This is a genomic window from Kaistella sp. PBT33-4, from assembly GCF_029194425.1.
In the GTDB taxonomy this organism is placed as follows: Bacteria; Bacteroidota; Bacteroidia; order Flavobacteriales; family Weeksellaceae; genus Marnyiella.
This window is the reverse complement of record NZ_JARFYL010000005.1, coordinates 173,015-222,336: the sequence shown is the minus strand read 5'-3', so window position 1 is coordinate 222,336 and position 49,322 is coordinate 173,015. Positions and strand designations below refer to the sequence as shown.

Below are 49,322 nucleotides of genomic sequence, written 5' to 3'. Positions count from 1 at the left end.
GCAAGGGTTACCGAAAGAAGAGTTATCGCAGCAGCGAGCGCGCCTGTAGTGACTGCCCGCTGAGAGCGGAGTGTTGCGGCAAGGTCACGAAGTTCAAGAAGATAGAAGACAGCATCCACAAACCGCTGTACGATGAAATGCACGAAAAACTAAACCGGGACAAGAAATACACCCGCTTTCTCACCAAACGCCGGAGTTCGCGCGTAGAGCCGGTTCTGGGAACGCTCATCAACCACCACAACATGAAATGCGAAGCATTCACGAACACCAATAAAGAAATAAAAACTAGTGAGTAAAATAATCAACTCGCGGGGTATGGCTCAGGCCAACAAACATAGCCTGTCCCGTTCCGGACGGGATTTTAATGGCTGCGCTCACTTATAACCTGAAAAAATACCTGAAATTCATCACCCGAAAAGCGTACCGAAATGCCCAAATCATCAACCTTCCAAAAGGGAAGTTTTGGTTTTGGCGAAACCGCTCGCTCACGGCTTCCACACATTAAGTATAAGCCAACATAAATTCCAAAGAATCAGTCTTGAGAAAAAGTAAAACCTCTCTTAAATCGCTTTAAAAAAGGTTGTTTTTTATTGAATTTTCAGACCTTGCCGCTGAAATCTGAAGTTGCGCAACGGTTACCAATGTTAGCCGTAGTTTTTATTCTACTTTAATTTTTAAAAACCTAATATTTCCCAATCCTGTTTGATTTGTACTACGATCACCAACAATTAAAAATTCATTGTTGCTTAAATCGAACGCCTTGTTTGCAATAAATGTATCTGTATTATATCCAACACCATCATTCCATTCCCATAAAAAATTTCCATTTTCATCAAATTTAGTTAATGTAATTATGTTATATTGGGGAAATGTAGGTGCATACATTTCATTCATTAATGAGTAAAAATTATTTTGATTATCACTGAAAAAATCTAAACCATTGTAAATGAAATATTGTTTCACTGGTAATTTATTCTCCCAGATAATGTTTCCAGTTAAGTCTGTTTTGAGAAGCCAATGTTGATTATTGGCGTAACCATTATTTCCACCATAAAAGCCATCAATAAAAATATTGTTATCTTTAATTAAGAAATTATCAAAACTATCATCTCCACCATAATCGCCATAATATTTAGTCCATATATTGCTTGAAAATCCATTATTGAAACTCATTCTATTAATCATTCCTTCATAAGTTACCAATATATCATTTGGTATTTTATCACCTTTACCTACATTAATAATATCTCCATTATCAAGATATTTTGCATTTATTATCCAATACGGAGTTCCATTAGTTTCTATAGTTTTGTGTGATAAAATATTGCCATCATTGTCTACAAATAATTCTTCAGCATCATAAATATTTCCGCTTCCATTAATGATTTTCATAATATTATTCTGATAAGAAAAACCATGAATATGATCACCTTGTAATCCATTTAAATCAATAGAAGGATATTCTTTTTGCCAAATAAAGTTGCCCGTTAAAGTATTTATTTTTGTAATTATGGTGGCCTTTTGGGTCGATTTTCCTGTTATGACAGCTATATTATTGTCTGATAGAATTTGTAATTTATAAGTCCAAGGTGAATTAGAATCTTGAATCAATTTGCTCCAGATTTTAGTTCCGTTTACATCCATCTTATGTAATTCAATTTTTTTCCCTTCAGTTGGATATTGTTGAATTTGCCTAGTTAATAAATATACAGAGTTTTTTGTTGGATCTATTTCACTTGCACTCAAATATAAAAAATTTCCATTCTCAGGATTAAGCCCAAGGTTTTTATCAATAACTGTTGAAAAAATGATCTCTTTGGTAGTTGCAGAGATTGTATTGCTGTAACCAGAATTATACCATCCTTTTATGTAATATTTCTTGTTAGCAGACAGATTATCAATTGTCAAGGTTCCTTCATTATTTTGTATTGGAACTTTTACTTCATAATTTTGAATATCAAAATTTTCAGATGAACTACATATTAAATACTTTTCAGTATTAACATTTTGAATTTTATAATTAATTGAAACACTACTATTTGTTACATTGCTTACAGTTATTTCAAATTTTGATTTTTCGGAACCTATTTCATCATTTCTGCAAGAAACAATCAAGAAAATAATTAAAAAAAGGAATAGAATATTTTTCATTTAATATGTTATTTGTAAAATTACGGCTAACGTTTTGGGCATTTCTGTAGCCTGGACTTTTAAGGTAAGTTTTTGTAAATATAACAAAAAGAACAGTCGGTGAAAGTCTTCATGAGGTAAACCTCAAACCCGGTTACAGAAATGCCGTGTTGTAGGTAGCGCCATTTTTCAGGATCTTGAATCCGGCCGCAAAGTGCGCTGGATGCTTATTCAGTTTAAGCTCATGAGTGTGGACGGCTTCAGGTTGGTTTCGGGAGAAAAGAAGGGTGTTTTCGGGATTTACTATCAGCGGCAAGACTGTCAGTGGCGTTACGTACAACGGAAAAAGTATTTGCGAAGGGCGGGCTAAATTTAACTGCAAGTTCAATTTCGACCGAACGAAGCAAATTGCTTTTTCAGATTGTTAAATTGCAAAAAAATACAAAATGAAAAGCAACTTGCGACTAAATGCATCGCGTTTTTCTATTATATATTCAACCCCGCCTTTTGCAAATACTATGTTAGCTGCAGTATTTTTTAAGGTTTATCAGTTTTTTGTAGAGTATTCTTTTTGTAATCGTAAGTGAAATAAGTCTTCAAAGCAGGAGAATAAACGGAAAATTTATCAAGTTTTGTAAACGGTGCATAAAGTTTAAAAGTGCAAATGTCCGTTGCTGAAATGAAAGGACTTGTTCTCAAATGACTATGAGTTGACATTGTCATGTAATTTCCGTTTCCGTCCGAAGTATATTGAGGAATTAATCTTGAATGAAATTTCTTCCAATCTGTAATTTTACCTTCGTTATCTGTTATGAACAAAAAATCATTTCCAAAAGGAATGACTTCAGATTCATGACTTCCGGTTATCAGATAATTTTTGAAACTATTTTCAAAAGGAATTATGATTAGATTTAAGCTGAAATTTTCAGGGACACCAACTTCATATTTAGCATCTGATAACTGCGAAAATAAATTTTGTCTAACACTCAAAAGCTTTGATTCAGAATCATTCAAAGTTCGTGTTGCAATTTTTTCTTTGATTGGTTTTTTATTATCGTTTAAATAGATATATTCTGCAATTATTTCGTTTTGGTTTTTATTAATAATTACCGTTTTAATAGAATCATTTGATTGATATGTTAAATATCCTCCAAAATCTTTTTTAAGTTTTTTATTATCTCTTGCATAATCTGTAGAATTCCAAGAAGCATTTTCGAGTGAATAGAGTAGATTTCCTTCTTTTTTTATTGAGTCTAATTTTATTTGAATTTCTTGATCAGAATATTCTAAATCTTGTCCGAATATATTTAATGATAAAAAACAAAGAGTAAGAATTGAAAATATTTCTTTCATAATGTTCTGTTTGTCAAATATTGCAGCTAACGAAGCGCGGATTGGCGAAGTTTCCTCTGAAAGCTTGCTTTCCTGAGGGAATTTTACACATCGGAGCGGCGCTTGGCGAAGGTGGCGACTTTTATCGCTAAACTTCAAGCGAAGCACGAAATTCAAACTTACGAAAAAGTTTCATACGAAGTACGAAACCGCCACTTTTGCCAAACGCTTGTTAGCGGTTCGGGCTTTGCTTTTCGTTTAGTAATTTCAACTCATTTTCTTTTTTCCATCTTCCGAGAATAATTATCCATATAAAAATTGAAATGCCTAAAATAATTAGTTTTTGTGTTCCATCTAGTCCATCTTTGATTAATGAATTAAACATCATTATTTGGATTATTAAATGAAAACAGGAACTTGCCAAAATAGATTTAGTCGATTCTGCAACTTGTCCAATTCCCCAACTTCCAAATAACAAAATACCGAGAAAAAATAGATTTTCAGATAAAGTCGCTTTTGTCAGAAAAGACAAATGCCAAAAGTACCAAATGAAGCCTATTAGCAAGTATCGTTTTATAGGTTTAATGTCTTTAAGTTCTTCTTGTAAATATCCACGCCAGCCAAACTCTTCCATAATGCAATAAATCAAACTTCCCAAAACAACAATTAAGCCGTACAAATTTACATTTATACCGTATTCATTCTTTACTCCGATAATTGCCAATAATATTATTGGAATAAAGGACATTAACAGACCTTTTCTTTTTGATGTTCCAAAAAATGAAATTTCAGTTTTCTGTTTTTTACGAAGTAAGTAAATGGCAATTAAAGCTCCTATAAAAACCCCACTTCCTTCAAGCAATATAACAGAAAGTAAATAAATCCAAGTTGGTAATATTTCCAAAATTTCTTTTGTTCCAAAAATGTCAAATCTAAATATATTAGAAAGTGCAATAGCTATTACTAAAAAAATAAATATTCGTTTAAAATTAATTGTATTCTCTTTCATAGATTTATTTTAATTGCCTTCAATAGCCTGACCGCTAACGGAGAAGGTGTTTCTGAAGCAGCGGTATTCTGTGTTACTTCTGCCACAACCTTATTCGGTTGGTTATTAAAGATATGCCGTTGAGCATTTGTTTTCAAGCCGCTGTTTTAGAAACACCCTGTTAGCGGTTCGGGCTTGTCAGTGTCGAGCATCATAAATGTTCTCGATAATTTTCCGAACAGCGTCTTTTGTTCTGGGCACACTGTCTGCTCCCAAATATCGCTGAAGTCTGGCAGCAACAATCTCTGGTCTTGGGTTGTCAATAAGCTTTGGTTGAATTTGACGCATCCATGGTGATTGATTCAGCCTTTCGCCGATAGTCGTACAGAAAACCAATGCATCAAGAGCAATAAGACTTAAAGGTCGACCTTTCTCCAGCCATTTGGTCGCTCTATCCCAGTTGAATTGAGAACTGGCAGCCAAGTGTCCCCAGCTAAGACCAACATCGATTATTCGAAGTGTATTCTTTTCAATCCAGTCAAGAACCTTTTCAGAGCGAATAAAATTCAATGCTGTTATGTACTCGTTGAGATACTTGTCTTCACAAGCCTCTATTTCGGCAGAAATTATATGGAAAGCGCCGTCTTTGTCATGGTTTTGAATGACTTCTTCAGAGCGTTGAATAAAATCGTCTACTTTCTCCTGATTGTACATTAAGGAAGGTTCTTGATAGCCTGACCGCTAACGAAAAAGTATTGGCGAAGTGCGGGCTGGATTCAACTGAAGGTTCAATTCAGACTGAGCGAAGCCGATGCTTTTTCAGATTGTCTAATTTAAGAAAAAAAAATATGAAAGCAGCGGCGAATAAAAAAGTAGAGTAGTTCAACTTTGCACTTCCTCCCGCATTTTGCCAATACAATGTTAGCTGACGTTTCCTTATTCACTAATATTAATGTGTGGTAATTTTTCTTTGAATTTTTGTAAATCTGAATTTTTGAATTCATTGGTGTAAATTAATTCACGATTTTTTGAATCTAAAAACATTGTACCGAAATATTTTATTTTCCCCCTTTCAATACTAAACTCAAGGTTTTCTTTAATAGGATATCCAATTAATTCTTGTATATATCCAGAATTGAAGAAATATGTATACTCATTGAATTTATAATTTCCAGGTTTTTCTTTTAAAACGAAAAAAAAGTAAACATATTTATCATCTTTGTTTTTTTCAAAATCTGCAATAGCTTGAGGTGCTTTTGCTCCTGTTCCAATTTGAAAAGCAAACTTTTGTTTATTATTTTTATCTTGCTCAATTAGTGTCTTTATTTCTTCATTAGTATAATAAATGTTAGAACCTGATGAATAAGTTCTTTTAAGTATTCCAATTACACCAGCAATTGCTCCCTCATTTTCATTTAAACTAAAGTTTTCAGAAGTCAAATTTTTAGACGGTACAGTTGCACAAGAGATTAAAATCAAAGCAGTAAAGATCGTTAAAATTAAATTTTTCATAAATTGTATTGTGATTTTTTTTGAAATGGCAGCTAACGTTTTGGGCATTTCTGTAGCCTGGACTTTTAAGGTAAGTTTTTGTAAATATAACAAAAAGAACAGTCGGTGAAAGTCTTCATGAGGTAAACCTCAAACCCGGTTACAGAAATGCCGTGTTGTAGGTAGCGCCATTTTTCAGGATCTTGAATCCGGCCGCAAAGTGCGCTGGATGCTTATTCAGTTTAAGCTCATGAGTGTGGACGGCTTCAGGTTGGTTTCGGGAGAAAAGAAGGGTGTTTTCGGGATTTACTATCAGCGGCAAGACTGTCAGTGGCGTTACGTACAACGGAGCGCGGATTGGCGAAGTTTCCTCTGAAAGCTTGCTTTCCTGAGGGAATTTTGCCAATCCGCAGATGTGTTGAAGGTTTTTGCGACAGCGAAAACGCTTTGACACAGCTGCGGATGTAATCCGCGCTCCGATGTGCAAAAGTTGGAGCGGAGCGGAAACTTTTGCACATCGGGAAAGGGCTTTGCGAGGTGCGGGCTACTACAACCGGAATTCCAAGATATAACCGCACGCTAGCAAAAACTTTTTCCTTTTTTTAAATTACGAAAAAACTAAAAAATGGAAAAGTTTTTTGCGGGTATTTTGTAGGATTTTTCAAAGAACACCTTCAACCCCGCATCTTGCAAAACCCATGTTATCGGCAGTTTCTTTAATTCATCTTTTCAGGTTCAACTATAAATCCATTTTTTCTTAATTGGTTTATCAGACCATCTTTATACATCAGGTGCATGTAACCGACTGCAATAAACACATTTTTTTGTTTTAGTTGTGGTATAACTTCGTTTATCCAATTGGTGTTTCTTTCTGTTACTGAAATTTTCAAAGTAGATGATTTGTCAAATTGATAATCTAAATCAAAATTTTTATATATTTCTGCAAATCCGCATAAATTCTCTTTGTCATTTTTATTGGGTTTTGAAGAGTTTATATTTTCGAAATAGTGTAAAATATTTTTCCTTTGATTTTTCCAAGTGAAATATTCGTACTGTTTGTTAAGCAGTTCAAGTTGTTTTTCTAATGTTTCAAATCCTATTTTGCGGACATTATGTTTGTCGGAAAGTTTGATTAAAAACCCATCAAAATGGCCATTTTTTTCATTCTTTTCAACAGTTGTACAAATAATCCTCGTGTATTTCTGCTGTAATTTGAATAGCAATTCAATAGGTGTGAGTTTATACAAATTCAGACCACTTTTGTTAGTGTAGTTTTCAAGTTTTTCAATTTGAGATTTAGTGAAATATTTTGTAATAGAATTATCAGTTTTGCGAGAATTAATAATCTTATTTGTTGCAAGAGTATCAATAGTCAAGTTTTCAAAGAATGCGGCGTCAGATTTAGATAGATATTCTTCAATTTTGGGATACTTTTTCACGAAGCTTTCACCATATTGATGAAATGTTCCAACAAGATATGAAGTTTTATCATTTTCTGGATATGTGATTTTCCAAAGAATTGTATTTTGAGAATAAAATAAATGACAAAAAATAAATAACGTAAATATTGAAATTTTTTCTTTCATTGAAGGTTTTTTTATGAAATTGCCGATAACGGAGCGCGGATTGGCGAAGTTTCCTCTGAAAGCTTGCTATCCTGAGGGAATTTTGCCAATCCGCAGATGTGTTGAAGGTTTTTGCGACAGCGAAAACGCTTTGACACAGCTGCGGATGTAATCCGCGCTTCGATGTGCAAAAGTTGGAGCGGAGCGGAAACTTTTGCACATCACGTAAATATATGTATATTATATGATGACGTAAAGTTTTTTGTTAAAAGATCACCATTCTGAAATAACCGTCAGATTATTAATACTTTACGTTTGTATTTGAAGTGCGTATTTTTTATTGTTTAAATAGAATACCATATTTTTTTGTAAATATTAACATATCCAAAATGCGCATAGGGTTTATGAACAATCCGACCGATGGTATCAATTCATGAAGGTACCCTCGAATGGCTCGATCATAAAGTCACCGGAACATACGGTAAGTCTTTCAAGTTAAAAAATCGCTAAGTGTTATAATAGTTTTCTTTAATCCAAATTGTTGAGCAAACCTTCTTCTCAATTACTTCTTATCTGGATTATATAGCAGTGTTTTCAATCTTTTAAGTAGCATTACGCTCAGCGGAAATTTCGTAACTTTGTATTCTTTAGAAAATCAATAAAATTTATAATATGTCAAAAGCCATTTCGCAGGTTCCGTTTGCTGTAAACGAGCCCGTTAGATCCTATGAACCGGGCTCTCCGGAAGTAAAATCCCTTATCGCCACCTACAAGGAAATGTGGAAGGAGAAATTTGAAATCCCAATGATCATAGACGGCAAAGAGGTGAAAACCGATACCAAAGTTCAACTTCAGTCGCCGCAGGACCATAAGCATGATTTCGGCTTCTATTATAAAGGGGAAATGCAGCATGTGGATCAGGCCATCAAAAGTGCCCTGGCTGCACGCCAACAGTGGAACGACCTGGGCTGGGAACAGCGCGCCGCCATCTTCCTGAAGGCTGCCGACCTTATTGCCGGACCTTACAGAGACCGTTTGAACGCGGCTACCATGATTGGCCAGTCCAAGAATGTACACCAGGCCGAGATTGATGCTGCCTGTGAGTTTATTGACTTCCTGCGCTTCAACGTGGAGTTTATGACCGAAATGTATGCCGAGCAGCCGGTTTCCGACAGCGGAATCTGGAACAGGGCAGAGTACCGTCCGCTGGAAGGTTTCTGCTTTGCCGTAACTCCGTTTAACTTTACCGCGATCTCCGGAAACCTGCCTACATGTATGGCCATGCTTGGAAATGTGGTGGTTTGGAAACCTTCTGACAAGCAGGTACTTTCTGCAAAAATCATAATGGATATCCTGCACGAAGCCGGACTTCCTGCAGGTGTCATCAACATGATCTTTACACCGGGTAAGGAGACTGCCGAGAAAGTACTGGCGCACCGCGATTTTGCCGGACTGCACTTTACAGGCTCAACTTCTGTTTTCCAGAGCATGTGGAAACAGATCGGAAACAATATCGAAAACTACAGAACCTATCCGCGCATTGTAGGCGAGACAGGTGGTAAGGACTTTATCATGGTGCACCCGTCAGCAAACGTGCAGGAAGTGGCTACGGCTATGGTAAGAGGTGCCTTTGAATATCAGGGCCAGAAATGTTCAGCAGCTTCGCGTGCCTACATTCCGAAATCCCTTTGGAATGAGGTGAAGGAAGTGGTGGGTGCTCAGCTGAAAACAGTGAAGATGGGTTCTCCTGAAGATCCTTCCAATTTTGTTAATGCGGTGATCGACAAAAACTCTTTCGAGAAATGCAAAGGCTATATTGAAAGAGCAGAGCAGGCGGCAGACGCTGAAGTGATCTTCGGCGGTAAATGTGACGATTCCAAAGGCTGGTTTGTGGAGCCTACCGTAATCCTTACCGAAAACCCAAAGTACGAATCCGTTTGTGAGGAGATCTTCGGGCCAATCCTTTCGGTATATGTGTATGATGATGCCAACTGGGCTGAAACCCTGAAGCTTGTTGACGAGACTTCACCATATTCACTTACAGGCTCCATCTTTGCAAAAGACCGTTACGCCATTGCTGAAGCTTACAAAGCCCTGGAAAACGCAGCCGGTAACTTCTACATCAACGACAAGCCAACCGGTGCCGTTGTAGGTCAGCAGCCGTTTGGTGGTGCACGTGCTTCCGGAACCAACGACAAAGCCGGTTCCAAGATGAACCTTTTGCGCTGGGTTTCTGTACGCTCCGTAAAGGAAACTTTCGTTACTCCAAAAGACTACAAATATCCATATTTGGGTTAAGTCCTTTTAATTTATACTTAATCCGCGGCTCAGGCTGCGGATTTTTTTTAGCCCTCTTTTTGGAAAAGTGTATATTTGCTCTAATCAAAACAAATAAATAAATTATGAAAAAGCTGATCGTTCCTGTGCTTGTAGCCGTAGCTGCAGTTGTTGGCAGTTGTGCACAGGAAAAAGAAAAAAGAGAAGAATTTAAGGAGAATCATTATAAAAATGAAATGGTGAATGACCTTGGTGATTCGGCAGTGGCTGCGGGCGACAGTACGGAGGTGCGCACCGATTCTACACTGGTGAGATAGATTCCATTATTAAAGATGAAAAGCCGGCATTCATACGTTTGAATGCCGGCTTTTTAATTGACAATACCTTTTCCTTTTTAGTACTGAAAGAGCACGCTTCCCCAGGTAAATCCGCTGCCGAAGGCGGACAGGCAAACCAGGTCGCCGCGCTTTATCCTGTTCTGCTCGATGGCTTCGCTAAGCGCGATAGGGATAGAAGCGGCGGTCGTATTACCGTACTTCTGAATATTGTTGAAGATCTTATGGTCCGGCAGACCCATCTTTTGCTGCACGAACTGCGCAATCCTCAGGTTGGCCTGGTGCGGGATGAAAATATCCAGGTCGTCAATGGTTTTGCCGGCTTTTTCCAATGCTTCAGTAATGGTTTCCGGGAAACGGGTAACCGCGTGTTTAAAAACAAAATTACCGTTCATAATAGGGTAGATTTCACGGCTCGTGATGCTTTCCGGCTCCAGACGCATGCGGTCGCTCCAGCCATACTTGGTGCCGGGGAACAGCGTGCAAAGTTCCTCGGCATATTTTCCTTCAGAATGCATGTTTACAGAAAGGATATCACCGGCGTTCTCATCCTCGGAAGCGGAAAGGATTACGGCACCGGCACCGTCGCCAAAAATCACAGAAACGCCACGGCCTTCATTGGAAAAATCAAGTCCGAAGGAATGGATTTCCGCGCCTACGACCAGGATATTTTTGTAGATACCGGACTTCAGGAAAGCATGAGCCACACTCATGGCATAAACGAAGCCAGAACACTGGTTGCGCACATCCAGCGCGCCGATGGTTCCGCAGCCCAGAAGGTCCTGCAATACCACACCGCTGCCCGGGAAATAGTAATCAGGAGAGAGGGTAGCAAATATAATATAATCAATATCCTGGGCAGTCATTCCTGCATTTTCAAGGGCTTTTTGTGATGCCTTGAAACCCAGGTACGCCGTAGTTTCCTCAGGATCATTGCGTTCTTCCCTGTGGTGGCGCTGCTTGATTCCGGTTCTTTCGGTAATCCACTCATCACTGGTGGTCATCAGTTTGGAGAGGTCGTCATTGGTGACTATATTTTCGGGGACATAATGACCTGCGCCCTTTATGATACTTTTGATCATTAGTTTCGTTATTTTTGACAAATTTATCAATTTATTCCTGACCCTCTCATCTTAATATTCAGCCTATGCCCTTTAATTCCGTTTTCAGAAACAGCCAATGCGAATGGATCGATGTAGAAGCGCCTGATTTGAGCGACCTTGATTTTCTGCATTCAAAGTTTGGCATAGACATGATGCTGCTGGAAGATACGGTGGATCCGGACCACCTTCCTAAATATGAGGAGAGCGGTGATATCAGATTTATTCTCATGCGGGAGAATACTGATGCCGAAAGACAAAACCTGGGCGGCATCAGTGATGTTTCCACAAAACTTAGTGTTTTCCTGCTGCCGGGCAAAATTATCACTGTTCACCGTTTAAAGACAGCTACTGTAACTGATACTCTTGAGGAAATTTCTGCCAAAGACAGTGCAGAGATAGTGACCGCAGAAAATATTGTGCTGTTATTGGCCCTGAAGGTGATGAAAAGCTACAATGACGAATACAGTGCGCTGATGCAGATCCTGGACGGACTGGAGCGGGAGGTCTTTCTTAAGCGCACCGTAAATAATGAGTTGCTTCGCGAACTCTACCTATTGAAACGGAAATCCAGCCTGAACGCACGCCTGCTCAGTATGTCGGCTGAATGGATACACAGATTCCGCGGGCTGAAGCTTAAACCTGTACAGATAGCCGATTTGAATGATAAATACACCGATGTAAACTCAGACTTTGATCATCTGAGTGCAGAAGTAAACAGCCTGATCTCCATGTTTTTGGCACTCAGTGACCAGAGAGCCAACCGTGTGATGAAACTGCTGACCCAGTTTTCCGTCTACTTTCTTCCCATCACTTTTATCGCGGGTGTTTACGGTATGAATTTCCGGTATATGCCTGAACTGCAGAGTCCGTATGGTTATGTCCTTACACTTGCAGGCATGTGTCTGGTGGTTCTGATCATCTATATGTATATGCGCAGGAAACGCTGGTAACAGGAAAAACACCCTTTTTTTGAGCGTCCGGATGCGGGCGTTTCTTTTATTCCTAATTTTGGTTATGTAATGACGCCCAATGCCTTACCCGCATTGGATAAAAACGATAACCATGAAAACTGACCAGCTGAACCAGCTGCTGCAGGACAATACGCTCAACCGGGAATCGAGGGCTATGCTTACCGCGATGCATGAACGTTTGTCGGCAAAGGAATATTCGGATATACTGGATACTCAGGGTAACCAGTACATCAATTTTGTTCAGGAGGGCGGCGGTGTGTGGGGTACCGCTCTGGTGGGCTATCTTTATGCCCTCGAGACTTTCGGTATACGCTTCCTGAGGATTGCCGGAACGAGTGCGGGTGCCATTAACACCATTCTTATAGCCGCACTGGGTGACCGCTCCCGAAACAAAAGCTCTGCGATAAAGGATGTTCTTTTTAACTGGAATTTTGTTGATTTTATGGACGGTAAATCCATCGTCCGCACGATGGCCGGTGTTCTGCTTAAAAATCCAAAACTGCTGAAGCGCAGTGGACTTTTATTGCTCGTCCTTCTGGCAATTATCATTTTATTCCCTGTCATCACACTGTGTCGTCCATTCTCCATTTGGTTTTATCTTGTACCGCTTACCATACTCGTCATTGTCGCTCTCGGGGTGCGCTATTACTATGACCTCTTCCGCAAAAACCGTGTCGGTCTTAATCCAGGTCATGCTTTTGAGCGCAAGCTGAAACAGACACTGGATCATTTCGGTATAAAGACCGTGGAAGAACTTAATGCGGTATATAATAAAAAAGGCGCGGAACTTAATCTTAATTACCGTTTTGGCAATACTTCAGAATATTATTTTAACGCCCTGAATCATGTGGAAGAAATCCATGCTGAAAAAGCCGCTTCCATCGACGAAAACCGGTACCGGACCTTTCTTGAAACTATGAAGAATACCGAGCTGTATAAAAACAATCCGTTTATGCTGCTTCGGTCCGACTATACTGTCATAACCACTGACATCAATTCCCGGATTAAGGTAGAATTTCCGAAGATGGCTGATCTTTACTGGACACACAAAGACATCTGCGATATAAGCCCCGCAAAATTCGTAAGGGCCTCGATGGCTGTTCCCTATTTTTTTGAGCCCATGGTGCATAGGATTAACCGCAGCGAGCCGGAAATTATCAGCGCCTGGAAATTCAGGCTGAACGCCGATCCTAAAGGAGTTTTTGATGAAGCCGTGTTCATTGATGGCGGCAGCATTTCCAATTTTCCTATTGATATTTTTCACGAAAGTGATATTTTTTATCCCAGGATTCCTGTATTCGGCGTGCGGCTGACGGACAGCAGTGAGGCAGGTGCCGAAAATGGTCTGGGCAGCAAAAAAATACTTAAAGGTCCGGGAAGTTACCTGATGAATATTTTTGATACGCTGCGCGGTTATAATGACAAAACTTTCCTTAATAAATACACCTTCTACAGCAAACACAGCATCCAGACGGTAGACTGCAGTCCAAGCAGCTGGCTTAACTTCTTTATGAAGGATGCGGAAAAGACTGAACTCTTTAATAAAGGTTTTCGGGCCGGCCTCGAATTTCTGGACCGTTTCGACTGGGAGAAATATAAAACCGAAAGAATGCTGGTCGCACTTAAGGAAAGAAAAATCCTTAAAGATGAAAATGAACCCACAGTAGGATAGGGTAGAATAAAAATAGAATGATTATACAGGCGGTGTTTAGTTCCTTCAATTTAAATTTAGTAACTGCGGCATGGACGAATTACTTAAAACCATTCTTACAGCTTTGCTTAGCGGTGCTGTTATCTCTGCCGTTCTGGGTCTTGTCTTCAAACGCAGGACGGAGACGATTACGGCTGAAATAAAAAACCAGTTTGAAATGAATTTGCTTCGCAGGAAAACAGGCCAGCAGTGGAAAGAGAAAGCACTGATTGAGCTGTATGGTCCGTTAAACTACCATTTCACAAGAACAAAAAAAGCGCTGAGCCGCTATACAGACAAAAACCTGTATCTTGAGGTAAATGTATTTAAGGATTCCAACCAAAAGATAAGGGACCTATTGCTGGAAAAATCCTACCTGATCTATCCGGAACTGACCGGTGATGCCGAGGAACTGATTACACATTACGATGTCTGGCTGGAACAGTATCATAAACTGCGGGTGAATCCGGATGCTGCCGAGGTGGCAGCTACATTCGTATTTGTGCAGGACCTGGGATTCCCTTTCCCGCGTGCCGCTGAAGAGAAATTCAAGCAGAAATACCGTGAGCTTTGGAATGATGTTTATAAGAGCTGATGCTTTCCTGTTTACGCAGTTTTATGGATGTAGCGTGATAGTTTGATCCCCAGGTCCGTCCACACAATCCGTGGATTGGCATTGCGCTGAAGGTGATAGTCGGCTTCATTGATTTCAGTGATGATGCTTTCGATATTTGCGCCGTGAATGAATTTGCTGAAGCTGTCCCAGTTAAAACTACCGGACTCAATTTTTTTGTGTACAAGTTCCTGTGCCCCGTAGTTTTGTATCATGGCCATGCGGAACATCTCAGCGCAGTACTCCAGGAAATTTTTTTGCTTTTCCCGGTTCCAGCCGGCAATGGAACGTGCCCAAAGTATGATGTTCTTCAGGAATTCCGGTCTTTTCTTTACCTGAAAAGCATCGCGTACCCACTGCACGAAGAGTTCCTCAAATTCGGTGCTGCCTTCCTGCTGCATCAGTTTCAAGGCGGTGTTAAGGTTGCCCTGCGACTTGTGAATGACTGATTTCTGCCGGTCTTCTGTCATTTTGAAGTTCTTTGACAGATAATCACCCAACTCGGTGTCCGACAGGCGGGGAACCTGAACCAACTGTGTACGCGACAGGATAGTAGGCAGTAAATCATCAGCATTTTCGGCTGTGAGAAGGATTACTGTCTTTTCCGGCGGTTCTTCCAAAAACTTGAGCAGCTTGTTCGAGGCAGGAACGTTCAGTTTATCGGCGCGCCAGATAATAAGTATCTTACTGCCGCCTTCAAAACTTTTTAGGGCAAATTTTTTATTCTGCTCCTCAACTTCATCGGCCGAGATAAAAAGCTGTTTGTTCTCGGACTCCAAAAAACTGCTCCAGTCATCAAAACTGGAGTATGGATTGGCGAGTATCATTTCCCTGAACTGATAAAAGAACTGTTGGGACAGTGATGACCTGTTCGCTGTAAAAACGGGAAAGCTGAAGTGGAGGTCCACATGGTTAAGATGCGATACACGCTGTGCTGCAGCAGGCTTTTCCTGCTCCAGGATTTCTCCGGCATACGCCAGAGCCAGCGGCAGTGTGCCGTATCCTTCTTTGCCCAAAAACAATTGGGCATGGCTGATGCGTTGATTCTGTATACTTTTTCTGAGCTGATCCTTCAGCAATTGCTGTCCGGCAATAAGGTCCCAATCCATGTTTCAAAGATAGGCTTTTTGCTGTAATCCGGGAGTTCCCGTAACGCAGTTGGAAGGGTCTGCACCAGGTTTTACGCTGATAATCACTTAACAAACTTTAACCAAAGGAAATTTCCTGGTTTCAGTTATAATTAGGATATTTGCGCATTATTTTAAAAATTAAGAATGAAACATATTTTCGCCCTGTCCTTCATTACCGCGGGATTTTTCCTAAACGCTCAGAATATTGGAAATTCTCCCTACGCCGCTTACGGTATTGGAGATGTAAAATATGACAACACGGTAGAAAATACTGGGATGGCCGGACTCACCACTGCCTATATCACAGATTTCAACAGCAGTTTCAACTTTATGAATCCGGCTGCCAACGAAAACCTGCAGCTTACTGCAATCAAGGTAGAGGCAACCAACGAGAATAATTTCTTCCGCTCAGATTATAATGATTACAAGGTAACCAAGCATTCTACTTACCTTTCCAATATTTCTATCGCTTTTCCGCTGTCACAGAAAGTGAAGTTTGGACTGGGCTACCAGCCTTACAGTTCCAAAAGTTATGATGTGGTGGTTTCCCAGACCGAAGCAGACGGATCGGTAAAACTCAATGCCTACCATGGAGAGGGATCGCTTAATACGGTTCAGGCTGCGTTATCCTACCAAATATCGCCTGCTTTTGCATTAGGCTTAAGGACCAATTTCTATTTTGGAAATCTGTATGATATTGACGAATTGGTTTCTTCCAATGCCGAACTGATCAATGGTTACGAAACCAGGAACCGTGTAAACAATTTTAACTTTACTGCCGGCGCAACCTATCAGAAAAAATTTGAAAATGACAGAAAACTTACGCTGGGCGCCACAACCACTTTCGGCAACAGCAGTAAGATGGAATCTACCTACATAAACAGTACCTATTTCTATAACAGCAACGAAGTTAAGAATTACGTAAGCATTATAGAACAAACAAACACTACGGCCAATAACCTGCTGCCTTTGGAAGCCTCACTGGGTCTTGGTTTCGGACATAATCAGCGCTGGTTTATAGGTTCTCAGGTTAACTACAGGAGAGGTGAGACCATTCAGTTCGTGGGCCAGGATTTCCTGAATAAAGATTCATACAGGGTTGCAGCCGGTGGTTGGATTCTGCCCAACGTTAACAACTTCCGGAATTATTTTGAAAGGATAATTTACCGTTACGGTGCGTTTTATGAGAAAGGTAATCTCCATATTAACGATACGGATATTAACAGATTTGGTGTGACCTTCGGTGCAACGTTACCATTCAAAAACACCTCAATAAACCGTATGAGTGGTCTTGATGTCGCGGTGGAACTGGGCAAGAGAGGAACTTTGAACAATAACCTGGTGAACCAGAATTATATTAACCTGAAAGTAGGATTCAACTTTGCAGACCGTTGGTTCCAAAAAAGGCTTTATAACTAAATGAAAGCGTTTCTTTGCGGTCAGAAATTTAAAAGTATAGCCTGCCTTTTGGGTCTGGCTATATTTTTTATATCCTGCGAGGAAGATCTTACCACCGTAAATTCGAAGACAAAGAAGGTAAACTTTCCTTCGCAGGTGATTTACGACGCTAAAATTGTGCAGCGTGATTCCGGAAGGGTTAAGATGCGGGCAACTGCACCGCTTATTGAAAAATTTGAACTTATCGACACACCCTACGTGGTGGCAAGGAAGGGTATTGATATTGAGTATTTCGACCGTAAGAACCCGGCCAAACCCGGGAGGATCACTGCAAAATTTGCGAAGATGACCGAACTGAAGCGTTTTTATGAAGCGCGCGGTAATGTGAAGGTGGTCACGAGTGAAGGACAGATGTTTGCCATGCAGACTGTGTTTTGGGATCAGGCAAAAAAGGAAATTTACACCTCCGACACGGTGTATGTAACAGACAAAGATGGCTCCACTCTCGTGGCAGCCAACGGAATGAGGGCTAAGGACGATTTTTCGGAGTATACCTTCCTCAACAATGCAGGAGACATCAACGCCAAGAAGATTCCCGAGCAGAAAAAATAGCAGGCCCGTCTGCCAGGGTGGACCAAAGAAGTTCCTTAAATAAAATTTAGTATGCTTTACCATGCACTTGGACTCATGTCCGGTACCAGCCTGGATGGTCTGGATATCTGTCACGCGTCATTCAGTTATGAGCACGCTGACGGCTGGAAATACCGTATCCTGAACTGTGAAACCGTTAAATATCCCGCTGCCTGGGAACAGGCTTTAGGCGGCGCGCGGATGATTTCAGCAGAGGACCTCTTTGCGCTGAATACAGCTTATGGCAAATATTTGGGAGAACAGGTGAACCTCTTTCTTAAAAAAAATGGTTTAACGCCGCCGGATGTCATCGGTTCTCATGGACATACGGTCTTTCATCAGCCAGAGCGCGGATTCACCGTGCAGATTGGTGACGGGCGGGCCATAAAAATGTTGAATGATGTTCCCGTGGTCTATGATTTCCGCAGTGCCGATGTTTTGCGTGGCGGAAACGGTGCACCGCTGGTTCCGATTGGAGACCGCCTACTTTTTGCTGAATATGGAGCCTGTCTCAATCTGGGCGGTTTTTCCAATATTTCACTGGAGTACGCAGGTCAGCGCATTGCCTTTGATATCTGTCCGGTGAATACTGTACTTAACCGTTTTGCCCAATTGCTGAGTAAGCCTTTTGACCTCGGTGGCCAACTGGCCGCCACCGGAACGGCAGACCTCAAGGTTGTGCAAAAGTTGAACGAACTCGGTTTTTACTTGCAGTCTCCCCCCAAGTCATTGGGTGCCGAATGGGTGGAGCGGCAGGTTTTGCCGCTGCTTGAACCACTTTCTGCCCGCGATGCCCTGGCCACTTTTACGGAGCATGCGGCCATCCAGATTTCATTTGCGCTGGAAAACTATAAAGTGAATAATTTGCTGATAACAGGAGGTGGTGCTTACAATGCTTATCTTCTGGAAAGAATAGCTGCCAGGAGCGGCTGTAAATTAACAGTACCGGAAAGCGAAGTAGTGGAATTTAAAGAGGCGCTGATTTTCGCTTTTATGGCCGTTTTGCGGCTGCGGCAGGAAAATAATGTACTGTCTTCGGCTACCGGCAGCGACAGTGACCACTGCAGTGGGATTTTGGTTTAACTTTCCCGGTGCGTAATACCCCGGTTTTTGACCTAAAATAATTCCATGGCTCGGGCAATAGCGATATCTTTGCCCTCTAAAATTTGAATAATAATGATATCCAGGATAATTATACATAAGGTAGGAAACAAAATCAATCAGGAAGCCCTTGTGCTTTCGCAGGAAGATTATCGGCCGGAAGAGGAAATGAAGGAAATCCTGGAAGATTATTTCCTGAAATCCTTTAAATCTGAAGAGCATTTCCGCTTTTACAGTGATACTTATCTGGTAAATAATCCGGTTTACAGCTCAGTTTCTGAAATTTTTGAAGACCCTGCGAAATTCGTTTACGAATCCGAGAATATCGCCCAGCATCTGTATGACATCACAGAAAATCCCAGGGTACAGACGGGCGAACTTTTTATTGTCTATTTTGAAGGTGAGGAAAATGCAGATGGTAATAAAATAGATTCGATCGGAATATTTAAGACCGAAAACAAAAGTCCTTTCCTGAAAATCTTCCCGAACGGTGATGCATTCGACGTTGAGAAAGATTACGGTATTGGGCTGTCCAAACTTGATAAGGGCGCGCTGATCTATAATTCCGGAAAAGACACCGGGTTTGCCGTGAAGGTCGTGGATAATAACAAAAACGGCGATATGTATTACTGGTTTGAGGACTTTTTGAAGGTCAGACAGCGCGATGATGAATACTTTCATACCCAGGAAACACTTGCCGTTTACAAAGAATATATCACGAAACAGCTGCCGCAGGAGTTTGAAACTACCAAAGCCGATCAGGCGGATTTCCTTAACAAATCAATTAACTTTTTTAAGGAGAGGGAAGTGTTTGATTATGACCAGTTTACAAAAGAGGTGCTGGAAGATGACAATGTTATTGAAAGTTTTGGTAATTTTAAATCGGAATACGAACAGGATATGCAGGTGTCCATTGCTGAAGATTTTGCCATTAATGAAGCGGCTGTTAAGAAGCAAAGCCGCAGTTATAAAAGTGTGATCAAACTGGACAAGAACTTTCATATTTATGTTCATGGCGACCGTAAGCTTATTGAAACCGGTCAGGATGAGAAGGGAAAGTATTACAGACTCTATTTTGAAGAAGAGCAATAATATATTATGTTAAATTAAATGATTATCTTTGTTCATATACCTATCATTAATAATCTATGAATTTTATTGACTGCCACCAAGAAATGATCCACATATCAGGCCATGTACAGGATTTCGGTTACCTGCTGGGTCTGGAAGCAGATACCAAAGGAATCAAATTTTACAGTCAGAATTTAACTCAGCTCTTTCCTATAGATGAGGCTGTGTTTGGTAAAACACTTGAGCAGAAACAGGAAGTTTTTGAACCATTGCTTTCTTCACCTGTGCTTTCATCGCTGGACATCGCTGGAATGACTGATACAGATGTCCTTTTGGATAAATTTGAGGTTGCGGGTGCTCATTATCATCTTACCATTTACCGCTACAATGGCGTGGTATATCTGGAGATGGAGCCCATAATCGAGTTTTTTAAACAGAGGAGTTTTGTTTCCAAAAAATACGAACGCATTCATAATGCCGTTGATTCCGCCGGAATTTGGCGCGAATTGCTGTCATCTGTGTCAGAAGCCATAGATTACGACCGTGTGATGATTTACCGCTTCCTGGAAGACGGCAGCGGGAAAGTTATTGCCGAGAAAATAAAGGAAGGTGTTGAGAGTTTCATGCACCTGCATTATCCGGAATCAGACATTCCACGCCAGGCAAGGGAACTTTATCTGAAGAAAAGAAAGCGTATTTTCAGTGATGTCTATTCGGAGCCGGTGCCCATCATCAGTAAGGATCCGGAACCGATAGATCTTACCTATTCTTCAGTGCGCGCCATGTCGCCTGTACATGGGCAATACCTGAAAAATACAGGTGTGGCTTCCAGCTTCAGCACTTCAATCATTATCAATAACAAGTTATGGGGCATGGTTACCTGCCAGAATTTGGAGCCCAAGCATATAGATCTGGTAAACAGGATACGTGCAGAAGTTTTCACCGTGATCGCAGCAAATGCCTATACTTCTTATAAATCTGCGCAGATGCTGTCGGACAGCATTGAGCTGGAAAACAAGATCGGCAGCCTTAAAAGCAGGCTGATGGCTGGTGACAGTCTGGAGGATTCGCTCTTCAGCAATATAGATGAAATGCGGAGGTATCCCGATGCGGATGGTCTGGCAGTTATTGTACACGACCATATCCGAACTTCCGGTGAAGTCCCGTCAGACAGGGATATTTTGCAGATCGTAAAATATGCGCGCGAAAATCCATTGAAAAACTTTTATTCCACCAACGATTTTTCCGATTCGGAACAGGGAAATCTCGGTAATCTGGAGAATGCGGCCGGTGTGATGTTCGGGTTTACGGATGACAAGCGTAATGAGCTTCTTATCTGGTTCCGCAAAGAAATCGATACCCAAATCCTTTGGGCAGGTAATCCGTCCAAACAGATGGAAACGGTAGTGAAAGACGGCATAGAGCAAATGGTTATATCGCCACGAAAGTCATTCGCCACTTATATTCAGGATATAAAAGGTAAATCCCGCCCCTGGAAGAACAAAGATGTGTTTGCGGCCAAAAAAGTGGTTGCCACCATCCTGGAAACAACTTATTCGCAATTCAGACGTGTACAGGAACTTAACCGCGAACTGAAGAATCTGAATGAAGAACTGGATAGTTTTTCATACACGATCTCTCACGACCTGGGCACCCCGCTTACTGTTATGAAGCTGAATGCACAGCTTCTGGAAAAGTCGCATGGTACGAACCCCGATGTGAAGAAACGTGTCACCAGTATACTGGATGAAATTATGGGTATGGAACTGATGATGAGGGGAGTTCTGGACTTGAGCCGTGCCAAGTCTGCACAGATAGCCGTTGAGGAAGTGGAAACTCGCTCACTGATAGAAAAGATATGTTATGACGTGAAGCTTACGCTGAATTGCCCTGAAACTGAGATTACAGTCCATGAATGTCCAACTGTTATGGCTGATAAGATTATGCTGATCCAGGTATTTCTGAATATCATAGGAAATGCAGTGAAATATTCCAGTAAAACAGATAAGCCCCGGGTCCTGATTAATGGCAAGGTGGTGGACGACACGGTAGTGTATACGGTGCAGGATAATGGCATCGGAATCGCCGAAGAGGATCAAGAGCATATGTTCAGAATTTTTCACCGTATGAGTAATTCCAAAGGATTTCACGGTAATGGAGTAGGACTCTCCATCGTTTACCGTATTATGAGCAGATTAGGAGGCTTCATCACTTTCGACAGTGTGGAAAATGAGGGAACCTCTTTCCACCTTACCTTTTTAAAACCACCGGGAAAAGCATGATAGCAGATATCTTAAAGCATCAAACCAAGGAACTTCATGACAGGGTGGAGCTGAAATTCAACTCCTCTAAAATCTTTCAGGATGATTACACATCGGACGATTACAGGAAGCTGCTTACTTTCAATTATATTTTTCTAAAAACTTTTGAGCAACCAGTTTTCCGCTTACTTTCTGAGAAATATGGCGACATGCTGATGCTCCGGCACCGGCGAAAACTGCACCTTTTTGATCTGGAAAGGGAAGACGTGATTTCTTCAGGCGACGACATCCATGAAATTGCGGTCAATTGTGAAGCGGAAGCATTGGGAATTCTTTACGTGATGGAAGGTTCCACGCTCGGTGGTACGATGATCGCTAAGAAACTGGAAGGGAATCCGCTTTTTACAGACAAAACGTTCCCGTACTTTCGCTGCTACGGCGAACGTACAGGCTCTATGTGGAAAAACTTTAGATTTGTTTTAAATGATGTTGTTCGCGAAGAGGAACATGACCAGGTTCTGATAGGTGCAGAGAAAGCATACCATTTCCTACTTGGACTGCCGGATTAATTCCGGATGGTTTCATTTTTGCTGAAATCATCTGAAAAAACTATGGCAAAGGAACTTTACTATTCGCCGGAAATGGACCGGCTCACACCTAAGGAGCAGGAATTACTGGATAAGGATGTCAAGCTCACTAAAAGAGCAGTCCTTCTGTCAGCAAAAGTGAACGGCAAAAGATATGCTACACGTAATGCGCATGCCAAGGCTTTCGGTTACGTACGCGGCAAATTTATTCCCGTAAAGAATAATGCGGGCGACATTTCCGAGCTGCTGCAGGGAAATAATCTGGGAGTGATTATCCGCTACTCACATCCTAATTTCTTTACTCTCAAAAATGGCCCCGAATATCCTTTATATGGCTGTTCGGTGAAAATATACAATAAAAATTTACCTGTCAGTGCCAGGTTTCCTCTTGTAAACCTTCCTGTATTTATCACGAATTCGGTTTCTAAATTCCTTAATATCCATATTAACGCCAACAGGTTCTTTATATCGCGCGGTAAGATATATGGGCTTTCCTTTTTAAAGATTCCCGGACTTGTCCTGGCAGGATTGTCTCTGTTTTGGGACAGGCAAATACTGTCGATTCTGAGAAATACACTGCGGGTACTGGATATTGAGAAAATATTTATCGCTACTTATGCCTACCACTCGGTGGGCTGCTACAGGCTGGGGGATAAGGTGGTGAAAATAAGGCTGAAACCCACAAAACATAAAAATACACCTGAAGAACCATTGATGGACCAAACCCAAAAACTGTTTGAATATTTTTCTGCGGAAGAGCTTGGCCTCGATTTTCAGGTGCAGGTTGGTACCACTGAAAGGAAAACCCCCGTTAACAATTTATTGAAGATTTGGTCCGAAAGATCCGCTAAATTTGTCACAGTTGGACGAATTGTTCTTCCTAAACAGGATATAAGTGAGTACAGGAGAATGGCCTACGAAAACCTGTCATTTAACCCTTTTGAAAATGCAGATGAGCTGAAACCCGTAGGCAGGATGCAGAAAGTCCGTCAGAAGATTTATAATGCAAGCATTGCTGCGCGCCAGCATTATAACCAAACTGCCAATGTCAAAAATAAAAAATAATGCCTGAAGGACCTACCATTTTAAACCTGAGGAATAAACTGAACCGTTTCCGCAAAAAAACTGTTACCGAAGCAGGCGGTTACGGCGATATGGATAAAACCGGCATTGAAGGTCAGCAGTTACTTGACATTGATTCCTACGGAAAGAACTTTATTTTTGTTTTCAGGGATTTCTTTGTAACCGTACATCTGGGTCTGTTTGGAAGCATGCTCATTAACAAGCGCAAGAAGTCCAATGCAAGTTTTTACCTTCATTTTGATGATGCGCAGATTAATTTTTACATAGCGAATACTAAAAGAATAGAAGGAAAACCGCAGGATCACTTTAATTACCGGACAGATATCCTTAAGGATATTTATGACGGCGAATTGGTGCTGAGCACGGTTCAGGATAAATATAAAGAGAGAATGATCGGAGATGTGCTCATGGAACAGGAAATATTTGCCGGTGTGGGCAATATTATCCGGATTGAATCTTTGTACAGAGCCAAGATTCATCCTGCAAGCCTGGTGAAAGATATCCCGGAGAAAAAACTGGTTTTCCTTATTGAGACGGTGGTCAACTACGCATATGAGTTTTTGGAACAGTCCAAAACCGATACCGTGAAGGAGAAAACCCTCATATACGGACGCAAAATTTGCCCCAAAGACAAGCGTGAACTTATTATAGAGGAAATGGGGAAGGTAAAGCGAAAAACCTATGTTTGTCCTAAATGCCAGAAAATGTATTCATAAAAAATCCTGCCGACCGGCAGGATTTGCTGTAAAATATTTTTAAATATCCTTTAATATTGGAATACAGACTCTTCAAAAAGTCCTTCTACGGACCAATATCTTTCGCCGGTATCATAGTTGAAGGTCAGAATTCTGGAACCCTCCGGAATTTCGCTGAGTTGCTTACTTATTGCCGCCAGCGATGACCCAGTTGAAATCCCAGCCAGTATACCTTCTTCGCGGGCCAGCCGTTTTGTAAATTCAAAAGCTTCCTCCTTTTCAACAGAAATTGTTCCGTCCAGGATGTCTGTATTCAGCACCGCCGGTACAAAACCGGCTCCAATTCCCTGAAGCGGATGGGGACCGGGTTTCCCGCCTGATATCACAGCCGAGTCCATAGGTTCCACCGCAAAACTTTTCAGGTTGGGGAACTTTTTCTTTAAAACAGCACTAACACCTGAAATATGACCGCCAGTGCCTACTCCCGTAATTAAGTAGTCGAATCCTTCCGGGAAATCTTCCAGGATTTCCCTGGCGGTAGTTGCTGCATGAATTTCCGGATTGGCATCATTTTCAAACTGTTGCGGTATCCAGACATTATCAAGTTCTACAGCCATTTCCGCAGCCTTCTTTACAGCGCCGGAAGTTCCCTGCTCGCGCGGTGTTAGTACGAACTTCGCACCATACGATGACATGAGTTTCCGCCGTTCCACACTCATGCTTTCAGGCATTACAAGCACCAGTTGATAACCCTTCACCGCACAAACCATAGCCAGTCCCACTCCTGTATTTCCGGATGTAGGTTCTACAATGAGGGTGTCCTTTGTTATTTTACCTTCCCTCTCGGCTTTCTCAATCATCGCCAGAGCGATCCGGTCCTTTATGCTGCCGCCCGGATTCTGCTTTTCAAGCTTCATCCATACCTCGACCCTGTTATCAAAAATAGTGTTAAGCTTTACTGTTGGAGTATTTCCAATGGCTTCCAGTACATTATTCAGTTTCATACTATAGCTGTTTTGTTAGATTAATTTAAATGTTTAGCGTCCTCTTAAATAATGAAATTGATGGGTTCATTTACAGGTATCTTGTTGCGGACGGTTACAAGCCCTTTATGAAAAACTACCGAGTTGGGAGCTACGCTTTCAGTGATCCACACATTTCCGCCGATAAGCGAATCTCTTCCGATGACTGTTTGCCCACCAAGAATCGTGGCATTGGCATAAATAACTACATTATCCCCGATGCTGGGATGCCTTTTCCTGTTCTGAAGCTCTTTTGTTACAGACAGCGCACCCAGTGTGACTCCCTGGTAGAGTTTTACATTGTCGCCAATTACCGTAGTTTCGCCAATTACGATTCCGGTGCCGTGATCTATGAAAAAATTTCTTCCAATGCGCGCACCCGGATGAATATCAATCCCTGTTTTACTGTGTGCATATTCGGTCCAGATCCGTGGGATAAGCGGTACGCCGTTCTTCACCAGTTCATGAGCCAGACGGTACACAGCTATCGCAAAGAAACCGGGATAGGAAAATTTTACTTCCTCCACACTCTGTGCAGCCGGATCGTTTTCGTAAATGAAACGCGCATCATCCTCAAGAGCCTGGTAAACCTGAGGAAAAGTATCAAAGAAAAAACCGGTGTCATGGCTGTTTCTGCCGTTACTGGCTGAAACCAGGATTTCTTCAAACTGTATTTTGAAATTTTCGAGTCGTCTTTCTATTTCTGAAAGCTGTGCGCAACTGTTCTTTTCCAGATAGAAAATGAACCGGAACAGGCTGTCTATGAATTCTTCAGTCTTCTTTTTGTCAATATTGAATTTCCGCGCGGTATAACCGGTATGCAGCTGTTTTGCGAAACTCATTGTCTTTATGGATTTTTATCCAAATATAATACAAGAATGTTTCCAAAGACCTTGATGCATGTTAAGTAAAGTCCATCGGTGCATAAATAATTAAGTATAAAATAGCCGGGTAAAGTTGGTCACCGCAGGTGAATTTCATAAATTTGTAGCACTTTTAAGCAGCCGGTGTTCCGGTTATGTCTCACCATATGGATCAGATAAATTAACAAAAAAATATTATGAAAGTAACCGTAGTAGGAGCAGGAGCAGTAGGCGCAAGTTGCGCAGAATATATTGCTATGAAAAATTTTGCTTCAGAAGTAGTTTTAGTAGACATTAAGGAAGGTTTCGCCGAAGGAAAGGCTATGGACCTTATGCAGACAGCCTCCCTCAATGGTTTTGATACCAAAGTAAGCGGAACTACAGGCGATTACAGCAAGACTGCCGGATCTACCGTAGCTGTGATCACTTCCGGAATCCCGAGAAAACCCGGAATGACAAGGGAAGAACTTATCGGTATCAATGCAGGTATCGTGAAAGAAGTTACCGCTAATCTTGTGAAGCATTCTCCGGAAGTTATTATCATTGTCGTTTCCAATCCTATGGATACAATGACTTATCTGGTGCATAAAACATCAGGTCTTCCAAAAAATAAAATCATCGGTATGGGTGGAGCTTTGGATTCCGCGCGTTTCAAATATAGATTGGCTGAGGCACTTGATTGCCCGATCTCTGACGTTGACGGAATGGTAATCGCTGCTCACAGCGATACTGGAATGCTTCCCTTAATGAGCAAGGCAACAAGAAACGGTGTTCCTGTTTCTGAATTCCTGGATGCCGACAAGCAGGCTTATGTTGAAGAAGAAACAAAAGTAGGCGGTGCTACATTAACCAAGCTCCTGGGAACATCGGCATGGTATGCACCGGGTGCTGCAGTTTCAGTACTAGTTCAGTCAATCCTTTGCGACCAGAAAAAGATGATACCCTGCTCGCTGATGCTGGACGGCGAATATGGTGAGTCTGATATCTGCCTTGGCGTTCCTGCAATAATCGGAAAGAACGGTGTTGAAAAAATTGTTGACATCTCCTTAACTGAAGAGGAAAAAGAAAAATTCGCTACAGCTGCTAAAGCCGTAAGAGAAGTAAACGGGGATTTGAAATTCTAATTAGCCGTACAAAAATGATCTAAAGCCTTCCCGTATCTGGGAAGGCTTTTTTGATGAGAAAATGTTTCAACAGGGGCAGATATTGACCGTGACTTCCACCTGCGAGTTTCCCTCGTTGAAAAATAAGGTTTTCTCAAGAATTCCTTCCTGAAGGAGTTCACGAATTGTTTTGTCGAAACGGTCAGTTTGCTTCCCGGACACACCTGTGAAACCGTCTCCGTTACTTCCTGCCGGATAAATTTTTATCCTGTATTGAAGATTGTCCACCACAAGGCTTACGGGTTTGCAGTTTAGGACCGACCAGGAATGATCCAAAGTCAATCCCGGTTTCAGGTTTATTGGAATTTCAGTGCTGCCGTAACGGATGCGCGTGGTCGGAGGATTTAGTGATTCCAGATAGGAAGGCATTTCCTTACCATCTGCCAGCATTACCCGGTTTTTGTCGTTGTAGATATAAATGCAAAGGCAGCCGGATAGCTGTTCATAAGACCGCACGGCATCTTCGGAGGGCAGTAGGGTAATGGATTTTATTGATACGCGGATCTTCCGTGTTGTAAAAACATTCTTTTGTCTGATGAAAACCTCAGTCTTTAGGCATACCGGCTTTCCCTCCAGATCGGATATTCTGAAAGAGACAGGAATGAGCGGAAATTCCTGGAAGGATGCAGAAAAATATTCGTCCACTGTAGCTTTTGCTTTCTTAGCATCAGTTTCTATATAGGTCGGTTTTCCTGTGGCATGAACACGAAATGAAATCTGTCTGAGGAGGTTGGAATCCTCAGGTTCTGCGGAAAGTCGGGAACAGAATTTTTCCCAGTTCAAAGTTCCGGTAGGGGTTATTCCGAATTTATCCAGTCTGATATGGGATTCAAAAATGATAAGAAGCTGACGTCCGTATTCCACCTCCTCAATAAAGAAGCAGTCGTCGCGTGACCGTATTTTCTCCGCGAGAGAATCCACCGATGGATGACCGCTGATATTCACGTAATTCTGCCGGAAGGAGAACAGGTAAAAGTAGTTCGCCGCCGATGCAGTCGAAAAAGTGCTATTTGCATCAGTTGCGTCCATAAAAAACGACGAAGGTGCAGTCTTAAGTTTAAGGAAATCCTCAATTGTGCTTTCTGCACTTTGCAAATGTGTTTCCGGCACGTCATCCGGAAATTCAGACGAGTTGATCAGTTGGGAAATGGAAGCTGTTACCTCTTCGCGGAAGTTGTTGTCGTTTACCTGCACAATTTTGCTTTCTGTAATTTTGGGGTTGTTGCTGAGTCTTGCCCGTAAAGTGACTGTTTTATTCCCGGTAATTTCAGGTATTTCTATCCTGCCGTATTCAAGCAGTTCATTTCCCGTGAACAGTGTGCCGGGAATGAGGTTTGCGCAGTCTGCAGGATCTGAAACGGCAACAGGGTTTTCCAGCTTTGTTCCGCCCACCTCTTCCTCACTGTAAAAGATTTTCTCATTAAGGAATTTAATCTTTGATTTTAAAGAGTCGCTGGGCTGCAGAAACTGCGTTGTAAACTGCATACGGATCTTGTTTCCGTTCCGCATGGGCAGAGTCCTTATTTTGGTGCAGCTGACTTTGCTTGCAGATTTGGCTTCTTTATTAGTTGTTGAAACACGTTTGCGTTCCTGTTTTATAGTTGTCTTTCGTTTCTGCGAAAGTTCCGGGTCTGCTTTGGTGCCGGCTTCTTCCGCGATTATGTTTTTTTTCGTCATTTTCTATTTTTTTTATTTTTTGATCCAAAACATGGCAGATCTTCGCACACCAATCCTAAATTCCCACCGGTCAGGTAGTTTGAATGAGAGAAAAATATGCGTAATGAGGATAAAAGTAAATAAAACTTACAGGGTAAACGCCTGTAAATGGCGAAACTTTTACCTGAAACTACGAAATACTGTTTATATGTGATAATGGTGTTTAGGAGGTTTTTACTAGCTGATTTTCACCCATATCACCTTTTTTTGGGAGATCCGAAACTTGCTTTTGTTGTCAAGTATTTTTAGGTGGATCCTTAACAATTTGTTATCGCTTCATAACGGGTTTCCGGCGCAAAGCTCCTTATCTTTGCAGCTTAAAACAATTCAAAATTTCATGAAAAAAATTAGTGCTGTTGTTCTTGTTTTTGTCTCTGTATTCACATTAAACGCGCAGAAGCCGAAAGATGTGGGAACCGGGAAACCCAAATTGGTAGTGGGAATCGTTGTGGATCAGATGCGGTGGGATTTTCTCTACCGTTATGAATCGAAATACGGCAACGGGGGATTCAAACGTCTTATGAATGAAGGATTTAACCTTAATAATGTGATGATCAATTATGTTCCTACGGTTACAGCATTGGGACATACCTCCATCTATACAGGTTCTGTGCCCTCCATTCACGGTATTGCAGGAAACGACTGGACAGACCGTGAAACGGGGAAAAATGTCTATTGTACCACAGATAATTCTGTAAAAGGAGTTGGCGCCAGCACCGAGAGAATCGGCGCACACTCCCCACATCAACTTTGGAGTACGACGATTACTGACCAGTTAGGAATAGCAACCAACTTCAGGTCTAAAGTGGTAGGGGTATCGCTTAAAGACAGGGCCTCCATTCTGCCGGCTGGACATAATCCAACAGGCGCATTCTGGTACGATGAAGGTACGGGACATTTTGTTACGAGTTCCTATTATATGAATGATTTGCCAAAGTGGCTGAAGGACTTCAATGCCCAGAACTGGGGTGCAAAACTCGTAGCAAACGGTTGGGACACTTCGCTGCCTATAGCGCAGTACACAGAAAGTACTGCCGACGATGTTCCCTGGGAGCAATTACTGGGCAGCGCAAAGACGCCTACTTTTCCTTACAGTAATCTGGCAGCCGATTTTGCCGCCAAGAAGGGAATTATCCGCACTACACCTTTTGGGAACACACTAACCCTTAAGGTTGCGGAAGCCGCACTGGATGCTTACCGCATGGGCCGCAATCAGGAAACCGATTTCCTGGCAGTCAATATTGCATCCACCGACTATGTGGGACATTCGTTTGGTCCCAACTCCATTGAAATTCAGGATACTTACCTGAGATTGGATAAAGACCTTGAAAATTTCTTCTCTATGCTGGACAGGAAAGTCGGGAAAGATAATTATCTGGTTTTCCTTTCGGCAGATCATGGCGGGGCACATGCTATGGGCTATATGGAAGCGAACAAGATGCTTACAGGACTTTTTGACGATGGCTTACAGAAAAATCTGGAAGAAGAACTTAAAGCGAAGTACACACATGAAAAACTGATCTGGGCCATAGACAATTATCAGATTTACCTGAACCAGCAGCTTATACGTGAGCATAAACTGGATGTCGAGGACATTAAACAAAATATCATCAACCGACTGAACAGGGATCCCCGTGTACTTTATGCGGTAGATTTGGCTAAAATAGGGTCGGCGGCGATCCCGGAACCTATTAAATCAAGAATTATCAACGGTTATAACTGGCAGCGCAGCGGTGATATTCAGATTATTTCGCATGACGGTATGCTGCCTAATTATGCTAAAAAAGGTACCACCCACAGCGTTTGGAATTCCTATGATGCGCATATTCCGTTAATCTTTATGGGTATGGGAGTAAAGAAGGGACAGAGTACAAAACCCTACCACATGACAGATATTGCTCCTACGCTGGCACAAATCCTGAAAATTGAAAATCCCAGTGGTAACATTGGAGAACCTATTTCTGAGGTGATTGGCAACTAATCACGGTCTGTACATCTTAAAGACAGAACGCGCCGGCAGGCGCGTTCTTTTTTATAATTAAGAAGCTCAGTCCTCCTCATACTGCTCCAGATAATAGGAGAAACCAAAGTCTTCAACTTCATCTTCAGCATCTTCCATAGTCAGAAGCAGGTCTTCAAAAGTTTCCAGCTGATCTACGGTCATATTCACAAACTCCAGATGTACAGGCTGTTCCGCCTGGCCGGTTATGAAATCATAAAAAGCATCCAGGTTGTCGCCAAAATCTCCCGGGACCGCCATTTTTTCTTTTACCTGAGCATAAAAATCCTCAAAATCACCAATATCGCTAAAGTCAATATGGACCGTTTTCATATTTTCCATCTCCTGATTTTCTATTTTTTAATCTTAATAATCACTGTTTCTTAAATGTTTTATAATGGTCGGTAGTTAACCAGACCTCACCCTCTTTAGTATAAATGATCCTGTGGCCGTTTCTGTTACCGCAACTGTAATTGACATCTGCTTCAAAGTACTGTTTACCCTGGGGAAGTTGCTTTTCCCTGTTTCCGAACTTATCTCCTCCAATTGCTTTTCCCGGCAGTACCTTACAAAGGTTTCCTTCCGAAGGTATCCAGCCCAAAGCCCGCGCTTCGCTTTTCGTTAAATAGAAATGCGGCAGTTCCTTATTGGTTTTTACATAACTGGTTACCCTGCCGGCTTCAGTAAGTGCATCAACATTTTCCCGTGCAGGGTTCTGACCGCTTTGTATTTCAGTCTGTGAAACTGAAGCACTCTTATCGCTTTCGACCTTATCTTCATTTAAATAATATAGGATCAGGTAAGCACTCAGCAGTCCGATAATGAAGATAAGGAATAGTTTTATATGATCTTTCCGCATAAACAGTAGCCGCAGACGTAAATTTGATCTGTCTTATTTATCTTTTAAATAGTTAGATATGTGAGCATTTCAATTACGCCATTCTTCCGGAATGTCACAAACCGGTATTGGCTGAATTTTGTGTTGAGCTGCCTTGTTCATTCTGCTGAATATCCGGTAGACTTCCAGATCTCTTCCGCTGTAGTCAGCCTCAGTTTTGGTTCCCCATTCTTTCTGAATCTTTTCCAGTTCCGGATAGGAAGCACCTATCTGTTGCTCGTCTGTACGCTCAGTGTCCCACAGGCCGTCTGTAGGTATCGCGTTCTGAATCGATTCTACGAGGTTAAGCGATTTGGCAAGTTTGTAAACTTCCGTTTTATAAAGATCAGCAATTGGGGAAACATCCACACCGCCATCGCCGTACTTTGTATAGAAACCTATACCGAAATCTTCCACTTTATTTCCCGTACCGCAAACCAGAAGTCCATTGGTCTGACCATAATAATATAAGGTTAACATCCTCAAGCGTGCTCTCGTATTGGCCAGAGCAAGTTTCTCATTTGGAGAATCCGTCTCATTCGCTTTAAAGGAGCTGTACAACTCGTCAAAGGAAGAAGTTAAGTCTGTTGTCTGCGCCTCGATATTATCGAATCTGCTTTTCAGGTCATTGATATGCTCCCACGCACGGCTTACATGCTCCGCGTTCTGGTGAATGGGCATTTCAAGCAGCATTGTTTTAAGACCGGTCATCGCGCAAAGCGTTGAGACCACAGCAGAGTCCACACCTCCGGAAATACCGATGACATAACCCTTCACCCCGGCCTGATCCGCATAGGTGCGTAGCCAGGAAACAATTTTTTCGGTAACTTTTTCAGTCTGCATAATAGATGTTTTAAGACGGATGTTAAATAGGACAGTCCTTAAAATTTCATTATTTTTGTAAAAATATAAAATTAATCGTCACTGCCGTGGCAAAGCCCCGAAATTGAAAATAATGAACGTCAGAAATAGATTACATTCAATAAAACAACCGTCCAGCATCCGCGGTGCTTTAGGCGCTTTAGCTGTTGTTTTATCTTTAAGTGTTCTTCAAAACTGTAATAAGGAAAATAAAAATATTTGGGATGTAGAGGTGGAACAGCCTGCTGCAAAAGTTACTGTTACTGATATTTCAAAAGAATTTTTCTCGCCTGAAGTCAGTATGGAGCAGTTTAAAGAAAAATATCCCTGGTTTCAGGGTTCCGTAACAGATGAAGATTTTGTAAAACGCCGTAATAATCCCGAGGAGGCAAAACTGTACCGTGAGGCAGCCACCAAGGTAGACCTGAACCGTTTGGGAACAGATCTGACTTCTCTTTTCGCTCGGGTAAAATACCATTTTCCAAATTTTACCAATCCAAAGGTTTACACCTTTTCATCCAGTACGCAGATGTATGAGGAACCGGTGATTTACGATCCGCAACAGGGTTTTCTGTTCATTGACATCTCTGGATTTATGGGAAGCAAGAATCAATATTATAAAGGTATTGAAGAGTATTTCAAGGTTTCCATGAATACTGAAAATATTATTCCGAAGACTTCGGAAGCCATTGCCATCAGTATTGTCCCATTTGACAAGACATCCCAGAAATTTCTGGACCAAATGGTATATAATGGTAAGATCATGACTTTGCAGGATGCTTTCCTGCCTCATTTGCCGGATCATCTTAAGATGAATGCGACAGCCGAACAGTATGAATGGAGCAAGGCCAGCGAAGCGAGCATCTGGGATTATTTTATTGAGAATGATTATATCTTCAGCCCAGATCCCAGGCTTACTGAGCGTTTTATTAATCCGGGCCCCTTCTCCAAATTCTATACTGATGTGGACAAGCAGTCGTCGCCACGCGTGGGTGTCTTTACCGGATGGCAGATTTGCAGGGAATTTTACAGTAAGAATCCTGAAACTCCGTTAAGTGATTTTCTGTCCATGAGCGCAACCGACTTATTTAACAAATCAGAATACAAACCTAAAAATTAATGCGAGGGAATATTCTCCGTCAGTAAAGAGGATTTCCCCAATACTTATATAATGAAGAAGACTCAGATTACCCTTGATGTGGAACTGGACGAAAACCATGTTCCCGAAAAGATGACCTGGAATGCCCAGGACGGCGGAATTGAAGCCCAGGAAACCAAAGCAGCTATGATCTCCGTATGGGACGATAAGACGATGGAAGCACTGAGAATTGATCTCTGGACTAAGGAAATGCCGGTGGATCAGATGAAGATGTTCCTGCACCAGATGCTTATTTCACTCAGTAACACTTACAAAACCGCTACTGGGGAAGAAGATGTTGCTCAATGGATGGAAGACATGGCAGAAGAGTTTGCTGTGAAATCGGCGATCAGGATGTAAAAATTGTTTCCCTGTGGCTAAAAGACTCGGCCAGCTTAGAAATAGTAATAATTTGCAGATTGGAAATGCTTACCGGTAAATCCATTTGCTGAAAAACAGTGAAAATATGAATTTCAACACTAAAGTAATACACGGAGGACAGCAGCATGAACCTATTACAGGCTCTGTTAATGTTCCTGTTTTTTTAACATCGACTTTTGCACAAAGTTCTCCGGGTGTGCATTCCGGTTACGAATATTCCAGAGCCGCCAACCCGACACGGCAGGCTTTGGAAGACAGTCTGGCCAGCATTGAAAACGGTGCCCGCGGCCTGGCATTTGGCTCCGGTCTTGCCGCGATAGATTGTGTTTTAAAACTTCTGAACCCCGGCGACGAAATCATTGCAGTAGATGACCTTTATGGCGGAACGTACAGGATGTTTACACGGCTTTTCGACAAATATCAGCTTAAGTTCACCTTTGTGAATTTTGATGATGTTTCCAAAATATCTGACCTGATTACCGATAAAACGAAATTGATTTGGGTTGAAACACCAACCAACCCACTGATGAAACTTGTGGACATTAAAGCCGTAACCGAGCTGGTAAAAGGAAAGGATATCCTGGTGGCTGTGGACAATACCTTTGCTACGCCGTATCTGCAGCGTCCGATTGATCTGGGTGCTGATATTGTAATGCACTCGGCTACAAAATATCTGGGCGGACACTCCGACGTGATAGCCGGCGCACTGATTGCCAAAACGGAAGAACTTGGTGACAAACTTCATTTTATTCAGTTTGCCAGCGGTGGAATTTTAGGTCCGCACGACTCCTATCTGGTTCTGAGAGGAATCAAAACCCTGGCACTGCGCATGCAGCGCCATTCTGAAAACGGTTTGGCGGTAGCCAGATATCTGGAATCCCACCCCGCGGTAGACAGGGTGATTTATCCGGGCCTGGAATCACATCCTCAGTATGATCTTGCCAAAAAGCAGATGAAGGATTTTGGGGGAATGGTGTCTTTTACCTTTAAATCCGGTAAGAAAGAAGACGCTGTAAAATTTCTGGAGAATGTTAAAGTCTTCACTCTGGCAGAATCATTGGGGGGTGTAGAGTCATTGGCAAACCATCCGACCCTGATGACACATGCATCTATTCCAGCGGACAAACGTGCAGAGTTAGGGATTACTGATGATTTGGTAAGACTAAGTGTAGGTATTGAAGACAGTGAGGATCTTATAGCCGACCTCGAAAGAGCTTTCAAATAATAAAAACCTTCAGGGATATCAATCGCTGAAGGTTTTTTATAATACTCCTATGACTGATTTCCAAAAATACATTCAGCGTTATCTCGATTTAATTCCATCGGAAAAGTGGATTGATGAAATGAAAATTTCCGGTGTCAAGACCCTGGAATTCTTCAACAGTTTAACTCCGGAACATTCAGAATATGCTTACGCCAAAGGAAAATGGACATTGAAAGAACTGTTGCAGCACCTCATCGATGCCGAAAGGATTTTTGCCTACCGTGCCCTGCGCTTTGCCAGAAAAGATAAAACCGAACTTCCGGGTTGGGATGAGGAATTGTACGCAAAACATTATTCAAAAGAAAGAAATCTCAAAGGTCTCATAGATGAATTTGATGCGGTGAGAAGATCATCGGTACTTTTTTTCGGGAACTTAAATGCTGAACAGTTCGCTGAAACGGGTGTCGCTAATGGAAACGAAATTTCTGTGGAAACTTTAGGTAAATTAATCGTTGGGCACAATATTCACCATCTGAATATCATCAATGAAAGGTATTTATAATTTTAAAACTGGTGACATTAGGAATGTGCTTTAGCCCGTTTATAAATTGTGCCTGCAAATTGGCTTTAGCCGAAATTTATAAAAAAAAATGAACTGTCCCTGCTGTTCCGGAAAAGATTATATGGACTGCTGCAAGCCCTATCACAGCAGCGAAAAAAATGCGCCCACCGCGGAAGCGCTAATGCGGTCACGGTTTTCTGCATTTGCGATTCCGAACGGTGGATATTTAATGGAAACGACATTGCCTGCGAAACGGAAATTTCACAACGCACAAGATCTGCAGGATTGGGGAGAAATTAACCAATGGACCAAACTCGAAATCATCAGAACACCCTCTTCAGATCAGGTAGAATTCAAAGCATATTATACCGACGATGACGGCAAACCCCAACTTCATCACGAACATTCCCTCTTTAAAAAAGTGAATGACAAATGGTATTATGTTTCCGGGAAGTTCCTGGATTAATATTACCCATCTTTTCTTTCGTTTTTCTTTTTTTGTCTTAAAACAAACAGATACAGGCTTTCCACTTTCGTTCTTGCCCAGTCCGTTTTTCTTAAAAACTTTAATGAAGAATTGATGCTTGGATTATCCGTAAAACATCTGATATTGATCTGCTTTCCTAAATCTTCAAATCCGCCGTAATACTCTACCAGTTCCTCTAAAATCGCATCCAGGCGCTTTCCATGCAAAGGATCTTTCTGTTTCTGTTCCATAATTATCGTTAAAATTAAACATTCCAAATAATTTACACTGGAGTTCTTAAAATTTCAGTATATTTTTGAATTCATTTAAGAAAACCAACAGTCAGGATTCAGAATAAAAACTCCAAATGGGTTAATGAATAGGACGGGCTTTAGCCCGTATATGAAGGTGTTAATTTCAACCACAGCGTAACAATAATTTGGATGATGAATAGGAACGGGCTTTAGCCCGTTTATTTAAAAAAAACCATCAAGATTCAAAAGAGGTCCAAATTGGTTTATGAATAGAACGGGCTTTAGCCCGTATATGAAGGTGTTAATTTCAACCACAGCGTAACAATAATTTAAATGATGAATAGGAACGGGCTTTAGCCCGTTTATTTAAAAAAAAACCATCAAGATTCAAAAGAGGTCCAAATCGGTTAATGAATAGGAACGGGCTTCAGCCCATTTCAAAAAATTAATCCCACCATTGGCTTTAGCCAAAACCTATAAATTCATATTTTTGTCTCAGTTATGCCGTTTATAAAAATATATATCCATCTGGTTTTTTCTACATTAAACCGTAAACCACTGCTCAATTCTCCGGAGTTGAGAATAAAAGTATGGAAACATATAAAGGAGAACGCGGCCGGAAAAGGGATTTTTTTGGAAATGGTAAACGGATTTGCTGACCATTGTCATTGTTTAATTTCTCTAAGTTCCAATCAGACGGTAGAAAAAGTCGTGCAGTTGATCAAAGGAGAATCTTCATTTTGGATTAACAAAAATAATCTGACCTCGGAAAAATTTAATTGGCAGGATGAATACTTTGCAGTTTCTGTTTCGGAATCGATGATTGATCAGGTGAGAAATTATATTAAAAATCAGGAGAAGCATCACGCGCAGAAGTCATTCTCAGAGGAATATTCAGAAATTATGGAAAAATATAATTTTAAAAATACTGATTAATAGGTTTTGGCTAAAGCCAATTCATGCTTAAAAAATGTAAAACGGGCTAAAGCCCGTTCCTATTGATAGGCATAAATGCAAACCGGTATCTACTGATAATCTAAGCCAAAAAAAAGAATGCGGAACAGAGTCAAATATTTATAATAGGATTTAATCAATATCTACATTATGCAAAACCTTATTGACGCCCTTAATTCCGGCGGGACAATCCTTTATCCTACCGATACCATCTGGGGCCTGGGTTGCGACGCTACAAACGTGGAGGCCATTCAGAAAATATTCGAAATCAAGAACCGCGACCGTTCCAAATCCGTCATTATTCTTGTTGAATCTGAAAAACGTCTGCAGGATTTGGTAGAGGTGCCGGAGATCGCGTGGGATATCATGGATCTTTCCGAAAAGCCGGTCACTCTGATCTACGATAATCCTAAAGGCTTACCTGCAGAACTGCTGGCTGAAGACGGCAGTATAGGCATCCGTCTGGTTAAAGACGATTACCTTAAGAAATTAATTGGCAAACTGAATAAGCCATTGGTTTCAACCTCTGCAAACTTCAGCGGCGATAAATCTCCAATGAAATTCTCTGATATTTCCGAGGAAATCATCAAGGCTGTAGACGCTGTAGCAAATGAGAACCGTGATGTGGTTTCCAAATACCCAGGATCTTCGGTAATCCGGATCTGGCCAGACAGCCGTGTAAAGGTCATCAGAGAGTAGGTTTTATTCTAAATCTGCTTCAAAGTTTAGGACACATCGTTTCGGCAGATAAAAAAATCCGGTCTTAATTCCGGACTCCAACCCAACTTTATAAAATTTGTTCCCTGCAAGCTTTTGGATACCTTTGCAGAATCTCCGCATACGCTATTTGTAATGAACATCAACCTTACCCAAAATATCAATTTTAAGTTATTTAAACAGATCTCCGAAGTAGCACATCAGAAAAACCAGTCTGTGTACATTGTCGGAGGATACGTTCGTGACCTCTGGATGGGGCGCGAAGTGCCCACGGATATTGATTTCGTGACGGAAGGTAGCGGGATGGATTTGGCTAAATCCGTCGCTAAGGCTATTAATCCGAAACTTAAAGTCTCTGTCTTTAAAAACTACGGAACAGCCATGTTCCGCCATGATAATTTGGACCTGGAGTTCGTGGGTGCCAGGAAAGAAAGCTATTCCGAGGATTCCAGGAAACCTGATGTGGAATCCGGAACACTGGAAGATGACCAGAAACGCCGCGACTTTACCATCAATGCGCTGGCGATTTCGCTGAACAAAGAAAATTTCGGTGAACTTCTAGATCCTTTTGACGGTATATCAGATATCTCAAACCGCATTATCCGGACTCCCCTGGAGCCCTCTCAGACGTATTCCGATGATCCTTTAAGGATGATGCGGGCCATTCGATTTTCATCAACCTTAAACTTTGAGATTGAAAAGCAGTCACTTGAAGCGATAAAGCGCGAAGCAGCCAGAATAAAAATTGTTTCCATGGAGCGCATCATGGTGGAGTTTAACAAAATCATGCTTTCTGAAAGACCCTCTGTTGGACTTAAACTTCTTGCAGATACCGGTCTGCTGGATTATTTTATGCCGGAACTTACAGCTTTAAAGGGGATTGAGGAGGTTGATGGCCAAACCCACAAAGATAACTTCTGGCATACACTTGAAGTTGTTGATAATATTTCCAAAAATACCGATAAACTATGGCTGCGCTGGGCAGCTCTGCTGCACGATATCGGCAAGGCACCAACTAAGAAATTTGTTGAAAAAATCGGATGGACCTTTCACGGTCATGAATTTCTGGGCTCCAAGATGGTGAAATCCCTTTTCCTGAGGTTAAAACTTCCCATGGGAGCAGATATGAAATATGTACAGAAACTTGTAAAACTGTCTTCAAGGCCAATAGCCCTTATCGATGACGGAACTTCCGATTCAGCGTTGCGCCGTTTGCTGTTTGATTCGGGTGAAGATTTGGAGGATCTTTTCACCCTTTGCAAGGCTGATATTACCACCAAGAATTCACACAAACAGGAAAAATTCAAAAAGAATTTTGAATACGTCGCGGTTAAAATAAAAGAGGTGGAGGAAAAGGACCAGGTCCGCAATTTTCAGCCGCCCATTACGGGTGAGGAAATCATGACTTTATTCAACCTGAAACCCGGGCGTGAGATTGGCATACTCAAAGAGAAGGTGAAGGAAGCGATCCTGGAAGGAGAGATTGGAAATGATAAATCCGAAGCCCGCAACTTCGTGATTGCACAGGGAAAACAGCTGGGTCTTCAACCTGTGGGGTGATGATTCTGTTAGCAGGAGAAACAGTTTTAAGATTAATTTAACCTTTATTTTAGTCGGCAGCATGTTTTAAAGAGCTAAATTTGAGTTAAACAAATAATTAAAAGCTATTATTATGGCAGATATAACATTGAAAGGAAACAGTATCAAATCAGTAGGCAATTTGCCCGAAGTAGGAGCTACAATGCCTGATTTCTCATTGGTGGATGGTGAGTTGAATGAAAAGAGTCTGAAGGATTATGCCGGAAAAAGAAAGATATACAACATTTTCCCAAGCATCGACACCGGAATCTGTGCTGCTTCTGCCAGAAAATTTAACGAAGAAGCCGCAGGCCTGGAGAATACTATAGTCATCAATGTGTCCAAAGACCTTCCGTTTGCTTTAAGCCGTTTTTGCGCTGCTGAAGGCTTGGATCATGTTGAATCCCTGTCGGATTTCCGTTCTTCCTTTGGTGATGATTTGGGTGTAACCCTTGCAGATTCACCGATGAAAGGGTTGCTGAGCCGAGCAGTAATCGTTACCGATGAAAACGATAAAGTAATCTATACAGAGCAGGTGCCGGAGATTGTACATGAACCTGATTATGAAAAAGCGCTGAACGCTCTAAAATAAATACACTAAAACAGTACAGGTAAACGCAAAGCATTTTGCGTTTTTTTTTATCATTACAGTATGAAACGCTCGGGCTCAGCAGATCTACCTCTTCACTACGGCCAGGTTCCCGCATGGCTTTATGAGCGTATGTCCAAACTGGGACTTGCAGTGGTTGAGGTGATCTTAAGTGATTACGGAAAAGATGAGGTGATCCGGCGTCTTAGCGATCCGTTTTGGTTTCAGTCTTTTGGTGCTGTAATGGGTATGGACTGGCATTCTTCCGGTATAACCACCTCCGTAATGGGTGCGCTGAAAAGAGCTATAAACCCTAATTCAAAAACATTCGGTATTTATATTGCGGGCGGAAAGGGTAAATTCTCTCTGGAAACTCCCGCCGAACTGATGAGGATTTCTGAAAGTACCGGTCTAAACGGTAACCAACTTGTAAGGGCCAGCAAACTTTCTGCAAAAGTGGACAGCACTGCCATTCAGGATGGCTATCAACTGTACACCCACAATTTCATCCTGAATGATGGTGGTCGGTGGGCCGTGATACAGCAGGGCATGAATACGCAGGACAAAACTGCGCGCCGTTATCATTGGCATTCTCAAAATCTGAAGTCTTTTGTTGAGGAACCGCATACCGGGATTGAAGGGATTAACCGGGGCAGGATTCTGAATCTTACCTCAGATCGTGCGGCAGACAACAGGGCCGGCATAATGGAGATCTCCAGGACCCCTAATGACAGTATGCTGCATGATTTTTCCCGGCTTATCCTGCCCGCTCATCACGACGTCCGTGTTTCTGATGTCAATATGAAAAGGCTGGGCGCGCTTCTGCACATGACACGTGAAGTCCCACCGGAAAACTTCGAAGAACTCTTACTGCTGAAAGGCGTGGGGCCGCGCACCCTGCAGAGTCTGGCCCTGGTAAGTGAAGTCATACATGGTGCACCTTCGCGCTTCAAAGATCCCGCCAGATTCTCGTTTGCTCATGGCGGAAAGGACGGACATCCTTTTCCTGTTCCGTTGGATATTTATGATGAAACGGTTGCTATCCTTCAGAAAGGAATTGAAAAATCAAAACTGGGTACTACCGACAAATTAAAATCCGTAGAAAAACTGCACCACATCATTTCCCGGGCAGAAAAGGATTTTACACCCTCTTTTGATCTAAATGAAGTAATTGAGGACGAGCGCAGTAACTCCTGGAAGTATGGCGGAAAGACTGTTTTTGGAGATGCAAAAAAGTCTGTGGATCGGGGCGGTATTCAGCTTTCATTGTTTTAATTTTATATCTGTGAAAAACTCATTGCAGCATATTTACTCCCATTTCCTTCTTAGCGAAGAAAATTTGCGCGAAATTATGGATGCTCACGAGGAGGTAAGCATCGCTAAAGGCGAGACATTGCTGATTGAAGGGCAGATTGCTGAGGCTTATTATATTGTTGAGAAGGGCTTGGTGCGGGCCTTTGTAAATGGTCTGGAAGGTTCAGAGATTACCACCGAGTTTTTTGTTGAAAATGAAATTGTAATTATCCCGTCCTCTCTTTTTCAGAAAATTCCCTCAGTTGAAAATGTGCAGGCTGTCACCGACTGCACTTTGTTCAGAATGGATTATGAAAAATTTCAGGAACTTTTCCACCGCCTGGAAGGCTTAAGGGAATGGGGGAGAGCCTGGTTCTCTTATCAGGTTTTTACCATGAAACAGCGTTCATTGGACATGGTTACAGAAACAGCTTCCGCCAGATACCTAAAACTGATGAAAGAAAAACCCCAAATTATCAAACAGGCACCGCTAAAGCATATCGCCACGTTTCTTGGGATTACAGATACTTCCCTTAGCAGGATCCGAAAGGAGATTTCCACAAAATAATTTTCTTGTCCTATGACAAGCGCAGTTTTCTGTTGCCATTCTTAACTTTGATTGATGTTAAAGTAAAGAAATGACGGACACACCCAATTCTACCAAACTTGAAATTATAGTTCCTGCTTTCAGGATGCATTCGCAGAGTTTTACAAATGCACTCGACGGCATTTCTGAAGAAATTGCCCTGCAGCGTATTGACCAACGGACTAACCATGTAGTTTGGATGGCCGGTAACCTTGTGAACTGCCGCTATTGGCTGGCGGAACTTTTGGGACTGGAAGATAAAGATCCTAACGGCGAACTGTTCCGTGAGGGTCGTGCACTGGACCAAAGCCTCAACTATCCCTCACTGGAAGTACTGAAGAAAAACCACGCGCTGATTTCGCCGAAAGTGTATCATAAACTTCTGCAGGTAACAGATGAACATCTGGATGCTCCCTGTCATTTTGGAATGGGAATCCCTTTTGTGAAGGAAAACGTCCTTAATATGATTGGCATGTGCATAGGGCGTGAAGATTATCTGCTAGGTCAGATAGGGCTTATGCGAAAACTGCTGGGCTTAAATGGGATGAGCTACGACCTGGATGAAAGTCTGAATTACTGAATATTTCAACTTACTAATAGATCAAATCATGGACAACAAACAAATTGCCGGACAATTTTTCAATAATCTGTTTGTGGACAACGATAAAGCCTATGAGGTTTTAGCGGATGATGTGCGGGTGAACTGGCCGGGCTTCGGCATGGACACACTAGTAGGTAGGGAACGCCTGCGTGAATTTATGGACCGTGGCGGACCGGATAAAGTCCTTGGAATGGAGATAAGAACCTTAGTTGCCGAAGATGATACTGTAGTGGCGGCAGGAAATATCCGTACTGAAAGGGCCGGAAAAGTGGAACAGTCTCACTTTGCTGATATATATACCGTCCGGGACGGAAAAATAACCTCCCTGGAAAGTTATATGGTTTTTGACAAGAGTGATGACAACTAATACATTAAATTGTAAATCATGGCAAAACTGAATCCTTATCTGAATTTTGACGGTACTGCACTGGAAGCATTTACCCATTACCAGAGCGTTTTTGGAGGTGAATTCGTTGGTGGAATTATGCGGATGGGCGATGCGCCGGGCACTGAGAATCTTCCTGAAGATGAAAAAAACCGCATCTTGCATATCGCATTGCCAATAGGCGGTGAATTGCTGATGGCTTCGGACGTAAGTCCCAGCATGGGACAGAGGGTTTCGGCAGGCAACAGCAACTATATTTCTGTTTTCACCGAATCGCGTGTAGAGGCAGACCGTCTTTTTAATGCACTTTCCGAGGGTGGCGAAGTGGAAATGCCCATGGAAGATCAGTTTTGGGGCGATTACTTCGGAAGCTTCCGGGACCGCTTTGGTATATACTGGATGATTAATCACAATGACGGTTATAATGTGTAAAGAATGGTAGCGGATCTCCAAACGTTTCCGGTTTGAATATGGCCATTATTCTAAGTTAGCCGGAATACAGGCAACTTGGGTTGTTTGCAACTGCTGCAGCCCTGCAGAACCTGTTAAGATAAATGAAAAAGTTGGTGAGCTTGGAACCTATGGCAATTTTTCATACTTTTAAAAGAAAAATATGGAGCCTATTAAGATCGATATTACCATTCTGGAACCTGTTCAAAAAGTTTGGGATTATATGAATGACCCAAAACACATCACCAAGTGGAGCTATGCGCATGATACGTGGCACTGCACCAAAGCCGAGAACTCTCTTGTTGTTGCAGGCAAACTTAAGATACGTATGGAGGCGAAGGATGGCACTTTTGGTTTTGACTACGAAGGTATTTATGATGATATAGTATTGTTTGAAGCCATTAAATATCATCTTACAGACGGGCGCAAAGTGGAAGTTTACTTTAATAAGATTGATGAAAAAACCACTGAAGTAATACAGATTTTTGAACCGGAAGAACAGAACTCACGGGAAATGCAGCGTGATGGTTGGTACGCAATCCTCAACAACTTCCATAAATATGTGGAAAACCATTAAAACTCTTTCAGTAGCGGCTCTGTTTCTGTTTGCGACAGCATGTGATCAGAAAAGCGTTAAAAATTCACAGGGTACCACACAAACTCCAACTGCGGATGAGCCCCTGCCTGTCGATTCCGGTTCTGCTGGTGTTATAACATATGTGAAGTTTACCGGTGCGTGGTTTACCGTGGAAATCCCGGCCAATTTTTCAGTTACACCTTCACTGCGGTCCGCGACCCGCAGCGAAGGTTATGACAGTGCGGTTTTTACTTCACCGGACGGTAAAGTTCAGTTCTATATCTTCTCGCCACAGTGGAGCGGAATCGCTACCGATATAAGTTTGCAGCCCGGCGAGACACAAACTGAATCTGTAAAAACCACCGAAAACGGACTGGTTGTAGAAAGGTGGACAATTAAGGCGGATAACGCAGCCTACTTCCGTTCTTATGAATCTACTTCTGAAACCGGCGGGATTAATAAGATATTTGGAATCCGGTATACTTCGCAGGAAGAACTTGAGCGCTATCGTCCTGTATATTTACATTTTAAAAATTCACTTCAGCAATACGCAGATTAACAGTGGATAAGGTAGAACAATATTTCAGCAGTTTTCCGGCTGACACACAGGATATACTGAGAAAAATCCGCAGGGTGATACTGGAGAATGCAAACGGAGCCGAAGAGCGCTTTTCTTACGGTTTGGCCGGCTATTATGTATGCGGCAAGCCTCTTGTGTATTTTGGCGCATTTGCAAAACACATCGGTTTTTATGCCACACCGAATGCCCATGAAAAGTTCACTACCGAACTGTCTGCTTATAAACAGGGCAAAGGATCAGTGCAGTTTCCACTGAGCGCAGAAATTCCTTATACACTCATAAAGCGGATAGTTAAATTCCGTTTGGCGCAGATCAAGCAAAACGATTAATCTTAATTCAAATATGAAAAACAATATTTTCCCCTGCCTTTGGTTTAACGGAAATGGCCGCGAAGCTGCAGATTTCTACTGTAATACGTTTTCGGGTGTAATAAGTGCTGATGCCGGGATGGTCATTAACATCGACCTCTTCGATCAAAAATTCATGATACTTGATGCGGGACCGCAGTTTGAAAAGAATGCGTCGATTTCCTTTATGATTCTTTGCGAAAGTGAAGATGAGGTAAGCAGTTTCTGGCAGGCGCTTTCAGGGGGTGGTACAGTCCTTATGGAGCTTGGTGAATATCCATGGAGCAAAATGTATGGTTGGGTCCGTGACCGCTATGGTGTGACGTGGCAACTGTACCTGGGAGAGAAGCAGGGTAACCAAAAGATTATTCCAACATTAATGTTTCTTCATGAAAATAACGGCAGGGCTATGGAGGCAATGCAGTTGTACACCAGTATATTCCCGGGGTCCCGCCTGGGCAGAATATTGAAATATGGAGATGGTGTAGGTAATGAATCCCATGAAATTCCGCAAAATATTCAGCATGCCCATTTCGAACTGGACGGGTACTCGTTTTTCTGTATGGACAGCTCCTATGATCACAAGTTTGACTTTAGTGAAGGCATCTCAATTATTGTAATGACAGCTGACCAGAATGAAACCGACATCCTGTGGAACAGTCTCACTGCGGATGGCGGTAAGGAATCAATGTGCGGCTGGCTAAAAGATAAATTTGGTGTGAGCTGGCAAATAGTACCCCGGAGGCTGTTGGAACTTATGAATGGTGCCGACCGTGGCAAAGGGGCAAAAGTTGCCCATGCCATGATGCAGATGCAAAAAATTGAAATCGCTGAAATTGAAAAGGCTTACAGTTCTTAGCAGAAGATGATGAAGGAACTTAAATTCAGTATCATTATTGAAGCTTCGCCTCAAAAAGTATGGGATGCTCTTTGGAATCAGGATTCTTACAGTCAGTGGACGTCCGCATTCCAGCAGGGCTCCAGGTACGAAGGTTCCCTGGATGAAGGCAGCATCGTACGGATGTTCGATGCCGGGAATAACGGAATGTATAATCTGGTATTGGTGAACAAACCATTCCGCGAAATGAAATTAAGGCATTTGGGTTGGCTGCATAATGGAGCAGAAGACCCGTAGGACTGGACTGATTCTACTGAAACATATCTTCTCCAAACCGTAAACAGCACAACAGAACTTACCGTTCTGGTAAATGCGCTGGAAGAGTTTGTGGACTTCTTTATCAGCAGGATGCCGGAAGCGCTGAAGCAGATTAAAATTCTGGCTGAAAAATAAACCAAAACAAAATATTATGGTCACACTATCACATGCAATTGAAATTAAAGCACCGGCAGCTAAAATCTGGGAAGTTCTTTGGAATCCCGGAACCTATACAGAATGGACCCGTTTCTTCAGTGAAGGATCGCAATACCGCTCAGACTGGAAAGTTGATGGCCGCACGTATTTCCTGGATGCTTCCGGCGGGAATGGTATGGTTTCTACCATTGAAAGTCTTCGCGAGCCTTATGAGGTGGTTTTTAAACATCTTGGTCTTATTACCGAAGGGGTGGAGGATATTCATTCCCGTGAGGTGATGGAATGGAGCGGTGCACAGGAAAAATATTTCCTAACTGAATTGGAGGGCTTTACAAAGCTGGTAGGTGAAGTTCAAACCGCGGAAATGTATGAGCAGCATATGAGAACAGGTTTCGAAAAAGGATTTGAAGTAGTTAAAGAACTGGCTGAAAGGTTATAATTTCAATTCAGGTGCCTGAAATAGTGTGCCGGAAACTTTTTCGAAAGATCTTCTGCTTCCAATTGTGGGGTGTAACTAAAATTTAGTCTGAAAAAAATCCCGATATTTGCAATCATTATGCAGGACCCACATAAACCGCAGACGGGGCTGTACGCGACAATACGTTAATCAAAGAGTAATAGATGAAGATTTCGAACAATTGGCTGAATGATTATATAAAAACAGAACTGAAACCCGAAAAAATTGCTGATTATCTTACAGATATCGGTCTGGAGGTAGAAGGCATTGAAACATTTGAAAATATAGTGGGCGGGCTGGAAGGTATCGTGGTTGGTAAAGTGCTGACCTGCGAAAAACATCCCAACGCCGACAAACTGAGTATAACAACCGTAGATACCGGTGGTGAGGCCGTACAGATTATATGTGGTGCGCCTAATGTGGCTGCCGGTCAAACTGTGGCGGTAGCCGTTCCAGGAACAGTTATTCATACCCGCGACGGAGGTTCCTTTGAAATTAAGGAGGCTAAGATACGTGGCGAAAAATCACAGGGAATGATTTGCGCCGAAGATGAAATCGGATTGGGGGACAGCCATGATGGGATCATGGTTCTGGACAGTTCCAAATTTGAGGTGGGTACGCCGCTGGCCGATTATTACCATATTGAAAAAGACCATATTTATGAGATTGGACTTACTCCCAACCGGACAGATGCCATGTCGCATTATGGGGTAGCGCGCGATCTTAATGCCTTCCTTGTTACCAACAGCTTAAAGTCCGAATTTGAAAAAGCAACTCTTCAACCCATATTGTTCACGGGAAGTAATGATTTTAAGATTGAAATTGAAGACTCTGCACTTTGTCCGCGCTATATCGGTGCTGTAATCGAGGGTGTAACCGTTGCTGAATCACCGGAGTGGCTTAAAAACAGACTGAAGAGCATTGGTTTGGCATCTACCAATAATGTGGTAGATATCACTAATTATATTCTTCACAGTTTCGGACAGCCATTGCATGCATTCGATGCCGACCGGATTGCAGGTAAAAAAGTGGTGGTGGGTCACAGTCATCCAGGCACTGACTTTACGACGCTGGACGGTATTTCGCGCAAGCTGAACGGTTCCGAAATAATGATTAAGGACGCTAATGGTGATCCGCTGTGCATCGCCGGTGTGCTGGGAGGCCTGGATTCGGGTGTTTCCGCGTCAACCAAGACTCTGTTTTTGGAAAGTGCCTATTTTAATCCTGTGGCGGTGAGAAAAGCAGCAAAGGCACACAGCATTAATACTGATGCATCCTTCCGTTTTGAGAGAGGTGCAGATCCTGCAATGACATTAACAGCCCTTACATATGCCGTGAAGATGCTTGAAGAACTTGCCGGCGGCAGACTTACCGGCAGTATCCTTGAACATTATCCTGAAACAGTTGAAGACCATTATATTATCTTAAGGTTTTCCCGTATCGAACAGCTGCTCGGAACGAAGATCCACCGCGAGAAGGTGAAAGAAATTTTAAAAGCATTGGAAATCACCGTCCTGAACGATATCCAGAATGGTCTTGAGATCTCCGTTCCTGCTTACCGTGCGGATGTAACCAGGGAGGTGGATGTGATAGAGGAAATTCTAAGGATTTACGGCTATAATAAAATAGAAACGCCTAAGAAAAACTCATTTTCTTCAGTTAAATTAGGTGTTCAGGACCGTGCACAATTGGAAAACGCCTGGGCGGCAAGCTTGCAGGGTAATGGTTTTAATGAGGTGATGAATAATTCACTGACCAGTGTAAAGGACACGGAAAACGTGGTAAAACTGCTTAATCCGCTGAGTAATGATTTGGCTTATATGCGCAAATCACTTCTCGAAGGGATGCTGGATAATGCGGCTTACAATATAAACCGTAAATCTGCTGACCTGAAATTTTTTGAACTTGGAAATATCTATCATAAAAAAGAGAAATACGA

General features: G+C 42.0%; 55 protein-coding genes (1 of these 55 cut by a window edge). 38 read left to right on the top strand and 17 right to left on the bottom strand.

Annotated features, from left to right (window positions below; genetic code table 11):
* On the top strand, window positions 1–296 hold a 296-nt coding region (locus P0M11_RS12070), incomplete at its 5' end, for a transposase (protein ID WP_275625901.1).
* 68 nt (window positions 297–364) lie between these two features.
* Entirely contained in the window at window positions 365–505 is a 141-nt protein-coding gene (locus tag P0M11_RS12065) for a hypothetical protein (protein ID WP_275625900.1), read from the top strand.
* A 152-nt stretch (window positions 506–657) separates the two neighbouring features.
* Here P0M11_RS12065 and P0M11_RS12060 read toward each other — a convergent pair whose 3' ends face one another.
* The 8 genes from P0M11_RS12060 to P0M11_RS12025 form a co-directional block, all read right to left on the bottom strand.
* A complete protein-coding gene (locus tag P0M11_RS12060) occupies window positions 658–2,151 on the bottom strand; it encodes a hypothetical protein (protein ID WP_275625899.1) in 1,494 nt (497 codons plus the stop codon).
* A gap of 133 nt (window positions 2,152–2,284) precedes the next feature.
* Window positions 2,285–2,512 carry a hypothetical protein gene (locus P0M11_RS12055; RefSeq protein WP_275625898.1) on the bottom strand — a complete coding sequence of 76 codons (228 nt, stop codon included), beginning with the start codon at window positions 2,510–2,512 and terminating at the stop codon, window positions 2,285–2,287.
* A 155-nt stretch (window positions 2,513–2,667) separates the two neighbouring features.
* A complete protein-coding gene (locus P0M11_RS12050; RefSeq protein ID WP_275625897.1) occupies window positions 2,668–3,483 on the bottom strand; it encodes a hypothetical protein in 816 nt (271 codons plus the stop codon).
* Window positions 3,484–3,694: 211 nt separating this feature from the next.
* A complete protein-coding gene (locus tag P0M11_RS12045; protein ID WP_275625896.1) occupies window positions 3,695–4,471 on the bottom strand; it encodes a CPBP family intramembrane glutamic endopeptidase in 777 nt (258 codons plus the stop codon).
* Between the two features lie 177 nt (window positions 4,472–4,648).
* On the bottom strand, window positions 4,649–5,164 hold the full coding sequence (locus P0M11_RS12040; protein WP_275625895.1) for a hypothetical protein: 516 nt from the start codon (window positions 5,162–5,164) through the stop codon (window positions 4,649–4,651).
* A 222-nt stretch (window positions 5,165–5,386) separates the two neighbouring features.
* Window positions 5,387–5,962 (bottom strand): hypothetical protein, encoded by a 576-nt coding sequence (locus P0M11_RS12035; RefSeq protein WP_158063872.1) that lies wholly within the window; start codon window positions 5,960–5,962, stop codon window positions 5,387–5,389.
* A 139-nt stretch (window positions 5,963–6,101) separates the two neighbouring features.
* Window positions 6,102–6,347 (bottom strand): hypothetical protein, encoded by a 246-nt coding sequence (locus P0M11_RS12030; RefSeq protein ID WP_275625894.1) that lies wholly within the window; start codon window positions 6,345–6,347, stop codon window positions 6,102–6,104.
* A 310-nt stretch (window positions 6,348–6,657) separates the two neighbouring features.
* On the bottom strand, window positions 6,658–7,527 hold the full coding sequence (locus tag P0M11_RS12025) for a TraB/GumN family protein (protein ID WP_275625893.1): 870 nt from the start codon (window positions 7,525–7,527) through the stop codon (window positions 6,658–6,660).
* A 651-nt stretch (window positions 7,528–8,178) separates the two neighbouring features.
* On the opposite strand from P0M11_RS12025, the gene pruA reads away from it, so the two are divergent.
* Both pruA and P0M11_RS12015 read left to right on the top strand, forming a co-directional pair.
* A complete protein-coding gene (pruA, locus tag P0M11_RS12020) occupies window positions 8,179–9,804 on the top strand; it encodes an L-glutamate gamma-semialdehyde dehydrogenase (protein ID WP_275625892.1) in 1,626 nt (541 codons plus the stop codon).
* 104 nt (window positions 9,805–9,908) lie between these two features.
* A complete protein-coding gene (locus tag P0M11_RS12015) occupies window positions 9,909–10,100 on the top strand; it encodes a hypothetical protein (RefSeq protein WP_275625891.1) in 192 nt (63 codons plus the stop codon).
* Between the two features lie 77 nt (window positions 10,101–10,177).
* Here the strand turns inward: P0M11_RS12015 and P0M11_RS12010 are convergent, their stop codons facing one another.
* The gene (locus P0M11_RS12010; protein ID WP_275625890.1) at window positions 10,178–11,200 is read right to left on the bottom strand and encodes a beta-ketoacyl-ACP synthase III; all 1,023 of its coding nucleotides are present in this window, start codon (window positions 11,198–11,200) and stop codon (window positions 10,178–10,180) included.
* A 65-nt stretch (window positions 11,201–11,265) separates the two neighbouring features.
* Here P0M11_RS12010 and P0M11_RS12005 point away from each other — a divergent pair, with 65 nt between their 5' ends.
* The 3 genes from P0M11_RS12005 (at window position 11,266) to P0M11_RS11995 (ending at window position 14,477) form a co-directional block, all read left to right on the top strand.
* On the top strand, window positions 11,266–12,171 hold the full coding sequence (locus tag P0M11_RS12005) for a CorA family divalent cation transporter (protein ID WP_275625889.1): 906 nt from the start codon (window positions 11,266–11,268) through the stop codon (window positions 12,169–12,171).
* Window positions 12,172–12,283: 112 nt separating this feature from the next.
* Window positions 12,284–13,864 carry a patatin-like phospholipase family protein gene (locus P0M11_RS12000; RefSeq protein ID WP_275625888.1) on the top strand — a complete coding sequence of 527 codons (1,581 nt, stop codon included), beginning with the start codon at window positions 12,284–12,286 and terminating at the stop codon, window positions 13,862–13,864.
* A 70-nt stretch (window positions 13,865–13,934) separates the two neighbouring features.
* Entirely contained in the window at window positions 13,935–14,477 is a 543-nt protein-coding gene (locus P0M11_RS11995) for a hypothetical protein (protein ID WP_158063885.1), read from the top strand.
* A gap of 11 nt (window positions 14,478–14,488) precedes the next feature.
* On the opposite strand, the gene P0M11_RS11990 is transcribed toward P0M11_RS11995, so the two are convergent.
* Window positions 14,489–15,604: a DNA polymerase III subunit delta' gene (locus tag P0M11_RS11990; RefSeq protein ID WP_275625887.1), complete on the bottom strand. Its 1,116-nt coding sequence runs from the start codon at window positions 15,602–15,604 to the stop codon at window positions 14,489–14,491.
* A 165-nt stretch (window positions 15,605–15,769) separates the two neighbouring features.
* On the opposite strand from P0M11_RS11990, the gene P0M11_RS11985 reads away from it, so the two are divergent.
* From P0M11_RS11985 to P0M11_RS11950, 8 genes are all read left to right on the top strand, one after another.
* On the top strand, window positions 15,770–17,044 hold the full coding sequence (locus P0M11_RS11985; RefSeq protein ID WP_275625886.1) for a hypothetical protein: 1,275 nt from the start codon (window positions 15,770–15,772) through the stop codon (window positions 17,042–17,044).
* Window positions 17,045–17,635: an LPS export ABC transporter periplasmic protein LptC gene (locus P0M11_RS11980; protein WP_275625885.1), complete on the top strand. Its 591-nt coding sequence runs from the start codon at window positions 17,045–17,047 to the stop codon at window positions 17,633–17,635.
* 51 nt (window positions 17,636–17,686) lie between these two features.
* On the top strand, window positions 17,687–18,736 hold the full coding sequence (locus P0M11_RS11975; RefSeq protein ID WP_275625884.1) for an anhydro-N-acetylmuramic acid kinase: 1,050 nt from the start codon (window positions 17,687–17,689) through the stop codon (window positions 18,734–18,736).
* A gap of 93 nt (window positions 18,737–18,829) precedes the next feature.
* The gene (locus P0M11_RS11970; protein ID WP_275625883.1) at window positions 18,830–19,846 is read left to right on the top strand and encodes a nucleoid-associated protein; all 1,017 of its coding nucleotides are present in this window, start codon (window positions 18,830–18,832) and stop codon (window positions 19,844–19,846) included.
* 83 nt (window positions 19,847–19,929) lie between these two features.
* A complete protein-coding gene (locus P0M11_RS11965) occupies window positions 19,930–22,107 on the top strand; it encodes an ATP-binding protein (protein WP_275625882.1) in 2,178 nt (725 codons plus the stop codon).
* The gene (locus tag P0M11_RS11960) at window positions 22,104–22,655 is read left to right on the top strand and encodes a biliverdin-producing heme oxygenase (protein ID WP_275625881.1); all 552 of its coding nucleotides are present in this window, start codon (window positions 22,104–22,106) and stop codon (window positions 22,653–22,655) included. The genes P0M11_RS11965 and P0M11_RS11960 overlap by 4 nt, the downstream gene beginning before the upstream one ends.
* Before the next feature lie 42 nt (window positions 22,656–22,697).
* Window positions 22,698–23,738, top strand: a complete 1,041-nt coding sequence (locus P0M11_RS11955; protein ID WP_275625880.1) for a hypothetical protein — start codon at window positions 22,698–22,700, stop codon at window positions 23,736–23,738.
* On the top strand, window positions 23,738–24,472 hold the full coding sequence (locus P0M11_RS11950) for a DNA-formamidopyrimidine glycosylase family protein (protein ID WP_275625879.1): 735 nt from the start codon (window positions 23,738–23,740) through the stop codon (window positions 24,470–24,472). The genes P0M11_RS11955 and P0M11_RS11950 overlap by 1 nt, the downstream gene beginning before the upstream one ends.
* A 50-nt stretch (window positions 24,473–24,522) precedes the next feature.
* Here the strand turns inward: P0M11_RS11950 and cysK are convergent, their stop codons facing one another.
* Entirely contained in the window at window positions 24,523–25,455 is a 933-nt protein-coding gene (gene cysK, locus P0M11_RS11945) for a cysteine synthase A (protein ID WP_275625878.1), read from the bottom strand.
* Window positions 25,456–25,499: 44 nt separating this feature from the next.
* Window positions 25,500–26,315 carry a serine O-acetyltransferase EpsC gene (gene epsC, locus P0M11_RS11940; RefSeq protein WP_275625877.1) on the bottom strand — a complete coding sequence of 272 codons (816 nt, stop codon included), beginning with the start codon at window positions 26,313–26,315 and terminating at the stop codon, window positions 25,500–25,502.
* Window positions 26,316–26,533: 218 nt separating this feature from the next.
* On the opposite strand from epsC, the gene P0M11_RS11935 reads away from it, so the two are divergent.
* On the top strand, window positions 26,534–27,460 hold the full coding sequence (locus P0M11_RS11935) for a malate dehydrogenase (RefSeq protein WP_158063897.1): 927 nt from the start codon (window positions 26,534–26,536) through the stop codon (window positions 27,458–27,460).
* Window positions 27,461–27,526: 66 nt separating this feature from the next.
* On the opposite strand, the gene P0M11_RS11930 is transcribed toward P0M11_RS11935, so the two are convergent.
* Window positions 27,527–29,176 carry a hypothetical protein gene (locus P0M11_RS11930; RefSeq protein WP_275625876.1) on the bottom strand — a complete coding sequence of 550 codons (1,650 nt, stop codon included), beginning with the start codon at window positions 29,174–29,176 and terminating at the stop codon, window positions 27,527–27,529.
* Between the two features lie 376 nt (window positions 29,177–29,552).
* Between P0M11_RS11930 and pafA the strand changes: the two genes are divergently transcribed.
* Complete coding sequence (pafA, locus tag P0M11_RS11925; protein ID WP_275625875.1) at window positions 29,553–31,196, top strand: alkaline phosphatase PafA; 1,644 nt, start codon at window positions 29,553–29,555, stop codon at window positions 31,194–31,196.
* Window positions 31,197–31,262: 66 nt separating this feature from the next.
* Here pafA and P0M11_RS11920 read toward each other — a convergent pair whose 3' ends face one another.
* The 3 genes from P0M11_RS11920 to nadE form a co-directional block, all read right to left on the bottom strand.
* Window positions 31,263–31,547: a barstar family protein gene (locus tag P0M11_RS11920; RefSeq protein WP_275625908.1), complete on the bottom strand. Its 285-nt coding sequence runs from the start codon at window positions 31,545–31,547 to the stop codon at window positions 31,263–31,265.
* Between the two features lie 40 nt (window positions 31,548–31,587).
* Window positions 31,588–32,073 carry a ribonuclease domain-containing protein gene (locus P0M11_RS11915; RefSeq protein WP_275625874.1) on the bottom strand — a complete coding sequence of 162 codons (486 nt, stop codon included), beginning with the start codon at window positions 32,071–32,073 and terminating at the stop codon, window positions 31,588–31,590.
* Window positions 32,074–32,142: 69 nt separating this feature from the next.
* Window positions 32,143–32,934: an NAD(+) synthase gene (nadE, locus tag P0M11_RS11910; protein ID WP_275625873.1), complete on the bottom strand. Its 792-nt coding sequence runs from the start codon at window positions 32,932–32,934 to the stop codon at window positions 32,143–32,145.
* 112 nt (window positions 32,935–33,046) lie between these two features.
* On the opposite strand from nadE, the gene P0M11_RS11905 reads away from it, so the two are divergent.
* From P0M11_RS11905 to P0M11_RS11885, 5 genes are all read left to right on the top strand, one after another.
* Window positions 33,047–34,072, top strand: coding sequence for a gliding motility protein GldB (locus P0M11_RS11905; protein ID WP_275625872.1), 1,026 nt, complete (start codon window positions 33,047–33,049; stop codon window positions 34,070–34,072).
* Between the two features lie 51 nt (window positions 34,073–34,123).
* Window positions 34,124–34,450, top strand: a complete 327-nt coding sequence (gene gldC / locus P0M11_RS11900; RefSeq protein ID WP_158063902.1) for a gliding motility protein GldC — start codon at window positions 34,124–34,126, stop codon at window positions 34,448–34,450.
* A gap of 88 nt (window positions 34,451–34,538) precedes the next feature.
* Window positions 34,539–35,696 carry a cystathionine gamma-synthase gene (locus P0M11_RS11895; RefSeq protein WP_275625907.1) on the top strand — a complete coding sequence of 386 codons (1,158 nt, stop codon included), beginning with the start codon at window positions 34,539–34,541 and terminating at the stop codon, window positions 35,694–35,696.
* Between the two features lie 49 nt (window positions 35,697–35,745).
* Window positions 35,746–36,237: a DinB family protein gene (locus tag P0M11_RS11890; RefSeq protein WP_275625871.1), complete on the top strand. Its 492-nt coding sequence runs from the start codon at window positions 35,746–35,748 to the stop codon at window positions 36,235–36,237.
* Between the two features lie 88 nt (window positions 36,238–36,325).
* Window positions 36,326–36,703: a YchJ family protein gene (locus P0M11_RS11885; protein WP_275625870.1), complete on the top strand. Its 378-nt coding sequence runs from the start codon at window positions 36,326–36,328 to the stop codon at window positions 36,701–36,703.
* 2 nt (window positions 36,704–36,705) lie between these two features.
* Here P0M11_RS11885 and P0M11_RS11880 read toward each other — a convergent pair whose 3' ends face one another.
* Window positions 36,706–36,954, bottom strand: a complete 249-nt coding sequence (locus tag P0M11_RS11880) for a VF530 family protein (RefSeq protein ID WP_275625869.1) — start codon at window positions 36,952–36,954, stop codon at window positions 36,706–36,708.
* A gap of 504 nt (window positions 36,955–37,458) precedes the next feature.
* Between P0M11_RS11880 and tnpA the strand changes: the two genes are divergently transcribed.
* The 16 genes from tnpA to pheT form a co-directional block, all read left to right on the top strand.
* The gene (gene tnpA, locus P0M11_RS11875) at window positions 37,459–37,893 is read left to right on the top strand and encodes an IS200/IS605 family transposase (RefSeq protein WP_275625868.1); all 435 of its coding nucleotides are present in this window, start codon (window positions 37,459–37,461) and stop codon (window positions 37,891–37,893) included.
* A 168-nt stretch (window positions 37,894–38,061) separates the two neighbouring features.
* A complete protein-coding gene (locus tag P0M11_RS11870; protein WP_275625867.1) occupies window positions 38,062–38,610 on the top strand; it encodes an L-threonylcarbamoyladenylate synthase in 549 nt (182 codons plus the stop codon).
* A 153-nt stretch (window positions 38,611–38,763) separates the two neighbouring features.
* Window positions 38,764–40,188 (top strand): HD domain-containing protein, encoded by a 1,425-nt coding sequence (locus P0M11_RS11865; protein WP_275625866.1) that lies wholly within the window; start codon window positions 38,764–38,766, stop codon window positions 40,186–40,188.
* 112 nt (window positions 40,189–40,300) lie between these two features.
* Window positions 40,301–40,798 (top strand): thiol peroxidase, encoded by a 498-nt coding sequence (gene tpx, locus P0M11_RS11860; protein WP_275625865.1) that lies wholly within the window; start codon window positions 40,301–40,303, stop codon window positions 40,796–40,798.
* A 60-nt stretch (window positions 40,799–40,858) separates the two neighbouring features.
* Entirely contained in the window at window positions 40,859–42,070 is a 1,212-nt protein-coding gene (locus P0M11_RS11855; RefSeq protein ID WP_275625864.1) for a DUF763 domain-containing protein, read from the top strand.
* A 10-nt stretch (window positions 42,071–42,080) separates the two neighbouring features.
* Window positions 42,081–42,656 carry a Crp/Fnr family transcriptional regulator gene (locus P0M11_RS11850; RefSeq protein ID WP_275625863.1) on the top strand — a complete coding sequence of 192 codons (576 nt, stop codon included), beginning with the start codon at window positions 42,081–42,083 and terminating at the stop codon, window positions 42,654–42,656.
* A 70-nt stretch (window positions 42,657–42,726) separates the two neighbouring features.
* Window positions 42,727–43,254: a DinB family protein gene (locus P0M11_RS11845; RefSeq protein WP_275625862.1), complete on the top strand. Its 528-nt coding sequence runs from the start codon at window positions 42,727–42,729 to the stop codon at window positions 43,252–43,254.
* Window positions 43,255–43,282: 28 nt separating this feature from the next.
* Window positions 43,283–43,642: a nuclear transport factor 2 family protein gene (locus P0M11_RS11840; RefSeq protein ID WP_275625861.1), complete on the top strand. Its 360-nt coding sequence runs from the start codon at window positions 43,283–43,285 to the stop codon at window positions 43,640–43,642.
* A gap of 18 nt (window positions 43,643–43,660) precedes the next feature.
* On the top strand, window positions 43,661–44,092 hold the full coding sequence (locus tag P0M11_RS11835; RefSeq protein ID WP_275625860.1) for a VOC family protein: 432 nt from the start codon (window positions 43,661–43,663) through the stop codon (window positions 44,090–44,092).
* Window positions 44,093–44,273: 181 nt separating this feature from the next.
* Window positions 44,274–44,687, top strand: coding sequence for an SRPBCC domain-containing protein (locus P0M11_RS11830; RefSeq protein WP_275625859.1), 414 nt, complete (start codon window positions 44,274–44,276; stop codon window positions 44,685–44,687).
* Complete coding sequence (locus tag P0M11_RS11825; protein ID WP_275625858.1) at window positions 44,671–45,246, top strand: hypothetical protein; 576 nt, start codon at window positions 44,671–44,673, stop codon at window positions 45,244–45,246. Before P0M11_RS11830 ends, P0M11_RS11825 begins: the two co-directional genes overlap by 17 nt.
* A 2-nt stretch (window positions 45,247–45,248) precedes the next feature.
* Window positions 45,249–45,596 carry a DUF1801 domain-containing protein gene (locus P0M11_RS11820; protein WP_275625857.1) on the top strand — a complete coding sequence of 116 codons (348 nt, stop codon included), beginning with the start codon at window positions 45,249–45,251 and terminating at the stop codon, window positions 45,594–45,596.
* Between the two features lie 13 nt (window positions 45,597–45,609).
* A complete protein-coding gene (locus P0M11_RS11815) occupies window positions 45,610–46,473 on the top strand; it encodes a VOC family protein (RefSeq protein ID WP_275625856.1) in 864 nt (287 codons plus the stop codon).
* A 6-nt stretch (window positions 46,474–46,479) separates the two neighbouring features.
* Complete coding sequence (locus P0M11_RS11810; protein ID WP_275625855.1) at window positions 46,480–46,749, top strand: hypothetical protein; 270 nt, start codon at window positions 46,480–46,482, stop codon at window positions 46,747–46,749.
* A gap of 172 nt (window positions 46,750–46,921) precedes the next feature.
* A complete protein-coding gene (locus tag P0M11_RS11805) occupies window positions 46,922–47,365 on the top strand; it encodes an SRPBCC domain-containing protein (protein WP_275625854.1) in 444 nt (147 codons plus the stop codon).
* Between the two features lie 182 nt (window positions 47,366–47,547).
* Window positions 47,548–49,322 carry the 5' portion of a phenylalanine--tRNA ligase subunit beta gene (gene pheT, locus P0M11_RS11800; protein ID WP_275625853.1) on the top strand. It continues 625 nt past the right edge of the window, so only the first 1,775 of its 2,400 coding nucleotides appear in the window; its start codon is at window positions 47,548–47,550; its stop codon lies off the right edge, out of view.

Coding starts and splice junctions, on each gene's coding strand:
- P0M11_RS11890 (WP_275625871.1), top strand. CDS start 35,746: ATGACTGATTTCCAAAAATACATTCAGCGTTATCTCGATTTAATTCCA.
- P0M11_RS11885 (WP_275625870.1), top strand. CDS start 36,326: ATGAACTGTCCCTGCTGTTCCGGAAAAGATTATATGGACTGCTGCAAG.
- P0M11_RS11915 (WP_275625874.1), bottom strand. CDS start 32,073: ATGCGGAAAGATCATATAAAACTATTCCTTATCTTCATTATCGGACTG.
- P0M11_RS12015 (WP_275625891.1), top strand. CDS start 9,909: ATGAAAAAGCTGATCGTTCCTGTGCTTGTAGCCGTAGCTGCAGTTGTT.
- P0M11_RS12045 (WP_275625896.1), bottom strand. CDS start 4,471: ATGAAAGAGAATACAATTAATTTTAAACGAATATTTATTTTTTTAGTA.
- P0M11_RS12035 (WP_158063872.1), bottom strand. CDS start 5,962: ATGAAAAATTTAATTTTAACGATCTTTACTGCTTTGATTTTAATCTCT.
- P0M11_RS11905 (WP_275625872.1), top strand. CDS start 33,047: ATGAACGTCAGAAATAGATTACATTCAATAAAACAACCGTCCAGCATC.
- P0M11_RS11950 (WP_275625879.1), top strand. CDS start 23,738: ATGCCTGAAGGACCTACCATTTTAAACCTGAGGAATAAACTGAACCGT.
- P0M11_RS11855 (WP_275625864.1), top strand. CDS start 40,859: ATGAAACGCTCGGGCTCAGCAGATCTACCTCTTCACTACGGCCAGGTT.
- epsC (WP_275625877.1), bottom strand. CDS start 26,315: ATGAGTTTCGCAAAACAGCTGCATACCGGTTATACCGCGCGGAAATTC.
- pruA (WP_275625892.1), top strand. CDS start 8,179: ATGTCAAAAGCCATTTCGCAGGTTCCGTTTGCTGTAAACGAGCCCGTT.
- nadE (WP_275625873.1), bottom strand. CDS start 32,934: ATGCAGACTGAAAAAGTTACCGAAAAAATTGTTTCCTGGCTACGCACC.
- P0M11_RS11920 (WP_275625908.1), bottom strand. CDS start 31,547: ATGAAAACGGTCCATATTGACTTTAGCGATATTGGTGATTTTGAGGAT.
- tpx (WP_275625865.1), top strand. CDS start 40,301: ATGGCAGATATAACATTGAAAGGAAACAGTATCAAATCAGTAGGCAAT.
- P0M11_RS12025 (WP_275625893.1), bottom strand. CDS start 7,527: ATGAAAGAAAAAATTTCAATATTTACGTTATTTATTTTTTGTCATTTA.
- P0M11_RS11865 (WP_275625866.1), top strand. CDS start 38,764: ATGAACATCAACCTTACCCAAAATATCAATTTTAAGTTATTTAAACAG.
- P0M11_RS11985 (WP_275625886.1), top strand. CDS start 15,770: ATGAAACATATTTTCGCCCTGTCCTTCATTACCGCGGGATTTTTCCTA.
- P0M11_RS11930 (WP_275625876.1), bottom strand. CDS start 29,176: ATGACGAAAAAAAACATAATCGCGGAAGAAGCCGGCACCAAAGCAGAC.
- P0M11_RS11975 (WP_275625884.1), top strand. CDS start 17,687: ATGCTTTACCATGCACTTGGACTCATGTCCGGTACCAGCCTGGATGGT.
- P0M11_RS11835 (WP_275625860.1), top strand. CDS start 43,661: ATGGCAAAACTGAATCCTTATCTGAATTTTGACGGTACTGCACTGGAA.
- P0M11_RS11935 (WP_158063897.1), top strand. CDS start 26,534: ATGAAAGTAACCGTAGTAGGAGCAGGAGCAGTAGGCGCAAGTTGCGCA.
- cysK (WP_275625878.1), bottom strand. CDS start 25,455: ATGAAACTGAATAATGTACTGGAAGCCATTGGAAATACTCCAACAGTA.
- P0M11_RS12065 (WP_275625900.1), top strand. CDS start 365: ATGGCTGCGCTCACTTATAACCTGAAAAAATACCTGAAATTCATCACC.
- P0M11_RS12005 (WP_275625889.1), top strand. CDS start 11,266: ATGCCCTTTAATTCCGTTTTCAGAAACAGCCAATGCGAATGGATCGAT.
- P0M11_RS11805 (WP_275625854.1), top strand. CDS start 46,922: ATGGTCACACTATCACATGCAATTGAAATTAAAGCACCGGCAGCTAAA.
- P0M11_RS11815 (WP_275625856.1), top strand. CDS start 45,610: ATGAAAAACAATATTTTCCCCTGCCTTTGGTTTAACGGAAATGGCCGC.
- P0M11_RS12060 (WP_275625899.1), bottom strand. CDS start 2,151: ATGAAAAATATTCTATTCCTTTTTTTAATTATTTTCTTGATTGTTTCT.
- P0M11_RS11840 (WP_275625861.1), top strand. CDS start 43,283: ATGGACAACAAACAAATTGCCGGACAATTTTTCAATAATCTGTTTGTG.
- tnpA (WP_275625868.1), top strand. CDS start 37,459: ATGCCGTTTATAAAAATATATATCCATCTGGTTTTTTCTACATTAAAC.
- P0M11_RS12050 (WP_275625897.1), bottom strand. CDS start 3,483: ATGAAAGAAATATTTTCAATTCTTACTCTTTGTTTTTTATCATTAAAT.
- P0M11_RS11960 (WP_275625881.1), top strand. CDS start 22,104: ATGATAGCAGATATCTTAAAGCATCAAACCAAGGAACTTCATGACAGG.
- P0M11_RS11955 (WP_275625880.1), top strand. CDS start 22,698: ATGGCAAAGGAACTTTACTATTCGCCGGAAATGGACCGGCTCACACCT.
- pafA (WP_275625875.1), top strand. CDS start 29,553: ATGAAAAAAATTAGTGCTGTTGTTCTTGTTTTTGTCTCTGTATTCACA.
- P0M11_RS11845 (WP_275625862.1), top strand. CDS start 42,727: ATGACGGACACACCCAATTCTACCAAACTTGAAATTATAGTTCCTGCT.
- P0M11_RS11880 (WP_275625869.1), bottom strand. CDS start 36,954: ATGGAACAGAAACAGAAAGATCCTTTGCATGGAAAGCGCCTGGATGCG.
- P0M11_RS11870 (WP_275625867.1), top strand. CDS start 38,062: ATGCAAAACCTTATTGACGCCCTTAATTCCGGCGGGACAATCCTTTAT.
- P0M11_RS11965 (WP_275625882.1), top strand. CDS start 19,930: ATGATCCACATATCAGGCCATGTACAGGATTTCGGTTACCTGCTGGGT.
- P0M11_RS11810 (WP_275625855.1), top strand. CDS start 46,480: ATGATGAAGGAACTTAAATTCAGTATCATTATTGAAGCTTCGCCTCAA.
- P0M11_RS11830 (WP_275625859.1), top strand. CDS start 44,274: ATGGAGCCTATTAAGATCGATATTACCATTCTGGAACCTGTTCAAAAA.
- P0M11_RS11825 (WP_275625858.1), top strand. CDS start 44,671: ATGTGGAAAACCATTAAAACTCTTTCAGTAGCGGCTCTGTTTCTGTTT.
- P0M11_RS11970 (WP_275625883.1), top strand. CDS start 18,830: ATGATATCCAGGATAATTATACATAAGGTAGGAAACAAAATCAATCAG.
- gldC (WP_158063902.1), top strand. CDS start 34,124: ATGAAGAAGACTCAGATTACCCTTGATGTGGAACTGGACGAAAACCAT.
- P0M11_RS12000 (WP_275625888.1), top strand. CDS start 12,284: ATGAAAACTGACCAGCTGAACCAGCTGCTGCAGGACAATACGCTCAAC.
- P0M11_RS12040 (WP_275625895.1), bottom strand. CDS start 5,164: ATGTACAATCAGGAGAAAGTAGACGATTTTATTCAACGCTCTGAAGAA.
- P0M11_RS11980 (WP_275625885.1), top strand. CDS start 17,045: ATGAAAGCGTTTCTTTGCGGTCAGAAATTTAAAAGTATAGCCTGCCTT.
- P0M11_RS11995 (WP_158063885.1), top strand. CDS start 13,935: ATGGACGAATTACTTAAAACCATTCTTACAGCTTTGCTTAGCGGTGCT.
- P0M11_RS11990 (WP_275625887.1), bottom strand. CDS start 15,604: ATGGATTGGGACCTTATTGCCGGACAGCAATTGCTGAAGGATCAGCTC.
- P0M11_RS12010 (WP_275625890.1), bottom strand. CDS start 11,200: ATGATCAAAAGTATCATAAAGGGCGCAGGTCATTATGTCCCCGAAAAT.